General features: G+C 72.1%; 50 protein-coding genes, 1 pseudogene and 1 riboswitch (1 of these 52 only partly in view). Of the genes and pseudogenes, 27 read left to right on the top strand and 24 right to left on the bottom strand.

All coding sequences use genetic code 11. The annotated features are described in order from the left end of the window. Window positions 1-278 precede the first annotated feature (278 nt). Window positions 279-878 carry a CGNR zinc finger domain-containing protein gene (locus tag IO30_RS0132560; RefSeq protein WP_031149025.1) on the bottom strand — a complete coding sequence of 200 codons (600 nt, stop codon included), beginning with the start codon at window positions 876-878 and terminating at the stop codon, window positions 279-281. Window positions 879-962: 84 nt separating this feature from the next. Here IO30_RS0132560 and IO30_RS0132555 point away from each other — a divergent pair, with 84 nt between their 5' ends. Further along, complete coding sequence (locus IO30_RS0132555; protein ID WP_031149023.1) at window positions 963-1,751, top strand: MBL fold metallo-hydrolase; 789 nt, start codon at window positions 963-965, stop codon at window positions 1,749-1,751. A 24-nt stretch (window positions 1,752-1,775) separates the two neighbouring features. On the opposite strand, the gene IO30_RS41305 is transcribed toward IO30_RS0132555, so the two are convergent. The 4 genes from IO30_RS41305 to IO30_RS0132535 form a co-directional block, all read right to left on the bottom strand. Next, the gene (locus IO30_RS41305; RefSeq protein ID WP_037895733.1) at window positions 1,776-2,183 is read right to left on the bottom strand and encodes a hypothetical protein; all 408 of its coding nucleotides are present in this window, start codon (window positions 2,181-2,183) and stop codon (window positions 1,776-1,778) included. 69 nt (window positions 2,184-2,252) lie between these two features. Further along, a complete protein-coding gene (locus tag IO30_RS0132545; RefSeq protein ID WP_031149020.1) occupies window positions 2,253-4,154 on the bottom strand; it encodes a helix-turn-helix domain-containing protein in 1,902 nt (633 codons plus the stop codon). Between the two features lie 35 nt (window positions 4,155-4,189). Then, complete coding sequence (locus IO30_RS0132540; RefSeq protein ID WP_031149018.1) at window positions 4,190-5,581, bottom strand: MFS transporter; 1,392 nt, start codon at window positions 5,579-5,581, stop codon at window positions 4,190-4,192. A 139-nt stretch (window positions 5,582-5,720) separates the two neighbouring features. Next, complete coding sequence (locus tag IO30_RS0132535) at window positions 5,721-6,518, bottom strand: 3-hydroxybutyrate dehydrogenase (RefSeq protein ID WP_031149017.1); 798 nt, start codon at window positions 6,516-6,518, stop codon at window positions 5,721-5,723. Window positions 6,519-6,729: 211 nt separating this feature from the next. Between IO30_RS0132535 and IO30_RS0132530 the strand changes: the two genes are divergently transcribed. After that, the gene (locus tag IO30_RS0132530) at window positions 6,730-7,194 is read left to right on the top strand and encodes a hypothetical protein (protein ID WP_037895728.1); all 465 of its coding nucleotides are present in this window, start codon (window positions 6,730-6,732) and stop codon (window positions 7,192-7,194) included. Here IO30_RS0132530 and IO30_RS0132525 read toward each other — a convergent pair. From IO30_RS0132525 to IO30_RS0132500, 6 genes are all read right to left on the bottom strand, one after another. After that, window positions 7,169-8,098, bottom strand: coding sequence for a hypothetical protein (locus tag IO30_RS0132525; RefSeq protein ID WP_051902724.1), 930 nt, complete (start codon window positions 8,096-8,098; stop codon window positions 7,169-7,171). The two genes, IO30_RS0132530 and IO30_RS0132525, sit on opposite strands and share 26 nt — an antisense overlap. Then, complete coding sequence (locus IO30_RS0132520; protein WP_031149011.1) at window positions 8,098-9,120, bottom strand: phosphotransferase family protein; 1,023 nt, start codon at window positions 9,118-9,120, stop codon at window positions 8,098-8,100. The genes IO30_RS0132525 and IO30_RS0132520 overlap by 1 nt, the downstream gene beginning before the upstream one ends. Further along, window positions 9,117-9,839, bottom strand: coding sequence for an HAD family hydrolase (locus IO30_RS42370; protein ID WP_051859621.1), 723 nt, complete (start codon window positions 9,837-9,839; stop codon window positions 9,117-9,119). The genes IO30_RS0132520 and IO30_RS42370 overlap by 4 nt, the downstream gene beginning before the upstream one ends. After that, window positions 9,836-11,038 carry a hypothetical protein gene (locus IO30_RS0132510; protein WP_157853420.1) on the bottom strand — a complete coding sequence of 401 codons (1,203 nt, stop codon included), beginning with the start codon at window positions 11,036-11,038 and terminating at the stop codon, window positions 9,836-9,838. Before IO30_RS0132510 ends, IO30_RS42370 begins: the two co-directional genes overlap by 4 nt. 132 nt (window positions 11,039-11,170) lie before the next feature. Further along, window positions 11,171-12,262, bottom strand: coding sequence for a GNAT family N-acetyltransferase (locus IO30_RS0132505; RefSeq protein ID WP_031149006.1), 1,092 nt, complete (start codon window positions 12,260-12,262; stop codon window positions 11,171-11,173). 131 nt (window positions 12,263-12,393) lie between these two features. After that, complete coding sequence (locus tag IO30_RS0132500) at window positions 12,394-13,662, bottom strand: MFS transporter (protein ID WP_157853419.1); 1,269 nt, start codon at window positions 13,660-13,662, stop codon at window positions 12,394-12,396. Between the two features lie 358 nt (window positions 13,663-14,020). Between IO30_RS0132500 and IO30_RS0132495 the strand changes: the two genes are divergently transcribed. Beyond that, window positions 14,021-14,515, top strand: coding sequence for a MarR family winged helix-turn-helix transcriptional regulator (locus tag IO30_RS0132495; protein ID WP_031149002.1), 495 nt, complete (start codon window positions 14,021-14,023; stop codon window positions 14,513-14,515). Then, the gene (locus IO30_RS0132490; protein ID WP_031149000.1) at window positions 14,512-15,012 is read left to right on the top strand and encodes a MarR family winged helix-turn-helix transcriptional regulator; all 501 of its coding nucleotides are present in this window, start codon (window positions 14,512-14,514) and stop codon (window positions 15,010-15,012) included. Before IO30_RS0132495 ends, IO30_RS0132490 begins: the two co-directional genes overlap by 4 nt. Here IO30_RS0132490 and IO30_RS0132485 read toward each other — a convergent pair. After that, complete coding sequence (locus IO30_RS0132485; RefSeq protein WP_031148998.1) at window positions 14,994-15,839, bottom strand: hypothetical protein; 846 nt, start codon at window positions 15,837-15,839, stop codon at window positions 14,994-14,996. The genes IO30_RS0132490 and IO30_RS0132485 overlap by 19 nt on opposite strands. A gap of 146 nt (window positions 15,840-15,985) precedes the next feature. On the opposite strand from IO30_RS0132485, the gene IO30_RS0132480 reads away from it, so the two are divergent. Next, on the top strand, window positions 15,986-16,555 hold the full coding sequence (locus tag IO30_RS0132480; RefSeq protein WP_078904876.1) for a MepB family protein: 570 nt from the start codon (window positions 15,986-15,988) through the stop codon (window positions 16,553-16,555). A 14-nt stretch (window positions 16,556-16,569) separates the two neighbouring features. Here IO30_RS0132480 and IO30_RS41300 read toward each other — a convergent pair whose 3' ends face one another. Next, window positions 16,570-17,016 (bottom strand): MarR family winged helix-turn-helix transcriptional regulator, encoded by a 447-nt coding sequence (locus tag IO30_RS41300; protein ID WP_234321832.1) that lies wholly within the window; start codon window positions 17,014-17,016, stop codon window positions 16,570-16,572. A gap of 151 nt (window positions 17,017-17,167) precedes the next feature. Here IO30_RS41300 and IO30_RS0132470 point away from each other — a divergent pair, with 151 nt between their 5' ends. The 10 genes from IO30_RS0132470 (at window position 17,168) to IO30_RS44020 (ending at window position 28,731) form a co-directional block, all read left to right on the top strand. After that, window positions 17,168-18,370 carry a PP2C family protein-serine/threonine phosphatase gene (locus IO30_RS0132470; protein ID WP_031148992.1) on the top strand — a complete coding sequence of 401 codons (1,203 nt, stop codon included), beginning with the start codon at window positions 17,168-17,170 and terminating at the stop codon, window positions 18,368-18,370. A gap of 95 nt (window positions 18,371-18,465) precedes the next feature. Further along, entirely contained in the window at window positions 18,466-19,701 is a 1,236-nt protein-coding gene (locus IO30_RS0132465; RefSeq protein ID WP_078904237.1) for a PP2C family protein-serine/threonine phosphatase, read from the top strand. Then, window positions 19,683-21,413 (top strand): sensor histidine kinase, encoded by a 1,731-nt coding sequence (locus IO30_RS0132460; protein WP_078904236.1) that lies wholly within the window; start codon window positions 19,683-19,685, stop codon window positions 21,411-21,413. Before IO30_RS0132465 ends, IO30_RS0132460 begins: the two co-directional genes overlap by 19 nt. Then, complete coding sequence (locus IO30_RS0132455; protein WP_031148987.1) at window positions 21,410-21,868, top strand: response regulator; 459 nt, start codon at window positions 21,410-21,412, stop codon at window positions 21,866-21,868. The genes IO30_RS0132460 and IO30_RS0132455 overlap by 4 nt, the downstream gene beginning before the upstream one ends. 28 nt (window positions 21,869-21,896) lie before the next feature. Further along, on the top strand, window positions 21,897-22,259 hold the full coding sequence (locus IO30_RS0132450; RefSeq protein ID WP_234321835.1) for an STAS domain-containing protein: 363 nt from the start codon (window positions 21,897-21,899) through the stop codon (window positions 22,257-22,259). A gap of 146 nt (window positions 22,260-22,405) precedes the next feature. Then, window positions 22,406-22,855: an ATP-binding protein gene (locus tag IO30_RS0132445; RefSeq protein ID WP_051859620.1), complete on the top strand. Its 450-nt coding sequence runs from the start codon at window positions 22,406-22,408 to the stop codon at window positions 22,853-22,855. Window positions 22,856-22,960: 105 nt separating this feature from the next. Then, a complete protein-coding gene (locus tag IO30_RS0132440; protein ID WP_031148981.1) occupies window positions 22,961-23,257 on the top strand; it encodes a hypothetical protein in 297 nt (98 codons plus the stop codon). Between the two features lie 248 nt (window positions 23,258-23,505). Beyond that, on the top strand, window positions 23,506-25,560 hold the full coding sequence (locus tag IO30_RS0132435; protein WP_051902722.1) for a DUF11 domain-containing protein: 2,055 nt from the start codon (window positions 23,506-23,508) through the stop codon (window positions 25,558-25,560). A 308-nt stretch (window positions 25,561-25,868) separates the two neighbouring features. After that, the gene (locus IO30_RS47330) at window positions 25,869-26,465 is read left to right on the top strand and encodes an RlpA-like double-psi beta-barrel domain-containing protein (protein ID WP_245234265.1); all 597 of its coding nucleotides are present in this window, start codon (window positions 25,869-25,871) and stop codon (window positions 26,463-26,465) included. 367 nt (window positions 26,466-26,832) lie between these two features. Further along, window positions 26,833-28,731 (top strand): glycosyl hydrolase family 8, encoded by a 1,899-nt coding sequence (locus IO30_RS44020; protein ID WP_078904874.1) that lies wholly within the window; start codon window positions 26,833-26,835, stop codon window positions 28,729-28,731. Between the two features lie 93 nt (window positions 28,732-28,824). On the opposite strand, the gene IO30_RS0132420 is transcribed toward IO30_RS44020, so the two are convergent. Together IO30_RS0132420 and IO30_RS0132415 are read right to left on the bottom strand one after the other, a co-directional pair. Beyond that, window positions 28,825-30,864, bottom strand: coding sequence for an amidohydrolase family protein (locus tag IO30_RS0132420; protein WP_237403274.1), 2,040 nt, complete (start codon window positions 30,862-30,864; stop codon window positions 28,825-28,827). Between the two features lie 151 nt (window positions 30,865-31,015). After that, window positions 31,016-31,789 (bottom strand): type 1 glutamine amidotransferase domain-containing protein, encoded by a 774-nt coding sequence (locus IO30_RS0132415; protein ID WP_031148972.1) that lies wholly within the window; start codon window positions 31,787-31,789, stop codon window positions 31,016-31,018. A gap of 228 nt (window positions 31,790-32,017) precedes the next feature. Between IO30_RS0132415 and IO30_RS0132410 the strand changes: the two genes are divergently transcribed. The 3 genes from IO30_RS0132410 to IO30_RS0132400 all read left to right on the top strand — a co-directional run bounded on the left by IO30_RS0132410 (window position 32,018) and on the right by IO30_RS0132400 (window position 34,131). Then, window positions 32,018-33,046 carry an AraC family transcriptional regulator gene (locus tag IO30_RS0132410; protein ID WP_031148970.1) on the top strand — a complete coding sequence of 343 codons (1,029 nt, stop codon included), beginning with the start codon at window positions 32,018-32,020 and terminating at the stop codon, window positions 33,044-33,046. 52 nt (window positions 33,047-33,098) lie between these two features. After that, a riboswitch (guanidine-III (ykkC-III) riboswitch) is annotated at window positions 33,099-33,162 on the top strand. A gap of 74 nt (window positions 33,163-33,236) precedes the next feature. Next, window positions 33,237-33,695, top strand: coding sequence for an Ohr family peroxiredoxin (locus IO30_RS0132405; RefSeq protein WP_031148969.1), 459 nt, complete (start codon window positions 33,237-33,239; stop codon window positions 33,693-33,695). Between the two features lie 43 nt (window positions 33,696-33,738). Beyond that, window positions 33,739-34,131: a hypothetical protein gene (locus IO30_RS0132400; protein ID WP_157853418.1), complete on the top strand. Its 393-nt coding sequence runs from the start codon at window positions 33,739-33,741 to the stop codon at window positions 34,129-34,131. Between the two features lie 74 nt (window positions 34,132-34,205). On the opposite strand, the gene IO30_RS44965 is transcribed toward IO30_RS0132400, so the two are convergent. Both IO30_RS44965 and IO30_RS47325 read right to left on the bottom strand, forming a co-directional pair. After that, a complete protein-coding gene (locus IO30_RS44965; protein WP_031148965.1) occupies window positions 34,206-34,997 on the bottom strand; it encodes a phosphatase PAP2 family protein in 792 nt (263 codons plus the stop codon). Between the two features lie 102 nt (window positions 34,998-35,099). Next, window positions 35,100-35,663: pseudogene (locus IO30_RS47325) on the bottom strand (phosphatase PAP2 family protein); the annotation flags it as partial. Window positions 35,664-35,977: 314 nt separating this feature from the next. Here IO30_RS47325 and IO30_RS41295 point away from each other — a divergent pair. Beyond that, entirely contained in the window at window positions 35,978-36,733 is a 756-nt protein-coding gene (locus tag IO30_RS41295) for a restriction endonuclease (RefSeq protein WP_051859617.1), read from the top strand. Window positions 36,734-36,835: 102 nt separating this feature from the next. Further along, complete coding sequence (locus IO30_RS46175; protein ID WP_167347298.1) at window positions 36,836-36,982, top strand: hypothetical protein; 147 nt, start codon at window positions 36,836-36,838, stop codon at window positions 36,980-36,982. A 38-nt stretch (window positions 36,983-37,020) separates the two neighbouring features. Here IO30_RS46175 and IO30_RS0132380 read toward each other — a convergent pair whose 3' ends face one another. The 3 genes from IO30_RS0132380 to IO30_RS0132370 form a co-directional block, all read right to left on the bottom strand. After that, the gene (locus IO30_RS0132380) at window positions 37,021-38,130 is read right to left on the bottom strand and encodes a PP2C family protein-serine/threonine phosphatase (RefSeq protein ID WP_051859616.1); all 1,110 of its coding nucleotides are present in this window, start codon (window positions 38,128-38,130) and stop codon (window positions 37,021-37,023) included. 339 nt (window positions 38,131-38,469) lie between these two features. Continuing rightward, entirely contained in the window at window positions 38,470-39,099 is a 630-nt protein-coding gene (locus tag IO30_RS0132375; RefSeq protein WP_031148958.1) for a class I SAM-dependent methyltransferase, read from the bottom strand. A gap of 94 nt (window positions 39,100-39,193) precedes the next feature. Beyond that, entirely contained in the window at window positions 39,194-39,961 is a 768-nt protein-coding gene (locus IO30_RS0132370) for a class I SAM-dependent methyltransferase (RefSeq protein WP_031148956.1), read from the bottom strand. Between the two features lie 91 nt (window positions 39,962-40,052). On the opposite strand from IO30_RS0132370, the gene IO30_RS0132365 reads away from it, so the two are divergent. Together IO30_RS0132365 and IO30_RS0132360 are read left to right on the top strand one after the other, a co-directional pair. Next, the gene (locus IO30_RS0132365; RefSeq protein ID WP_031148954.1) at window positions 40,053-40,553 is read left to right on the top strand and encodes a winged helix-turn-helix transcriptional regulator; all 501 of its coding nucleotides are present in this window, start codon (window positions 40,053-40,055) and stop codon (window positions 40,551-40,553) included. 38 nt (window positions 40,554-40,591) lie between these two features. Continuing rightward, window positions 40,592-41,089 (top strand): hypothetical protein, encoded by a 498-nt coding sequence (locus tag IO30_RS0132360; RefSeq protein WP_031148952.1) that lies wholly within the window; start codon window positions 40,592-40,594, stop codon window positions 41,087-41,089. 294 nt (window positions 41,090-41,383) lie between these two features. On the opposite strand, the gene IO30_RS0132355 is transcribed toward IO30_RS0132360, so the two are convergent. Continuing rightward, entirely contained in the window at window positions 41,384-41,854 is a 471-nt protein-coding gene (locus IO30_RS0132355; protein WP_031148950.1) for a DIP1984 family protein, read from the bottom strand. A 366-nt stretch (window positions 41,855-42,220) separates the two neighbouring features. Between IO30_RS0132355 and IO30_RS0132345 the strand changes: the two genes are divergently transcribed. Then, on the top strand, window positions 42,221-42,673 hold the full coding sequence (locus IO30_RS0132345) for an ATP-binding protein (RefSeq protein WP_031148949.1): 453 nt from the start codon (window positions 42,221-42,223) through the stop codon (window positions 42,671-42,673). A gap of 63 nt (window positions 42,674-42,736) precedes the next feature. Here IO30_RS0132345 and IO30_RS0132340 read toward each other — a convergent pair whose 3' ends face one another. Continuing rightward, window positions 42,737-43,132 (bottom strand): RidA family protein, encoded by a 396-nt coding sequence (locus IO30_RS0132340; RefSeq protein ID WP_031148947.1) that lies wholly within the window; start codon window positions 43,130-43,132, stop codon window positions 42,737-42,739. A gap of 138 nt (window positions 43,133-43,270) precedes the next feature. On the opposite strand from IO30_RS0132340, the gene IO30_RS0132335 reads away from it, so the two are divergent. Together IO30_RS0132335 and IO30_RS0132330 are read left to right on the top strand one after the other, a co-directional pair. Further along, complete coding sequence (locus IO30_RS0132335; protein ID WP_051902720.1) at window positions 43,271-44,278, top strand: helix-turn-helix transcriptional regulator; 1,008 nt, start codon at window positions 43,271-43,273, stop codon at window positions 44,276-44,278. A 95-nt stretch (window positions 44,279-44,373) separates the two neighbouring features. After that, window positions 44,374-44,997 carry a GOLPH3/VPS74 family protein gene (locus IO30_RS0132330; protein WP_031148943.1) on the top strand — a complete coding sequence of 208 codons (624 nt, stop codon included), beginning with the start codon at window positions 44,374-44,376 and terminating at the stop codon, window positions 44,995-44,997. A 33-nt stretch (window positions 44,998-45,030) separates the two neighbouring features. Here the strand turns inward: IO30_RS0132330 and IO30_RS0132325 are convergent, their stop codons facing one another. Beyond that, window positions 45,031-45,567 carry a YrhB domain-containing protein gene (locus IO30_RS0132325; RefSeq protein WP_031148941.1) on the bottom strand — a complete coding sequence of 179 codons (537 nt, stop codon included), beginning with the start codon at window positions 45,565-45,567 and terminating at the stop codon, window positions 45,031-45,033. Between the two features lie 154 nt (window positions 45,568-45,721). Here IO30_RS0132325 and IO30_RS0132320 point away from each other — a divergent pair, with 154 nt between their 5' ends. Then, the gene (locus IO30_RS0132320; protein ID WP_051859614.1) at window positions 45,722-47,401 is read left to right on the top strand and encodes a BCCT family transporter; all 1,680 of its coding nucleotides are present in this window, start codon (window positions 45,722-45,724) and stop codon (window positions 47,399-47,401) included. A gap of 128 nt (window positions 47,402-47,529) precedes the next feature. Then, window positions 47,530-49,149, top strand: a complete 1,620-nt coding sequence (locus IO30_RS0132315) for an MFS transporter (protein ID WP_031148938.1) — start codon at window positions 47,530-47,532, stop codon at window positions 49,147-49,149. Here the strand turns inward: IO30_RS0132315 and IO30_RS0132310 are convergent. Next, window positions 49,115-49,225 carry the 3' portion of an oxygenase MpaB family protein gene (locus IO30_RS0132310; protein WP_031148936.1) on the bottom strand. The gene runs 1,077 nt beyond the window's last position, so only the last 111 of its 1,188 coding nucleotides appear in the window; the start codon falls outside the window, past its right edge; its stop codon occupies window positions 49,115-49,117. The genes IO30_RS0132315 and IO30_RS0132310 overlap by 35 nt on opposite strands.

Below are 49,225 nucleotides of genomic sequence, written 5' to 3'. Positions count from 1 at the left end.
ACGCGGTGGAGAGGGGATCGTCGGCGACCGGTGAAGTACCCGGGCCGCCCTGCGACTCATCCAGTTCTACAGACGCCCCGACCCCCTGGCAACGACGCCGCTTACTAGCCGCCCTCGCAGCCGGGACCCCAAAGCCCCCCGAGGCCTCGACGAGCATCCGTGCAGGTCACAGGCGCTGCGGAGGACCCCGGACGGGACCTCCGGGGACTACGAACCCGCTTCGTATGTGACCTGGGTCCTGTGGGGCGCCTCACCGCCACAGGCCCGGAGACGGGCCGTCAGCCGGCCTCGGGATGGGTCCGCCGGGCGTAGGCGCGGGCGGCGCGGGCGCGGTCGCCGCAGCGGGTGGAGCACCACTGGCGGCGCCCGTGGCGCAGCAGGTACCGGTTGCACGGCGGCGATCCACAGGCGGTGAGGCGGTCGGCGTCGGGGCCGGTGAGGAGGTCGGCCGCGTTGGCCGCGAGGGCGGCGAGCGCCCGGCCGAGGATCTCGTCGGTGGGGCACGGCGCGGCGCGGTAGGGGCCGCTCTCCTCGTCCCAGTACAGCAGGGCGGCCGTGGGGGCCCCGCTCAGGGCGGAATTGACGGCGGACAGCGCCTCGGGCGGGGCGGGCAGATCTGCGACCCGGGCGGCGAACAGCGCCCTGAGGTGTTCGCGCAGGGTGCGCAGCTGCCTGGCGCAGGCCTCCTGCACCCCCGCGTCGGCGGGCGCGAGGCCGTGCGCGGTGAGCCACCGGTTCGCGTCCCCGGGGGTGTCGAGGAAGTCGACGAGATGGCCCGCGGGCAGCGTGACCACGCTGTTGGCGAAGTCGAGGGCGACGTACTCCTCCGCTCCGGACGCGGGCGGTGGCGCGGAATCGGCGGTCGAGGTCTCGCTCATGGATCTCATGTTACGGCTTGCGCCCATCCGTGAGTCACCCCTATGGTCCTCATGGATCAACCGCTTCTCAAACGTGAGGTTCCGATGGCTGACACCAGCACGCCCGCAGAGCAGATCCCCGTCCGCGTCCTCGGTGGCCCGACCGCCGTCTTCGTGTACGGCGGCCTGCGCTTCCTGACCGATCCCACGTTCGACGCCCCCCGCGACTACCCGGTCCCGGGCGCCCTGCTGACCAAGACCGCGCCGTCATCCGCCACACCGGCCGACCTCGGCCCCATAGACGTGGTCCTCCTCTCCCACGACGAGCACCCCGACAACCTCGATGCCTCGGGCCGGGCGCTGCTGGCCGACGTCCCGCTGACCTTGACCACGCCCGGGGGCGCACGGCGCCTGGGGGCGGGGGTCAGAGGACTGGCCGACTGGGAGTCGGTCGAGCTGAACCGCGTCGGGGGCGGCACCGTCACCGTCACGGGCGTGCCCGCCCTGCACGGACCCGGCGCGCGGGCCGAGGTCGAAGCGGTCACCGGCCAGGTCGTCGGGTTCGTCCTGACCGGGGACGACCTGCCCACGGTCTACGTGAGCGGCGACAACGCCTCGCTCGCCCTGGTCAAGGAGATCGCCGAACGGTTCGGGCCGGTGGACACCGCCCTCCTGTTCGCCGGCGCCCCTCGCTTCACCGACCTCTTCGACGGTGCGCCGATCGTCCTGGACAGTGCGCAAGCCGCCGAGGCCGCCGCGATCCTCGGCGCCCGCCGGGTGGTCCCCGTCCACTACGACAGCTGGGCGCACTTCACCGAGGGGCAGGACGAGCTGGTCGACGCCTTCGAGGACGCCGGGCTGCTCGGCCGGCTGGACCTGGGTGACCGGGGCTGAGGGGGCTGACGGGGCCGTCCGCCGTCAGGAGTCCTTGCTGCGGCGGAGTACCGGGAGCCGATGGGCCCGGTAGCGGGCGCTCCATCGGGCGACGAGCTGGCCTGGGGTGCGCGCCGGTGGGGTGCGCTCGGCGGGCCACGCCTCCTGCGGGGAGAGCGGGGCGGTCGGCATCAGGTAGCGCCGACCGTCCGTTTCCATCACGCACGGGGGGACGTCGCGGGAGTCGTAGGGGTGGTCGAGGCGGATCTCGAACGGCTGCGGAGGGTCCGTGGGGACCTCGCCGTACAGGAGGGTGGCCCCGCTCCGGCCCATCCGGGCCGAGGAAACCACCTTCCCGTCGACGAGGACCTGGGCGTGGAGGCGCCCGACGTCGCACAGGACGGTGATGGAATGCCCGTCCTGATCCAGGTGGTATCGGTGATGGCCCGCCACGGCTGCCTCCCGGGACACGTGCTCCCCGTCACCAGGGTAGGGCGCGGCCGCGGCTGACGGAGCCGTGCTTCAGGTGTTCTGCGTCAGGCGGTGGAGCCTGAGGGCGAGCTGGATCTCCAGTGCGCGGGCAGGCGCGTTCCAGTCCGTCCCCAGGAGGCGGCCTATGCGTTCGAGGCGCTGCACGACCGTGTTGACGTGGACGTGCAGGGCCTCCCGCGTCCGGCTGGGGCTGGCGCCCTGCGCGAAGTGGACCTCCAGGGTGCGGGCCAGTTCGGTGCCCCGGCGGGCGTCGTAGTCGAGGAGCGGGCCGAGGGTGGCCCGTACGTAGCCGTCGACATCGGCCTGGTCCCCGAGGAGGAGGCCGATGAAGCCCAGGCCGGAGAGGGCGGCGCCCTGCCCGGTGTGGCCGAGGGTACGCAGCGCGGAGAGGCAGCGGTGTGCCTCGGTGTGCGCGGCGCCAAGTGCGGCGGGGCCCACGGCCGGGCCGGCCGCGCCAACGGTGACGGGGTCACCGAGGGCCTGCCCGAGCTCGGCTGCGAGGGCCCGTGCCGTGCTGCCGGGGTCGTCGGCCGGTGCCACGATCACCACGTGGTCGTGGTGGAGGCCGGCGAGGCCGCCCGCGGCGTGGACGCTGTGGGCCGCGCATTCCTGGAGCCGGTGGCGCGGGGCCTGCTCGCTGTGGGTGACGAAGACGGCGTGCGGTCGGTTCAGGTCGACGTCCAGACGGCGGGCGCGGGCGGTCAGGGTGCCTGGGTCGCTCGCGAGGGAGAGGACGTCGGTGAGCAGCTCGCCCCGCACCCGGTCCTCGGTCTCGGCCACGGATCTGCGGAGCAGGAGCAGCAGCGCGGCGACGACGCCGGCGCGTTCGAAGAGGAGCCGGTCCGCGTCGGGCAGTTCGGGGTGGCCTGCCAGGGTGATGCTGCCGAGGAGTTCGGGTCCGGCCAGCACCGCGGTGATCCAGATGCCGTTCCTGCACACCGCGCGGCCGCTGGTGCGGGAGGTGGTCACGGCCGGGGCGGGGGGAAGCAGCGGGGCCGTGCGGGCCCGGGCCAGTTCCGTGCCGTAGGCGTCGTGGATGAGGATGCCGCCGTCGAGGATCTCGGCGAGGGCGGCGGCGACGTCTTCCGCGTCGCCGCCGCGCAGGACGAGGTCGGTGAGCTGGTCGTGGGCCCGTTCGGCCCTGCGGGCGGCTTCGCTGTTCGTCCGGATGATCTCGGAGGCGGCGTTGAGGTCGGCGAAGGCGGCTCGCGTCTCCTCCAGCAGCCGTGCGTTGTCGATCGCGATCGCCGCGTGGTCGGCCAGCGAGGAGAGCAGTGCCACTTCGTCGGGGGTGAAGGCGCGGGGCGTGCGGTCGGCTGCGTACAGGACGCCGATGATCTTCGATCCCATGCCGAGCGGGACGCCGAGGATGGCCCGCAGGCCTTCTTCGCCGACCGCGCTGTCGATGACGGACGTGTGCTGGAAGCGGGTGTCGGACTGGTAGTCGCCGGTCACGTAGGGGCGGGCGGTCTGCGCGACGAGACCGCCCAGCCCCTCCCCCATGCCGAGCCGGACCTGCTGGAAGGCAGCGGCGACGGAACCCTCGGTGACCCGCATGTAGGTGTCGCCCGCCGCGTCGTCGTTCAGCGAGAGGTAGGTGACGTCGGTGCCGAGCAGTCGTTTGGCGCGGCGCACGATGGCGCGCAGCACCGCGTCGAGGTCCCGGAGTGCGGCGAGGTCGCTCGCGGTCTCGAAGAGGGCGGCCAGTTCCGCCTCGCGTCGGCGGTGCTGGCTCAGGGTGCGCCGGATGCGCAGGGCCGATGCGGTGGCCTCGTCGACGTCCGCCAGTTCCTCCGGTCCGGCTCCCCGTTCCCGGGCCGCGGTCGCGGGGCCGGTGAAGGCCTCGGCGGGTGCCCCGCCCGCGAGCAGGTCGAGCAGCTCGCGGGCGGCGGAACGGGGTTGCTGGCTGCCTGGTTTCACGGTGGGGAGCATACGGCGGAGGTCTCCGGTGGCGGGTCGGTGGAGTCTCAGGTGTTCCGGGAGACGGCTGCCTGCCGTTCCCCTGCCCGGGCGGGGGTGCCGGGCAGGGCCTTCCGGCCGTCCTGGGCCAGGTCGCGGCCACGGGTTTCCTTCGCCGCCCAGACGGTGAGGGCGGTGATCACCGCGGCGACGGCGAGGTAGAAGGACACGGGCACGGAGGAGTCGTAGTCGTCGAGGAGGGCGACCGCGATGATCGGGGCGAGCGCGCCGCCGATGATGGAGGCGAGCTGGGAGCCCATGGAGGCGCCGGAGTAGCGGACCTTGGTGTCGAACATCTCCGAGATGAAGGCGGCCTGCGGACCGTACATCGCGCCGTGCAGCAGCAGGCCGACGGTGACGGCGAGGGCGATGGCCCAGAACGACCTGGTGTCCAGCAGGGCGAAGAAGGCGAAGGCCCAGCCGATCATGCCGACGGCGCCGATGAGGGTCACCGGGCGGCGCCCGATCCGGTCGGAGAGGGCTCCCCACAGCGGGATGGTGACGAAGTGGACGGCGGAACCGATGAGCACGGCGTTCAGTGCGTCGCTCTTGGGCAGTTCGAGGTGGACGGTGACGTACACCAGCAGGAAGGCCGTGATGATGTAGTACGAGATGTTCTCCCCGAGCCGGGTGCCGATCGCGGTGAGCACCTGACGCCAGCCGGTGCGGAAGACCTCGACCACGGGGGGCTTCTCCTTGACGCCGGCCTCGGCCTCCGCGGCGGCCTTGCGCTGGGCCTCCAGGAAGACCGGGGATTCGGAGACGGAGATCCGGATCCACAGGCCGATGATCACCAGGAGGCCGGAGAGCAGGAAGGGGATGCGCCAGCCCCAGGCCAGGAAGGCTTCGTCGGACTGGACGGCGGCCAGGAGTGCCAGGACGCCGGTGGCCAGCAGGTTTCCGCCCGGGGCGCCGGCCTGGGGCCAGGAGGCCCAGAAGCCGCGGCGCTCGTCGCCCCCGTGTTCGGAGACCAGCAGCACCGCTCCGCCCCACTCACCGCCGAGTGCGAAGCCCTGGATGAGGCGCAGCAGGGTCAGCAGGACGGGGGCGCCGACGCCTATGGAGGCGTGGGTCGGCAGCAGGCCCATGGCGAAGGTGGCGCCGCCCATCATGAGGAGGCTGAGGACCAGGAGCTTCTTGCGGCCGATCTTGTCTCCGTAGTGGCCGAAGACGACGCCGCCGAGGGGGCGGGCGGCGAAGCCGACGGCGTAGGTGAGGAAGGCCAGCAGCGTGCCGACGAGCGGGTCGCTGGAGGGGAAGAAGAGCTTGTTGAAGACGAGAGCGGCGGCCGACCCGTAGAGGAAGAAGTCGTACCACTCGATGGTGGTCCCGATCAGGCTGGCCGCGACGATGCGGCCGATCCCGCCTCCGGCGGGCTGGGCGGTGCTGGCAGGAGTCATGGCGGTGGTCACCTGTTCGTTCGGCGGGGACGGGGAGGTGCGGGCGTGGCCACGGCAGTGGTGGCCGGCGGTGGGAGCGGTGCGAGCGGTGGGGGGGGCGGCCGCGGGAGGTGCCGCCGAGGGGTTCCGGTGCGGTGGCTCAGTGCGCGCCCCAGCCTCCGTCGAGGGGGATCGACGCCCCGGTGAGGTATCCGGTGTGCGGACCGCAGAGCCATACGGCGACTGCCGCGACCTCCTCGGGCTCGATCAGGCGTTTGATGGCCGACCGTTTCAGCAGGACATCGGCCAGGACGTCGCCGGGGGCGATGCCGTGCGCCTCGGCCTGGGAGGTGATCTGGTGCTCGACCAGCGGGGTACGGACGTACCCCGGGTTGATGCAGTTGCTGGTCACGCCGCGGGAGGCGCCTTCCAGGGCGGTCACCTTGTTCAGCCCTTCCAGCGCGTGCTTGGCGGCGACATAGGCGGACTTGAAGGCGCTGGCACGCAGTCCGTGCACGCTGGAGATGTTCACGACGCGCCCCCAGCCGGCCGTGTACATGTGCGGCAGGCACTGCTGGAGCAGCAGGAACGGGGCCGTGACCATGACCTTCTGGATCTGTTCGAAACGGGCCGGCGGAAAGTCCTCGATGGCGGCGACGTGCTGCAGACCCGCGCTGTTGACGAGGACGTCCACCTCGCCGGGGAGTCCGCGCACGGCGTCGCAGTCGGCGAGGTCGACCGCGTGGGGGTGTCCGCCGATCGCATCGGCCGTCTCCCGCGCGGCTGCCTGGTCGACGTCGACCACGTGCACCAGGGCTCCGGCTTCGGCGAGGGCCCGTGCGCACGCCCGGCCGATTCCGCTGCCGCCGCCGGTCACCATCGCGGTGCGTCCTGCCAGGGCGGTGTCGCCGCTTCCGCGGGCGAGTGCGCCGGGGAGCGCTGGAAGTTGGCTCGTCATGGCCGGAACGCTAGAGACACCCGGCCGGACATCCCATGGTCCGGGGCTCCACACTCCACGGCTTCGGGGTGTGCGGAGCCCACATGGGCGAAGTGCCCCGTCCGGGGCATGGTCGAGGCGATGGGCCCCGCCGGGCGGCTGTGACCGGCCTGTTGCCGGAACTGTGGGCTCCGTCATAGGTGCAACGGGTGGGCCCTGGTGGGCTCCTCGGATGGTGTTGCTGCTGCTGATGCTCCTCGTTCCGGCCGGGCTGGTCCTCACGCTCGTCCTCGTCGGCCACGCCTTGGCCGTCCTCGCCCGTGACGGTCTCCGACGGGGTGCCCACGCTGCGCGGCTCCGGATGGCCGCAGCCCTCTTCGGAGCCGTTGCCGTCGCCCTCTACACATGGGGGCTGCTCTTCGTCGCCGGAGACGTCCTGGAAGCGGAGGACGGCGGCACCGATTCGTCTCCGGTCCGGCCCTGCCGCCTGCCCGGCGAGCCGGAGCGGATGCTGCACGTGGTCGACTACACCGTCGACTGGGTGCCGCTGCGCTTCGTGTGCGAAACGAAGGGCAGCGGCTCCTACTCCGCCCAGTCCGTCCCCGGCTACGTCAACCCCGCCGCGCTGGGCTTCGCCCTGGCCACCGCGGCGTGCGGCGCAGCCGCGGGCCTCAGGCCTGGATCAGCGTCACCGTGACCCCGCTGAGGAAGTCTGCGCGGTACGGCGCCACGTCCACGTCGTCCCGTGAGGCGAGGACGTGCAGCCTGAGCCGGGAGCCGTCCGTGCCCGGGGCTGCGTCGTAGGCGAGCAGGAGCGACGGGTCGGTGAGGGCGCGCAGCGACACGAAGCGGTCTGCCTCGTCACCGCGCGCACCGGGGTCAACGGTCCCCGAGGGCAGCGGTGTGAAGCCGAGCCGCTTCTTGAACTCGTACAGGCCGGGGGAAGTGACGTGTCCGTACAGGGAGGTGTCGTTGCCCAGGGACATGCGGGTGCAGCCGAGCTCCCGGCCGGCCTGGAAGGCCGCCATGTACAGGGCGCGGGTCAGGGCGCCGCGCTGGTCGACGGCCGCAGTGGCCACGTAGCGCAGTTGCAGGAGGGAGTCCTCCGCCCTCACCCAGCAGATGCACCCGCCCACCATGCGTCCGGCCTCGTAGGCGTACACGCCGAGGTGGGAGCCGGAGCGCTCCAGGAGCGTCCGCTGCTCGCCGCGGGCCAGGTTCAGTCCGTTGCGCATGCCGGCGACCTGCGCCTCGTACACGCCCAGGAACTCCTCTAGCCGGCCCTCGTCCAGCTCCGGCCGCACCTGCACGCTCAGTCCGGCCGAGGCCACGAGGTCCAGGCCCCGGCGCACCTTGCGCCGCTCGTTGGCTCCGAGAGCGGCGAGGAACGCGGACTCGGAATCCCCCAGCGGAGCGACCCAGTTGACCCAGCCGGGCTTCACCGCGAACCCGGCCTCCGTCAGGGCGGCGCGGTCGTCGGGCTGCGGATCGACCACCCGCAGCAGGTCGACGTCGGGCCCGCGCCAGGGTCCGCGCGCGTCGAGGGCCTCTTCGGTGGTGAGTTCGGCGACGGTGAGTCCGTAGCGGTCGACGATGTCCATCAGCGCTGCTGCTCCCCGCGCTCGTGGGCCGGACCGGCTTCGGCCGTGAGGCGTACGGACGGCGCCGGGTTCCCGGCGGCGTGCAGAAGTCCGAGCAGGTGCTCCGCCCGTGCGGTGAGGACCTGGGCGCGCTCGGCGTCGGGGGCCACGCTGTGGAAGACGAGCGCGAGCATGACGGCGGTGTCCAGGCGGTAGAGCAGGGCCGCCCGGGATCGAAGGTCGGGTGCGGCGAGCGACTCGGCGTAGCCGGCCAGGACGGCGGGCGCGTCGATCCCGTTGTCGGGCAGCAGGGCGTACTCGGCCACCCTGGCGAGTTCCATGAGCGGCGGCCCGATGAGGGCGTTGGACCAGTCGACGACCGCCGAGAGCCGGCCCCGGCGGCTCAGCAGGTTCTGCCGCCGGACGTCGAGGTGCAGCAGCCGGTGCGGCGTGCGTACGGCCTCCAGAGCCGCGGTGATGTCGCCGGGTCCGGGCAGCGGCGGCAGGGACGGGGCCTCGCGCCGCAGGTTGGCGTACCGGTCTCCGAGCCGTGTGACGAAGAAGGCGGTGAAGTCGCCCGGGGCCTGGTAGGCGAGTGGTACCTGCGGGGGCGTCGTGGAGTGCAGCGCGGCGAGGAAGCGGCCCACGTCGCGGCCGTCGAGGGGAACGTCGTCGTGCTCCACGTGGGCGGCGAGGGAGACGAGGAGACCGTCCGGCCGCTCGATCTGCTGGAGCGGCGTCGCCACGGGCAGCCCGAGCGGGCCGAGGTGGGCGGCTATCGCGTGCTCCTGGTGGACCAGGGCCGCGCTGTCGACGTCGCCGTACGGGGACAGGTACAGCCGGTGGCGGGGAATGCGCAGCACCGCGTCGCCGAGGCCGGGGCGGCCGACGCGGTGGACCACGAAGTCCACGCCTTCGCCGGCCGGTCCGCGCAGTTCCAGCCCGTGCTCGGCGGCGACGGAGCGGGCCACGGCCTCGGTGTCGACCGTCGTGTCGAGGGGGGTCAGGTCCGTCGGGTCCGTCGGGTGCGTCGGGTGCGTCATCGTGCGTCCTCCGGGAGGGCGAGCGGCAGGTGGGCCACCAGGTCGACCAGGGTCTCGAAGGAGGTGATCCGCGGGCCGGGGTGGTCGGGGAAGCGGGCGTAGCGGTCGATGAGGAGGGGGTGCATGCCGGCGTCCCGTGCACCGTCGACGTCGACGACGAGCGAGTCGCCGATGAACACGCAGTCCCCCGGGGGACGTCGGAGCCTACGGCAGGTCAGGTCGAAGATCTCCGGGCGGGGCTTCTCGAAGCCGACCTCGCTGCTGATGACGATCTCGTCGAAGCGGTCGGTGAGCCGGTGCGCCGCGAGGATCTCCCGCAGCCACCCGTCGAAGTTGGACACCAGGGCCAGCTGGTGGCCGGCCGCCCGGAGTGCATCGAGGCAGGGCAGGACGTCGGGGTACAGGCGGTAGTTCGCCGGGTCGAGGGCGTAGCGGGCCGCGCGCAGGGCGGCCGGGTGGGAGTCGGCGCCGCCGGCCCGGCGAAGGGCGTCCTGGAAGAACTCGGTCCACATGGTCAGGCGGGCGGCCGGGTCGGCCTCGTCGTCGGGCCAGTGGCCCTCCGCGCCGATGGCCCACAGGGCCTCGCGCACGTCCTGCGCCGAGGGGGCCCCTTCGGCCCCGAGCCAGGAGGTGGAGAGCAGTTCGGGGAAGGCGGGGGTGAGTTCGAGCAGGGTGTCGGCGGCGTCGAAGAGTACGGCGGGCAGGGGGGCGCGGGTCATCGCAGGCCTCCGTCGGCGATCAGCAGGGTGGACAGGCCGCCACGGTCGGCCGGGAGTCCTTCCCGGAGCCCCTCAGGGGTGCCGTGGAGGAAGACGGTCTCCTCCTCGCTGGAGAAGTGGTTGCTCATGAGCACGACGGACTTCTCCTGGCCGCAGAGCCGGACCGCTTCGAGGGCGAGTTCGACGTCGCCCATGTGCATCTCCACCAGGACGCAGGTGATGCCCGCGGACAGGTAGCTGGTGAGCTCGCCGAGGAACTGCTGGGGCGGCAGGCTGTGGCGGCCGTGGAGCCCCGAGAGGTAGGCGAAGGACCGGGCGAAGGGGTCCTCCCGGAAGTGCCGGGCGGTCTGCGCGGCGGCGAGCAGGCCGATCGGGATGCCGGGCGTGACGTGGATCTCGCGGCCGGTGAGGGGGAGGCCGTCAAGGACGTCGTAGGTGTCGGGGTTGCCTTCGACGAGCAGGCCCACGCGGTCGTGGCCGGCGGCGTGCAGCTCGCTCAGCGCCTCGTCCACCTGGTCGATGTTCTGGTCGAAGTCGCCGTAGCGGTACGGGAGTACGTGCGGCAGGAACCGTTCGTGGCCGGGGGTGCGGGTGAAGGTGTGGCGGTAGGTCCAGTCGGTCATGACCACGGGACACCCGACGTCCAGGGGTCCGAGGGCCTCCTCGCCTCCGGCGGGGGTCCACGGGCCCACTCCGACCGCGCGGACGCGCTGGACCTTCGAGGGGTGCCGGGCGTCCCTCGGTGCGGCGGGCGCGGCATGCGGGTGCTGGTGCGGGTGCTGGTGCGAGTCCTGGTGGCGGCGCTGGGGCGGTACGGCCGTTTCGCTCCGCTTCGCCAGACGCCGCTCGATCGATCCGGCCCTCCGGCTGCGGAACAGGGTGGGCACGACGAAGGCGACGGGCTCGGAGCCCTCCTCCGCGGCCGGGAGGTACTCCGACTCGGTGGCTGCCGCGGTGAACTCGGCCAGCCCGCAGGCGTCCTCGACGAACGCCACGGGCCGGCCCCAGCCGAGTGCGCCGAGGGCCGCGGTCATGTCCTCCTTGAAGCTGCGGGGGCGGATGGTGACGAAGCCGCTGGAGACGGGGGACAGCGGGTGCGTCTCGCCGGCGACGTCCACCGAGTGCAGGTGGCGCATGTCGGCGGCGGCACGGAATACCTCCATGCCGACGAGGGGCGTCCTGGTACCGGATGCGGTCATGGCTGGTCTCTCTCTTCGCTCGGAAGGGCACGCGGAACCGGCCGGGCGCGGCAGTGCTCGCGTCGGTGGCCGGGTCGGGCCCGGTGTGGTGACGGGGTCGCGGCGCGCCGTCGTCGGGGCCGCGGCCTCCGGTCAGGAAGCGGCGTAGGTGCTCTCGGCGGCGGCGATTTCCCGCTCTTCGAGGCGTGAACGGATGGCTCCGGCCGCGGTGAGGGCGTCGTGCAGGTGCGGGTCGGCCGCGCGGAAGTAGGTCACGAGCCGGGTCAGTCGGCAGCCCCGGGCCGCCTTGGCGCCGTAGGTCGACTCCCCGTAATGGATGCGGAATCCACCGCCTCGTGCCGCGTGGGCGATGAGTTCGTAGTAGGCGAGGTTGAAGTAGCTGCCCCGGTCCTCGGTGCTGAACGCGCCGAGGCGCGGGATGAGGCGCCGGTGCGGGAGGTCTTCGTAGAAGGCGACGAATCCCAGCGGACCGTCCGCGCCGTCGGCGCGCAGGACGCGCAGCCCCGGGATCGAGGCGGCGCGCCGGAACCGGTCGCGTACGGCGTCGGCGTCGGCCTCGTGCCCGTAACGCCGGTACCGGTCGAGCTGAAGCTCCACCAGGTCGGGGGTCAGGCCGTCGGCGCCGAGCACCTCGACGTGGTGCCCGAGCTCCAGGAACCGGGCCCGTTCCTTGCGGAGGACCTTGCGCCGGTGGGAGCGGAAGCCGTCGAAGTAGGCGTCGAGCCCGGTGGCGGGGGCGTCGAGGACCGCGTCGGCTCCGGTGGTCACCGGTACGTAGCCGCGGTCGCTCAGGGTCCGGTGCAGCGGGGCCCATTCGGGTTCGTCCCGTACGTTGCCGAACTCCACCACGGGCAGGCCCCGTTCGGTCGCGATCCGCTCGGCGCCGGACACCAGCTCGGCCAGGGCGCGTGCCCCGCCCGCGCCCTGGGTGACACCCGGTCGCGTCGATCCGGGTGAGACCACGGCGAGGGTGTCGGTGTCCGGGGCGGGCAGGCGCGACCCCAGTTCCGCCGCCGCCTCCCGCAGGCGGTCCGCCTCAGCGTCGTCAGGCAGCCGGTGCAGGAGGTCCCGCAACGGGGAACCGAAGAGGGCGGACCAGGTGGCATAGGTGGTGTGCGGGCAGTCGTGCGGGATGACGTAACAGGTCGCGAATTGCGCTCCGGACCCGCCGCTCGGCGACGGCGCTCCGAGAATTGAGGATTCGGTCGGACCGGAGGCGAGCACGTATTGCTCGCTGCTGATTCTTCCTTCCTCAGCGGCCAGCCACGGAACGGTTCTCTCTATTTCCGGCACAGGTGAACCCGGCGATATGCTGCGGGCCCAGTCGGCCACGCCGGAATGGCGGGTGACCGGCATCAGATTTCTTCTCCGGATTCTCGTCCCGGGGCATGCGGAACCGGTTCGATACGGGAACCAGGACCGAATTCACGCAGCGCGCGGTCCGAGATCAGCGCGCCGACGGAAGCGACCGCCCAGACCGCCGCGATCCACAGCAGCGGCTCCGGGCCGACGACGCTCGCGAGGAGCGGGGCGAGCACGTACCCGAGCGGCAGGAAGGCGAAGGAGCCGATCGAGGAGATCGCCCCGACCCGGGAGAGCCGGTCGGCCGGGACCGTCTGCTGGATGGCGGTGTTGACGAGTACGCCGTACGCGGCGATACCCGCGCCCGCGAGGAACTGCGCGGCACACAGGGCCGGCACTCCGGCGCCCGCGGCGAGCAGCAGCGGGGGCAGGCCCATCGCCAGCAGTCCGAGCGCGGCGGTCAGGATCGGGCGGCGCAGCCGGGCGCGGCCGCAGGCCAGGCTGCCCAGGAGCTCGCCCAGGGCGAAGGAGACCATCAGCAGGGCCCACCCGTTGGGGGTGAGGTGCTGCACGATGCCGGGCCCGAGCACCATGAAGGGCGCGGCGACCAGGAGCAGGATGAGGCTGTCGACCACCGTCATGCGCAGCAGCCAGGGCAGGCCGCGCAGGGCCTGCCAGCCCTCGCGCAGCCCGGCTCCCGCGGGCCGGGGCGACCCGGTGGCCTCCCCGCGCGGCAGGCCGGCCAGGAGTGCGGCGCTGACGAGGAAGGAAGCCCCGTCCACGGCGAGCGCGGCGGAGGGCGGCCCGATCGCTGCGCTCACGGCGGCCACGGTGGGGCCGAGCAGGGAGGCCGTTCCGGTCCAGGCTCCGACGAGGGCGTTGGCGGCCCCGAGGTCCTTGGGTTCGACGCAGTGCGGCAGGTACCCGAACGTCGCGGGGTATCCGATCGCCATCGACATGCCGAAGACGGCCTGGCAGGCGAGCGCCCACCACAGGGACGCGTCGGCCAGGAAGACGGCGGCCGTGCCGATCTGGGCGACTCCGCACACGACCGAGGAGGCGACCATCAGCGGCCGCTTGGGCAGCCGGTCGGCGGCCACTCCGCCGATCGCCAGCAGGAGGACCTTGGGCAGGATCGCCGCGGCCATCATGGTGCCGAGCCAGACGGCCGAGGCCTCGCGCGCCACGAGGCTGAGGGCCAGGGCGGTCGGGACGACCGCGTCACCTATGAGGGAGATGGCCCGGCTGATGAAGAACCGCCGGAATACGGAGGACTTGAGGAGGGGCGTGAACTTCGGAGTCTGTTTTTCTGCACTCGTCACGGACACGATGTCGAGCTTTCGGACCACTTCCCCGTACATCGGAGGTCATGAGCCGCAGTCCGAGAGTTCCCGGGCCGTTCCAACGCAGTGCTTCTGCATGTTCTGAGCATGGTTACCGCATTCCCCCGTGCAGGTTGAACCCGCAAGTAACATCACTAAACGATCATGAGGCTAATCGTCCATCTGCTGAGACGTCAAGGGTTTGATTCGCCGCCCGGGACGGCGCGGACGGACTTCTGACCGAATTCCACACCCCGCGTCCGAAAACCACCGCAGCCGGACCGGCCCCTCCGGGGCACGCCGTCACGCCCGCGGAATATAGTAGCCATGGCTACAGTAGCCATGTACTCTATTTGTCATGAGCAAGGCTTCACCGGGCCACACGCCCGGCTTCCTGGTATGGCGGCTCGCCAACAAGTGGCGCGTCGCGGTCGATCGCACGGTCGCGCCGCTGGGTCTCACCCACGCGCAGTACGTCCTGCTCGCGTCGCTGTACGGCTTGCAGCGCACCGGCGAACGGCCCAGCCAGCGCCGACTCGCCGACCACACCGGCCTGGAGGCGCTGTACGTCTCGAAGCTGGCGCGCGTCCTGGAGCCGGCCGGCCTGATCGAGCGCACCCGCGACCCCCGCGATCCGCGTGCCGTACAGCTCGTCCTCACCGAGCAGGGGCAGGCCGTCACCCGGCAGGCCATCGCAGAGGTCCAGCAACTGCTCCAGCAGTTGCTGGAGCCGCTCGGCGGGCTCGACGCCCCACGGACGCAGGCGTTCACCGACGAGCTGAGGACCTTGCTCGGCGCACCGCTCGCTCCATCCGTACCGAACGACGAGAGCACTCAGGGGAGCACACCATGACGGCCACCGCATCCACCGCCGCGTCCACCGCCGCCTCCACCACCGAACCCGTCGCCGACGCCCGCGCCCTCGGTCTGGCCCACTACGCCGCCCGCGGCGTCCTGGAGTACGTGCTGGCCCGGCACGGGGTGACGTTCCAGCAGCAGATCGCCCTGCGCGCCGCGCTCACCGCCGACGGCCCGCGGACGCCGGACGATCTCGCGGCTCAGGTCCAGGGCTCCCTCAAGGCCGATCCGGCCGCCGTCCACGCCACGCTCGACGAGCTGACGGCCAGGCAGTTGCTCGTCTCGGACGGCGCGCACCTCCACCCCACGGATGCGGGGCGCGAGCTGATGGCCGCCGTCGGCGCGGAGACCGGCCCCGTCAGCGCCCGCATCTGGGGCGGTATACCCGCCGCCGACCTGGCCGCCGCCGGCCGTGTCCTCGCCCTGGTCACCGAGCGCGCCAATGCGGAGCTCGCAGCACTGTCCGCCTCACCTCACAAGGGCCGTTCGTAGGCCTGGAGCACGCCGCCGAGCGAGAAGCACAACGCGCCGGACAGCGTTGCCCAGTTCGCGATGCCGGTGTTGACCATGCTGCCGGTGGCAGGACGGGTGAACGCCGCGAGTGCCGAGACCATGAAGAGCCACGACCCGAGCTGATTCACCGCGACGATCCACCAGCCGAGGCTGCGCGATCGGAAACAGGGCCAGGGCCGATGGCAGATCTCGGCGAAGGCGAGATGTCCCGAGACCAGGAACAGCAGGCATCCGACCATGTCGGGAGTCCAGATCAGTCGGTTGGTCTGCTGGACGGAGAGCCCCTGCAGGAACGAATCCAGCAGATTGACGCCGAACACGAGCGTCCCGGCGAACAGCACGAAGGTGGTCAGCCAGTCCAAGCGCATCGGCTCGTACGCCCACCACGTCCAGCGGGCCGTGACCAGCGGGCCGCCCCCCTGGGAGTCGCGGGGTGCGTTCATCACCTGCAAGAGCGAGACGTAGCCCCCGACATTGAAGAACAAGCCGCCCACGAAGTAGATCGCGGCGCTCTCGGCCGCGTCGCCCGAGCCGAACTGTGAGACTGCGGCACCGAGGGCGAAGAGTGCTCCACCGACGACGAACGCACCCGAGGCGACGGCGTTGAGCCTTCGGAGACGGCCGCGAGCCTCGGCATCGGCACTCGGGAGCATCGTGACCGCGTCCCCCGGGCCGCGGACCGACAGCGCCCCGCGCCTGCGCGCGGTCCGCGACTCCCAAACCACCGTCTCCCGTTCAGAGCGGTTCCAGGCGAGCCGGGTCGTGAACGGTCCTGCACCATCGGCGCGCTGCTCAGGCTGTCCCACGCCCCGAGCCTAGCCCCGCACCCACTCCCCACGGACGACGGGACACACCTTTCCCCCCGCCGGCGTCAGCGGCGTCGGCGCTCCCCTCCGCCGGCCGCCCCTGGCCCTCCTCCGCGCGGCGCACGTAGGCGTGGCAAGGTCGACGGATGACAGCCGACCGCGCGTACCCATCCGCCCTCGATCCCGCCGACTTCACCCCGTGGCCGGACGGCGCCCCGGCCCACGGTGAGCTGCTCGCGGCGAAGGCGCTCGTCTACGACCCGTGCGGGTTCAGCTGTTCGCTGCCCGTTCCCGAAGCCGAGAGCGCCGCGTACGCCGCCCACGTGCTCGTCATCGACGGGCTCTCCGTCCGATTCCGCGCAGCCAAGGTGACCCCCACGAAGGTCGGCCAGTTCGTCACCGTGTGGAAGAGGTCCCCGGGCGGGCCCATCCAGCCCTTCGACACGACGGACCCCGTCGACCTCTTCGTCATCAGCACCCGCGACCAGCACCACCGCGGCCACTTCGTCATCCCCGTGGACGCGCTCCGCCGGCACGGTGTCGTGTCGGCGGACGGTTCGGGCGGGAAACGCGCCTTCCGCGTCTACCCGCCCTGGGTGATCACCACCAACCGCCAGGCCGACGCCGCGCAAGGATGGCAGTCGGAGTACTTCCTGCACCTGCCGCAGGACGGGCCCGTGGACTGCGCCCGCGCCCAGGAGCTCTACCACCCCTAGAGCGGCGCACCTCGTCAGGCGCTGCGGGGCACGAGGCCGTCGGCGGGAGGGAGCCTCAGCGGGCGGGTGACGGCGGCCCGGAAGTCGGCCAGGCCCAGCGCCAGGGCGGCGCGGGAGGCCGCCGGCATGGCCGCCATCGCCTCGGTCAACGCCTCTTTCCTGCGTTCCCGCAGCTGCTCCAGGTACGTGCGGCCCGCGGAGGTCAATGCCACCTGCGACGCGCGCCGGTCCTCGGGACGGACGTGCCGTTCGACAAAGCCGACGGCCTCCAGACGGTCGCACAGCCGCGTGACGGACGGCGCGGCCGCCCCGATCAGCTGGCCGAGCGTGCGCAGGTTGATCCCCTCGTTGTCCTCCAGGAGGAAGAGGACCCGTGCCTGGGCGGAGGAGACGGGCGGCGCGCTGACCGTGTCGCGGCCCCGCTCCCACACCACCTCCAGCAGCTCGATCAGGTCACTCATCTCCGCCACTCCGGACGTGATGTGGAGAGGGGGCCGGTCCGGACTGCGACTCATGTGACACTCCCCACCTGACGCGAACGCTGCCGTTGTCCAACGAGCCGGCGGACTCGTCGCCCCCATCTTGGCAGCTCCGAGGAAGGCAGGACCGCCCGTGGCAACGTCCGAGGGAGTGGAGCGCATCCTGCGCCGCGCCGCTCCGCACGAGCTCGTCGACCGGGTTCGGGAACTCCTGTCCCTGCGGTTCGGTGCGACGTCCGTCGACCTGCTGATGGCGGACTACGCCTTGGCACGCCTCCAGCCCGTCGCCCCGCGCGCGGACGATACGTCCGGATCCGTTCCGGTGCACACCAGTGACCCGGGCCGGGCCTTCGGGGCGCAGGAGGCCCACGTGGTGACCCGGGGGAACGAGGTGACGGTGCACCTGCCGGTGAGCGTGCGCGGTGACCGTCTCGCGGTCCTGAGCGCGGTTCTCCCGGCCGACGCCTACGCGCCCGGGGCCCTCGGGGACCTCCAGGAGGTGGCCGACGCCCTGGGTCACGAGCTCCTGGTGGCCGAACGTGACACGGATCTCTTCCTGCGTGCGCGGCGGGCCGCCCGCCTCACCCTGGCCGCCGAGATGCAGTGGCAGCTCCTGCCGGGGCGCTCCTGTTCCCGGCCCGAGTACGACCTCGGTGGTCAGCTGGAGCCCGCCTACGCCATCTTCGGTGACAGTTTCGACTGGTCGGCGTCCGCCGACGACCTGATCCTGACGGTCAACAACGGCATGGGCGAGGGGATCGATGCGGCGCTGCTCACGCACCTGGCGGTGAGTGCCCTGCGCAACGCGCGCCGGGCCGGGCTGACGCTCGCGGATCAGGCCGCCCTCGCCGACCAGGCCGTCTACGGCCAGCACCAGGGCGACCAGTACCTGGCGATGCTGCTGCTCCGCTTCTGTCTGCGTACAGGGGAGGTGGAGGTCGTCGACGCCGGCTCGCCGCGGATCTGGCGGCTGCGCGCGGGCGCGGTGGAGGCGGTCGAGCTGGAGGCCCAGCTGCCCTTGGGCATGTTCGAGGACACCGTCTACACCACCCAGCGGTTCCGGGTGCTTCCGGGAGACCGGCTGTTCTTCCTCAGCGACGGGGTCTATGACGTCGTCTCGCCCCGTGGGGAGCGGTACAGCCTGAACGCTCTGACCAGGGCCGTGATGAGCACCCGTCTGCTGCCACCCTCCCAGGTGCCGCAGGCGGTGCTGAAGGAGCTGGCGGTGCACCGGGGTGACATCCAGGCCTCGGACGACGCCATGGTCCTCTGCCTCGACTGGCACGGCCGGGACGGCCGGGGCGGGGCCGCCCCGGCCGCGCGCGAGGATAATTGACCAGTTCAAACATTGCCTAACGGCAAATGATCACTCTAAGCTCATGTCCGGCCCAACCGGGCCTCTGTCGAGTGTGCGAACTTCGTGGGGAGAGGATGCGGCGCGTGGAGAGCTCTCTCGGCCTGACCGCGCTGGTCGAGGAGGACCCTTCACGCGCCCTGTGGAGCGGCCTGCCACCGCGCGTACTGGTCATCGAGGACGACGAGGGGGACGCCCTCCTCGTCGAGGAACTGGTGGAGGACAGCGGGATCGACGTCCGGCTCGACCGGGCCCGCTCGCTCGCCCAGGCCCTGGACCTCCTCAAGTCGACGTCGCCCCAGTGCGTCCTGCTCGATCTGCACCTCCCCGACGCCCAGGGCCTGGACGCCCTGAACCGGGTACTCACCGTGTCGGCCGAGGCGGCCGTGGTGGTCCTCACGGGGCTGTCGGAGGAGCAGGCGGGCTTGGCGGCCGTCGCCGCCGGAGCCCAGGACTACCTGGTCAAGGGCCGGCTGGAGGCCGACGTCTTCATGCGTGCCATCCGGTACGCGATCCAGCGCAAGCAGACGGAGCTGGCGGCCGTCGCGCTGCAGGCGAGCCGGCTGCGGGCCGAGGAGAACGCCCGCCTCGAACGCGGACTGCTGCCGACCCCCCTGCTGCTGGACGACGCCGTCACGGTGTGCGCCCGGTACCAGCCCGGCAGGGCCCAGGCGCTCCTCGGCGGGGATTTCTACGACGTCGTCCAGACCCCGGACGGGGCCACGCACGCGGTCGTGGGCGACGTGTCCGGGCACGGTCCCGCCGAGGCAGCCCTCGGCGTGTGCCTGCGGGTGGCGTGGCGCGCCTTCGTGATGGCCGGCGCCCGGGGCGAGAAGCTGCTCGACCTCCTGGAGGAGATCCTGCTCGCCGAGCGGTCCGGGCCCGAGATATTCGCCACGCTGATAGCGGTCACCCGCGCCCCCGGCGGCCGCACCGTCGCCGCGCAGCGGGCCGGGCACCCGGGCTTCCTCGTCCGGTCCCCCGGCGGCGTGCGCCTGGTGGAGGTGCCCGGCGGCCCCGCTCTCGGCATCCTGCCGGGCTGGGGCTCGGGCTGGCCCGTCACCGAAGTCGAGATGGAACCGGGGGACGCCGTGATGATGTTCACGGACGGGCTGATCGAGGGCCGCGTCGGCCCGGGCCCGGAGCGTCTGGACGAGAGCGGGCTCCTGGAACTCGCCCGGCACCACGCCGACCTGTCCGCCGAGGCCTTCGTCGACACCCTCATCCACGCGGCGCAGGGACTGGCCGCCGACTGGGGTGGCCTGGCCGACGACGTCGCCGTACTCCACCTCGAATGGAACAGCTCCTCGTGAACGTCCCGGAAGAAGCAGAGTCCCGTCCCGAAACCGGTCCGCAGACCCGGCCCGAAGCCGTGGACGGCGGGAAACCGCGCCGTCGGGCGAGCCTGCGCACGTGGTTCACCACGGCGGCGGCCATGCTGGCGCTGATGGTCGTCGGCACGGCCGCGGTCGGAGCCGCCCTCCTGTCGCACACCACCACCGCGGGCAACCGGCTGGTCGACGACCTCCTGCCGGCGCAGCGGGACGCGCTCCGGCTGGAGGCGGCCCTGCTGGACCAGGAGACCGGGATCCGCGGATACCTCCTGGGCCGCGACCCGGTCCTCCTGGAACCGTACGAGCGCGGCCTGCAGAACGAACGGAGCGCCGTCGAGAGGCTCGCGACGGACCTCGACGGCGACGAGGGGGTCCGGGCCGACACCGATGCCGTGCGGGAGGCGACGCGGATCTGGCAGGACGAGTTCGCCACGCCCTCGCTCGCCGCGGCGCGCGGGGAGGGCCAGGCTCCGTCCGTCCAGTCCGGCAAGGAGCGCTTCGACGAGGTGCGCGAGCGGATCGCCGCGCAGCAGGCGCGCCTCGACCGGCTCCAGAGCGATGCCCGCGTGACCTTCGACGAGGCCCGCTCCGAGCGGGACCGCATACTCCTGGTGATCGTGGCGGCCTTCCTGCTGGCGGGCCTCGGGCTCGCGGTGCTGCTGAACGTCGGTGTGCTGCGCCCCCTCGCCGAGGTGCGGGCGGCTTCCCGGCGGGTCGCGGCAGGGGCTTTCGAGGAGGAGATCCCGCAACGCGGGCCGTCCGACCTGCGCTCGCTCGCGGAGGCCGTCGAGTCCATGCGCAGGCGGACCGTGGCGGAGCTGACGGCTTCGCAGCGCACGGCGGAGGAGCTGAAGCGCACGGCCGCGTCCCTCGACGAGCAGGCGGCGGAGCTGCGGCGTTCGAATGCCGAGCTGGAACAGTTCGCGTACGTCGCCTCGCACGACCTGCAGGAGCCGCTGCGCAAGGTGGCCTCCTTCTGTCAGCTGCTGGAGAAGCGCTACGGGGACCGGCTCGACGAGCGCGGCGCCCAGTACATCGGCTTCGCCGTCGACGGTGCGAAGCGCATGCAGGTCCTGATCAACGACCTGCTGACGTTCTCCCGGGTGGGCCGTGTGCAGGACGCCCGGGAAGAGGTGGCCCTGGACGGGACGCTCGACCGGGCGCTGCGCAACCTCGCCGCCGCCGTGGAGGAGAGCGACGCGGAGGTGATCCGGCCGGACCGGCTGCCCGAGGTACTGGGTGATCCGACGCTCCTGACGATGCTCTGGCAGAACCTGATCGGGAACGCCATCAAGTTCCGCGCTCCCGACCGCGCGCCGCGCGTCGAGATCGAGGTGAGCGAGGAAGAGGCGACTGCGGGGTTCCACACCTTCACGGTCACGGACAACGGGATCGGCATCCCGGCCGAGTTCGCGGAGAAGGTCTTCGTCATCTTCCAGCGGCTCCACGGCCGGACGACCTACGGTGGCACGGGAATCGGTCTCTCGCTCTGCAAGAAGATCGTCGAGCACGCGGGCGGGCAGATCCGGATCGACCCCACGCACACCGAGGGCGCCCGGCTGGTGTTCACCCTGCCGGTACTCGCCCAGGAGGACGAGGGCGCCGTCACGGATCCGGCCGCGGCCGGCGCCCCCTCCCCCACCACACCGTCCGCCCCCGCCCCCGCGGCCCCCGAAGGAAGCTCCCTATGACCACATCCGATGCCCGGCCGCAGGCGACGCCCGCGGAAGTCCTGCTCGTCGAAGACGACGCGGGCGACGAACTCATGACCCGTGAGGCGTTCGAGGACAACAAGATCGGCAACGTCCTGCACGTGGTGCGGGACGGCCTGGAGGCGCTGGACTTCCTCTACCGCCGCGGGGAGCACACCTCCGCGCCGCGTCCCGATCTGATCCTCCTCGATCTGAACCTGCCCAAGTACGACGGCCGGCAGGTCCTTGAGAAGATCAAGTCGGATCCCGAGCTGAATCACATCCCGGTGGTCGTGCTCACCACCTCCGCGGCCGAGGAGGACATCCTGCGCAGCTACAAGCTGCACGCGAACGCGTACGTGACGAAGCCGGTCGACCTCGACCAGTTCATCCGTGCGATCCAGCAGATCGACGACTTCTTCGTCACCGTGGTGAAGCTGCCGCGGACCGTCTGACGACGTCCAGAATTCGAGAGTGGGGAAGATGGTCACGGAGAACGCCGACGCACGCAACTACGTCGAGATGCAGTCGCACGGGGACGTGCGCGTCGTCGTGCTGGCCGGCGAGTTCGACATGGACACGGTGCATGAGCTGCGGACGGCCATGGATCCGGAGGCTCCCGGCGTCACGCGCTTCGTGCTGGACGTCGGCGGGGTGACCTTCGTCGATTCGACGGCCCTCAGCATCATGTTGCAGCCCGTGCTGGACCGCCACGTGGTGCTGGCGGGCGAGGTACCGCCGCGGCTGGCACGACTGCTGGAACTGACCGGTGCGGACCGGGCGTTCACCAAGGCCGCCAGCGTGCCCGAGGCGATGGTCGTCGACCTCCCGCCGCGGGGACGATGAACCCGGCCGCGCAGGAGCCGGACGATGCATATGTTTGCCGCTGCGATTCCGACGGCTCATGCAGGGCACACGTACACGGACGGGCCGCGCCGTGGAAGACGTCTCGACGATGCGGTGAGCTGCGGTGAAGTGAGGTGATGTGAACGGTGCGGTACGCGCAGAGAAGTACGGCGGTCCCCGCCCCCCGGACTGCCGCGCAGGCCAGGAACCATGTGCGGTCGCTCATCGAGTGCTCCCGCGAACGCGCTGACGGCACTGGCTCCCCGTCCGCTCACGAGGCGTTGACCGATGCCCTGCTCGTGACGTCGGAGCTGGTGAGCAACGCGATCCGGCATGGCGGCGGGCTGCTCGACTTCAGCGCCGCGGTGGTCGAGGACGGGCTGCAGCTCGTGGTCACGGACGCCAGCCGCGACGCACCCTTCGTCACGCCCCGCCGGGCCGGAACGGTCCCCGTGGGCGGCTTCGGCTGGCCCCTGGTGCTCAGGCTCGCACGGAGCGTGACGATCAGGCCGACCGAGCAGGGGGGCAAGTCCATCGTGGCCGTCCTTCCCCTGGACGGACCCGTCGGCCCCGCAAGGGCCTCCGCCGGTCGCTGACGCCCGCCTCCACAGCCTGGAGAGCGTCTCCCCGGTCGGCGTGCTCTACTCGAATGGGCGCCGAAGCGTCGCAGTGAGCAAGCCTGTCCCGGGAGGTCGGTACCGATGACTTGGGCGTCATGGACGACTACGGGCGTGTTCTCCGGTGCAGGCGGAGTCCTCACGGAGGAGCAAGGCGCGATTTCCGGCGATCTCACGGTGCACACCACCTGGACGGGAACGCATGCGCAGCTGGCCGTGCAGTACACCGGCTCCTCGGAGTGGTTCACGCTGCAGGGCAGTCCCCTGGCGTGTGCCTCCGAGGGCGAGAGCCGCGAACTGCACCAGCGGCTGGTGGAAGCGGTGCGCGTGGGTGGCGTGGACGCTTCCCGCGCTGCCACCCCTGGTCCGCGGGCCGCTTGACGAGCAGCGTCCCCGCGCCGGATGGCACGGCGCAGCATCCCCTCTCCCCTCTCCCCTCTCCCCTCTGCCCGAAGGCCCCCCGGCTGCGCCCCGCGGGCCCGGTCCGGCATACGGCGGTCGAGTGGAATCGCCCTCGTCGGCGGCGCGAGTCCGGCGAGCCGCCGACGTCCCGCCGCAGCGGCGGTCGGAAGCTGTGCCCCGTCACGAGGAGTGACGAAGACAGGGCGAGCAGCGGCGGAGAGGTCTGCATGTCGACATTCACGTGGGGTGCGCGCTGGGTTCCCGGACGGGTCGGGAGAGGTGGCCGACGGCGCCGCGCCGACCGGATCGGCGCGGTGGTGGCCCTGGGCCTGGCCCTCACCGTGGCACTGCCCGGGGCGGCACTGGCCGCCCCGGGCGATCTGGATCCCTCGTTCGGCGGCGGCGACGGGATGGTGACCACCGACCTCGGCTCCTCCGAAGCCGCCGCCGACATGGTGGTGCAGCCCGACGGCAAGATCGTCGCCGTCGGCGCCGACGTGTCGGACTTCGTCGGCAATTTCGCGGCGGTCCGCTACAACGCCGACGGCAGCCTGGACACCACGTTCGGCGACGGAGGCAGGGTGTCCACCGACATCGCCGGCGGCTCCGACGCGGCCGACGGCGTGGCCCTGCAGGCCGACGGCAAGATCGTCGTCGTCGGCGTCAGCGAGAACCTCGAAGGCGGCATCGCCTGGTTCACGGTGGTCCGCTACAACCCGGACGGCAGCCTGGACACGACCTTCGACGGCGACGGCAAGGCGGTCACCGACTTCGGGGGCGGCGGCGCCGACCAGGGCTCCGACGTGGTGGTGCAGTCCGACGGCAAGATCGTGGCCGGAGGCGGTGTGGGCGGTGTGTTCGCACTGGCCCGGTACAACGCCCTGGACGGCAGCCTGGACACCGGCTTCGACGGCGACGGCAAGCTGTTCACCGACTTCGGAGGCCTCCAGGAGGGCAGCACGGCCTACGGACTGGCGCTCCAGGCCGACGGCAGGATCATCGCCGCCGGCGACACCACCGAGGGCCTCGTCCGGGACTTCGCACTGGCCCGCTACAACGCCGACGGCTCCCTCGACACCAGCTTCAGCGGCGACGGCAAGGTGACCACCGACCTGGGGGCCATGGACACCGCCCAGGACGTGGTGGTGCAGGCGGACGGCAGGATCGTGGCCGTGGGCGGCTCCGGTCCCGGTGTGTTCTCGCTGACCCGCTACAACGCCGACGGCACCCTCGACACGGGCTTCGACGGTGACGGCAGGGTGACCACCAACCTCGGTGGGCCCCAGGGCGGCAGCTCGGCGTACGACGTGGTCCAGCAGTCCGACGGCAAGCTCGTCGCGGTCGGTGGTGGCAACGGCGACTTCGCGCTGGCCCGCTACCTCACCAACGGCAGCCCGGACACGGGCTTCGGCGGTGGCGACGGGGCGGTCGCCACGAACCTCGGGGGAGCCGACCTGGCCCGCTCGGTGGCGCTGCTGCCCGACGGCAGGCTCGTCGCCGCGGGCGGCGGCGGGGCGGGCGAGGACTTCGCGCTGGCCCGGTACGAGGGCGGCGGCAGCACTCCGCCGACCCCGCCCAGCGCGGACCTGGCCGTCACCGTGTCCGGTCCCGGCACGGTCAGCATCGGCGACCAGGCGACGTACACGGTGACGGTGCGCAACACCAGCGCCACCACCCCGGCGACGGCGGTCACGCTGGCCGACACCCTCACCGGAGCCGGCGCCACCGTCCTGTCGGCCGCGCCCGGCCAGGGCAGCTGCACCACCACCGCCACCAGCGCGAGCTGCACCCTGGGCACCCTCGCCGCCGGCGCGTCCACCACCGTGACCGTGGTGGCCGAGCCCCGGAGCACCGGCACCCTCGCCGACACCGCCACGGCGGACGCGGCGGAGACCGACCCGGTGCCCGGCAACGACAGGGCCACGGCGAACACCACCGTGAACAACGCCCGCGGCTGCACGATCATCGGCACCAGTGGCGCGGACACCCTGAACGGCGGCTACTTCACCGACGTGATCTGCGGTCTCAGCGGCAACGACACGATCCGCCCGGGCTACGGCAACGACACGGTCCACGGTGGCGGGGGCAACGACAACGTCGACGGCAGCTACGGCGACGACACCCTCAACGGCGGCAACGGGAACGACACCCTGCTGGGCAACTTCGGCAACGACCGGCTCAACACGGTCGACGCCGTCGCAGGCAACGACACCGCGAACGGCGGCCTCGGCACCGACACGTGCACGACCGACCCGGGCGATGCCCGCATCAGCTGCCCCTAGGCGGCCCGCGCAGCGCCTCATGAAGCCGCCCCGGTACTCCGGGGCGGCTTTTCCACGGCTGTATTTGTCATGCGGTGACAAGGACTGAACTCGCTCGTGACGTCGGGCGTATGCAGGACGAGGGGAGCAGCGTCCATCGGATCGAGGAGTGTCTATGTCCCGGAAACGGACTATGAGTTCTACGAAGAAGCTCGTGCTCTCTGTCACCACGGGAGCCCTTGTCGCCGGAGGGGTCATCGCCACGGTCGCGACCGGCAACGCATCCGTCCCCGACGTCGTGTGCCCGGGTCGTGTGCCCGGGGTCGACGGTGACGCTGTCGGGCGAGGCCGGACCGCCCGCGGCGAGCAGCGGGACCTTCCCCGCCGGAACGAAGCTGAAGGTGACCAACCTGGACAACGGCCAAGCGACCACCGTCACCGTCAACGGCCCCTCAGGCAGCTGCGTCCTGCTGAACAACGCAGCCTTCGACAAGGTCCGCGAACCCGGCAAGAACCTCATCCGGCGAGCACGCATCGGCCCCTCAGGCAGCTGCGTCCTGCTGAACAACGCAGCCTTCGACAAGGTCCGCGAACCCGGCAAGAACCTCATCCGGCGAGCACGCATCGAGCGCGTGGGCGGCGGCGACGCACCGACCGGTGCGACGGGTGCGACCGGTGCATCCGGTGCGGCGAGCGGTCAGGCGCCACCGGCCACCGGGGAGGTCGTGTGCCCGGGGTCGACGGTGACGCTGTCGGGCGAGGCCGGACCGCCCGCGGCGAGCAGCGGGACCTTCCCCGCCGGAACGAAGCTGAAGGTGACCGGCCCCTCAGGCAGCTGCGTCCTGCTGAACAACGCAGCCTTCGACAAGGTCCGCGAACCCGGCAAGAACCTCATCCGGCGAGCACGCATCGAGCGCGTGAACTGAGCGGCTGAGGAAGTCTGGCGGATCCCCCGGCCGCGGCGTGCCCGGCGTCGTACGCGTCGACGCCCTTGGCCGGCCCGGTCCGTACGCCACCGTGCCGACTCGGGAGCTCGGCCTCTCCCCGGCCCTGTTTCGATCAGTCCGATCGAAACAGGGCCCGGCTCCTCCCATCAATGAGAAGTAAAGTTTCCTAACCAAAACCCTTGACGGCGAACGGCCTTGTTCAGGAAGCTGTCGAGCCATCCCCCACGGTGCCGGAGCGCAGCCTCAACACCTGGTGCACCGCGATCCCGACACCGCCCATTCCCCCTCACCGGGAGGCTCCGTGCGTTTCCGATCCCGCTTGCTCGGCGCGGCAGGCGCGACATTGATGGGGGCGGCCGCCGTGCTCACCGCACCCGGACCGGCCCAAGCCGCCAACCTGCTGACCGATCCCGGATTCGAGAGCGGCTCGCTGTCCGGCTGGTCGTGTTCCGGCGGCCTGGGGTCCGTGGTGAGCAGCCCCGTGCACGGCGGCGCGAAGGCGCTGGCCGGCACGGCCAGTTCGAGCGACACCGCCCAGTGCAAGCAGACCGTCGCGGTGCAGCCCGACACCGCGTACACGCTGTCGGGGTGGGTCCGCGGCAGCCACGTCTACCTCGGTGTCACCGGCGGCCCCTCGACCTGGACGTCCTCGGCGGGCGCCTACACCCGGCTGAGCGTGTCCTTCACCACGGGTGCCTCGCAGACCAGCGCCGAGATATACGTCAACGGCTGGTACGGACAGGGCACTTACCACGCGGACGACATCAGCCTGGACGGCCCGGGCGGAAGCGGCGGCGGCGACACCCAGGCACCCACGACCCCGGGCGGCCTGCGCTCGACAGGCAAGACCTCCTCCAGCGTGACGCTGGCCTGGGACGCCGCCACGGACAACGTCGGCGTCACCGGCTACGAGGTCTACCAGGGGGCGGCCAAGGTGAGCACGGTGACCGGGACCGGCGCCACCGTCGCCGGCCTGGCGGCGGGCACTCCCCACACCTTCACCGTCCGGGCGCGCGACGCGGCGGGCAACGTCTCACCGGCCTCGGCCGCGGTGAGCGTGACCACGGACACGGGCACCGCGCCCGGCGCCAACGTGCCGTTCGGCAGCCACACCTTCCCCTACGCGGCCGGCACCATCAAGGTCTCCGGGAACCAGGCGGCCAACGACGCCAAGGTGGTGGCCTACTACCAGCAGTGGAAGGCCGCCTTCGTCACCTCCGACTGCGCGAACGGCGCCTGGTCCGCCATCGCCTCGACCGATGCCGACCACCCCTACGTCGCCGAGGGCCAGGGATACGGCCTGACCATCCTGGCGACCATGGCCGGCGCCGACCCCGATGCCCGCACCTCCTTCGACCGCGTCCTGAGGTACGTCCTCGACCACCCCTCGGGCATCGACCCGGACCTGCACGCGGCCGAGCAGAACAGCAACTGCCAGAGCGTCAACGGAGGCGACTCCGCCACGGACGGCGACCTGGAGATCGCCTACGCCCTCCTGCTGGCCGACAGGCAGTGGGGCAGCAACACCGGCGCACACGACTACAAGGCCCTCGCCGTCAGGCGCATCAACGCCATCAAGCGCAGCGAGCTCGTCTCCGCCACCCACCTCACGAACCTCGGCGACTGGGCCCTGCACGAGGCTCAGTGGGAGACCGTCAGCCGCACCTCGGACTGGCTACCCGGCCACTTCCGCGCATTCAAGAAGGCGACGGGCGACGCGACTTGGGACACCGTGCGCGACAAGCACCAGACCCTCATCGCCGACCTGCAGTCCCGGTACGCCCCTTCCACCGGGCTCCTCCCCGACTTCGTCGTCGACACCAGGACCAACCCCAGGCCCGCTCCCGGCGAAGTGCTGGAGAGTCCGCTCGACGGCGCCTACTCGTGGAACGCCTGTCGCGACCCCTGGCGCATCGGGGTGGACGCCCTGACCAGCGGCGACAGCCGCTCACTTGCCGCCGTCCGCAAGATGAACGCCTGGATCAAGCAGACGACCGGAGGCAACCCCGACAACATCCGGCAGGGTTACCAGCTCGACGGCGCCGCTGCCGGCGAGCCCGGTTCCTCGGTCGCCTTCATCGCGCCGTTCGCCGTGGCCGCCGCCACCGACCCCGGCAGTCAGGCCTGGCTCGACGCGCTGTGGAACGAGCTGGGCGCCACACCGCTCGACCCGGGCAGCTACTACGGCTCCAGCATCCAGCTCCAGGTGATGATCGCCATCACCGGTAACCACTGGCTCGCCTGACAGCCCGGGCCCCCGACCCGGCCCCGGCCCTGACAGGCCGCCGGTGCCCGCCTGTGTCCCTCACAGGCGGGCACCGGCAGAGCTCGCTGATCGCTACGGCGCGGCCGCCGGCATGGCGTAGCCGAGCAGGCCCTCCTTCGTATAGGGCCCCTCGCAGTCGGCCCGGTTGGAGACGAAGTGGTCGAAGACGGACGGTGCGTAGCAGCGGTAGAGGGGCACCGAGCCGGGCACCGCCTTGGTGTGCACGTATCCGACCGCGCCGAGGGGCTGTTGGCCCTCGCAACCCGGGTCGGGTGTCAGGAGCGAGTGGTCCGCCGCCTTGCACTCGTAGAGCCGGACCGTGCCGGGCGCGGGGTCCCGCAGCACCTTCCACACCGCCTCGTGGGTGAATCCGGCCGGCAGGGAGCGTGAGGAGGCCAGGTGCCCGGCGTGGGCGCGGTGGCCGCGGACCAGGGGCGCGTAGGGCGTGGTGTGGCCTCGGGTGCGCTCCCACATGCGCAGGTAGCCTTCGGCGCCCTGCATGAGCTCGTCCACCACGTCCTGGCCGCCGGTGACCCGGATGTCCTCGATCCAGTCCGGTACGAGGCCGTAGTGGGTGCCGCCGCCGTCCGTGTTGACGTCCCAGACGCGCGAGCCGGTGACCTGGCGGTCGAGGACCGAGCCGCCGTCGGGGCTGCGGAAGGGGTAGCGGACGGGGTTGCTCCCGGCCTCGGCCCGGGGCCCCGGGAGCCAGGCGAAGCCGTTCATGTCGGTCCCGATCCCGTATCCGGCGCCGTACTCGGCGCGCAGGGCGGCGTGTCTGCGCGCCTCGGCGGTGAACGCGGGTGCCTCGTACATGTGTCCGGTGATGAAGCCGCCCAGGCCGTAGACCCGCTCGGTCCAGTTGTCGTCCATCCAGCCGTGGGTGGACAGGACGCCGGAGTAGCGCTCGGCTTCGAGCACGCGCAGCGCCTGGTTCGCCGCCTTGACGCTCATGTGGTCGATCTCCAGCATCATGTTGCGCTTCATCATGCCCAGCACCGCGTATTCGCCCAGTGCGGTCAGGCCGCGGCGGTTGCACTGTGCCGCCTGCAAGGACGCGCCGTACTGCGGCAGTTCGACCCCTGCCGGCAGGGCGCCGCGGATCCGGGCCTCTGCTTGCGCCGTGGCGCCCGCGCCTTCATGGCCCTCCGCAGCCGCTCCGGCGGCGAGCCCGAAGCCGATCGGGTTGTCGTGCTCGGGGCCGGGGCAGGGCTCCGTGCTCCAGAAGGTGCCCGTCGACAGGAACTGGCCGACGTTGATGGCCATGCCCTGGGTGCCCGAGTCGAACCGGACGCCGCACAGGGCGTTGTCGAACTTGTGGCACAGGAACATGCTGCGCACGCCCAGGCGATGCAGTTCGTCCAGGCCGCGGTCGATGTCCGCCATGGTGCAGCGGGCGCCGTCCAGCACCTGCTTGCAGCCGAACGGTTCGGAGGTCTCCACCCCGAGGACGACGGCGAGCTTGCCCTCCTCGATCACCTTGCGGGCCTGGCCGGGCTCGGTGACGACGCGGAACCAGCCCTTGCCGGCGCCGCCGTACATGGCGTCGACGTAGTCCTGGAGTTCGTAGGTCTTCTGGATCTGGAGCCTGATCGCGGTCATTTCGTCGCAGCCGCGGTCCTTGAAGAAGTAGAGCGAGCAGATGACTCCGTTGGTGACCATGTCGTTCACCAGGATCCGCTGGCCGCCCCGCCAGGCACGCTCCACCCAGGCATAGTAGGTCTGCTGGTGGGTGGAGGAGTCATGGGCCGGCCAGTCGCGGAACGCCGGCCAGCCGTTCGGGTCGTGCCGGCCGTCACCACCCTTGGTGATCATGTCGAAGAGGGCGAGGACCCCGTCGGGATAGTGCTCGGGACAGTCCTTGAGGGCGTCCGCCACCCCCGCCGTCGAGAAGACCTTCCCGCAGACCAGCCGTCCTCCGAAGCCCTCGTCGGACATCAGGTGGACGTGCCCGTCGACGTATCCGCGGACGCGGCCCTGGGCATCCGTCCCGGTGAACGGCGCCCCGGTGACGTTGACCTGCGAGTCCGGGGCCGGGCGCGCCACGGGCTCCCACCACTGCGGGCCCGCCGACGCGCCGGTGGCTGCGGGGCCGAGTACCAGGGCTGCCATGGCGAGGACCAGACCGATCAACACGTACCGGCTGCGGCCTGATGCTCTGCGTCCCGAGGCTTTTCGTCGATTCATCCCCATCCCTTTCACGATGCGTTCCTGACCATGCGGAGAGGGTTCTTCGGTATCCGGCCCTGCGGTACGGCCGGACTCAAGCCGGCCGGTGCACCGCTCCCGCCTCGTGGGCACGGACCAGGTCCAGGTACTCCGCCGCCAGGCGGTGGCAGTCGCCGGGCCACCGCGCGGAGACGTAGTTGCCGTCCCTGACGGCGAAGCCGCGTCCGGGCCTGGCGGCGGTGTCGCGGACGGGCAGCGGCGGGCCGGCGAGGAAGTGGGCCGGATCGGCGAGCGCCGCGGTGACCTCCTGCTGCACGGTGGTGCGGTACGTGCGGTAGTAGCGCCCCAGCCAGAACCGGGTGAGGTTCCATCCGGTCAACTCCAGCAGGGACGTCAGGGCCGTCGTCCGCCGGCCGTGGAGGACCGAGCGCCCCGTGGCGGGATCCTTGGCCCGGGCGGCGAGCAGCACGCCGTGGCAGACGGCCCCCACCGGCAGCCCCTGGGTGAAGACCCGGGCGAACAACTGCTGGGCGGTGGCGTCCTCGAGCAGCGTCCGCATGTCCGCGGCGTGGCCGCCCGGTACGAACAGGCCCGTGATCTCGGCCGGGTCGGCATCCGCGTACGGGGAGGGCGAGAGGAAATGCGGGTCCTCGGTGAGGCGCCGGTAGGCGGCGAGCTCGGCGCGGCGGGTCATCAGCCAGGGCGACAGCCAGGAGAAGCCGAGGTCCGTGAGCCGGGGGTCGGCGAGCGCGACCTTCCCGCCGGGGGTCGCGAACCGCACCTCGAAGCCGGCGTCCCGCAGGGCGGCCCAGGGCACCGCCGCCTCGGTCGGGTCGTAGTCGCCTGCGGGGAGCAGGAAGAGAATCACGGCGTACTCCTCTGAGCGGTGGTGATCAGGGCAGCACTCTTCCCCGGCGCTCCGGGGGCCCCGGATCCCCTCGGTGTCCGAAGGCCGACCTTAGGAGCGGCGCCGCGGCGCCGTCATTCACTCCGGCGGCCAATGCGTTGACTCCCCGAGCCCGCACCCGCATCCCCACCCGGCGGCTTACCGCGGACGGTGTTGACGGGGGTGGCGCGCCCGCATTGACTGACGGCCGTGTCCACCACCGAGCCGCCCTCCGTCACCGCGTGTTACGCCTTCGCCGTCCTGAGCGCCACTGCGGACGGCTCCGGCGGGTCCGGTCCCTGGGCCCTGCCCACGGACCGGCTGGAGTTCGGCGAGATGCGCGCTCTGTGGGAGGCGGTGCTCGGGGCCCGGGACGCCGGCCCGCACACCGGGCTCCTCGTGGGCGACCGTATCCGGCCCGAAGGCCTGCACATCCTGGGCCACCTCGTCCTCACCTGCGCCAGCCTCGCGGACGCCGCTCAGGCGGCCGAGCGCTACCACCCTCTGGTGAGCCAGGCGGGCACCGTGACCCTGCACCGTGGCAGCAGCGTCAGCCGGATCTGCTACCGGCCGACCGTCGACCCGGCGGACATGCACCCCCAGCAGGTGGAGGCGATCGTCAGCAGCATCGTGCGGGCGGCCCGCTGGATCGCCGGCGACGACTGGGCGCCGCTGGCCGTGTCGTTCGCCCACCCCCGTACGGGCTCGGCCGAGCCCTACGCCCGGGTTCTCGGCTGCCCCGTCACCTTCGACGCCCCGGAGAACGCGATCAGCGTCGCCAACGAGGACCTCGACCGGCGGCGCCCCCTCTACGACCCGGCGCTCAACGCCCTGCACCGGGCCTACGCCGACCGGCTCCTGCACCAGCTGTCCGCGGCCCCGACGGTGGCCGAGCGGGTACGGCAGTGGCTGGAGGGCGCAGCGCTCAGGGACGCGGTCCCCGAGGGCCCCGCCAAGGAGCTCAACCTCAGCGTCCGGACACTGCGCAGGGCCCTGCACACGGAGGGCACGTCCTGGCGCGCGCTCCTCGACACCGCCCGCCACGGCCGGGCCAGGCGGCTACTGGAGACCACGCCCCTGCCGCTGGACCGGATCGCCCCCCTCGTCGGCCTGAGCGGTGCGACGGCCCTGGTCCGTGCGTTCACCCGGTGGGAGGGCATGCCCCCGGGGGCGTACCGCAGCCGGCACCGGCCCGCTTCCCCGGACCGCGACGGGCCCGACGGGCCCGACGGCGGGTGAGGTACTTCACCGGGGGCCGGGCCCCGGCCGGCCGCCTGCGTTGCTAGATTGTCCGGCGGCCGGATCCACGGCCCCGGACGAGATGCGCCGTACCCGGTTACGCACGACGACGCGCGAGGTGCTGCACGAGCAGCGCCGTCCGCTGTCCGCACCGGGCAGCGTCCTCGTCGAGCAAGATGGGCCGAACGCCATGACCGTGCCACTCACCCGCAGCCTGTACCGGACGACCGCGCACGCCGCCGGGGGCCGTACCGGATCCGTCCGCACGGACGACGGGCGCCTGGACGTCCGCCTCGCCCCGCCGCGCAAGAAGGTGCCCGGCACCACCAACCCCGAGCAGTTGTTCGCGGCCGGTTTCGCCGCCTGTTTCACTTCCGCGCTCGCGGAGGTCGCCGCCGAGTTCGGGGCGGACGCCTCCGCCGCTCAGGTGGCCTGCGAGGTGCAGCTCGGCACGACGGACACGCCCGCGGGCTACGGCCTCGCGGTGACCCTCACCGTCAGCCTGCCGGGGTGGCGGGCGGCGGACCTCCAGCCCCTGCTGCACCGGGCGGACGCGGTCTGCCCGTACTCGCAGGCGGTGCGCGGCAACGTACCGCTGACGCTCCTGGCCCTGGACGACCCCGCCACCGCCACCGATGACCGGGCCTGAGCAGGGGCCGTCGGGCCGTGTTCCGGGCGGCCCCGGCGTCCCGGTGCCCGGGCACGGCGCCTGGCTGCGGCGCGGCATCAGCCGCAACGGCGGGCCCCTCGTCGAGGACCGCGAAGTGGTGTGGCTTCAGGCCGGGCCGTACTACGCCGACAGCCGGGGCTTCGCCGGTACGACGTCCTTCGACGGCTCCCAGGTGCACTTCCACCACCTCACGGGCGAGCCCGGCGAGGACGCCGGCACCTTCCGGTGGGAGGGCGCGGACCTCGTCGAGCGGGGCACCAACCCGGACGGCAGCACCTTCCTGGAGGTGTGGACCCCCCTGCCCGGTGCCGAGGGTGCCACCGGCTCCTGGTCCGGTCCGGACCACCACGTGGTGCGCGTCGGCCGGCACGTGGTGCACGTCGATTCCCGCGCGGGTGCGTACTGGCGGCTCTGACCTCCCTGAGGTGGAGAACGAACGCGGTCGACAGGTCGATGGGGCAAGGGGGCCGGGTCAAACGGGTCGCTGCGTCAGCGGTCGGCGGCCGTCGGCCCGGCCGCAGGGGCGCGTACGTCCAGCGGCGGTTCGGGAGCGGGGGCCGATAGCTCCGGCTCCAGGCCCTCCCGCGTCACGGTCGTCCGGCGCCTGCCGGCATCTGCCCGCCATGCCTCGAAGACCCATGTCGTCGCGGCGACCACGGCGAGGCCGAGCAGCCATCCGCCCACGACGTCGCTCACCCAGTGCACCCCGAGCGCGACGCGCGTGCAGCCGACGCCCACCACGGAGATCACCGCGAGTGCCCAGGCAAGCGGGTGCCAGGCGCGGGGTACCAGGGGCAGCAGGACCAGGAGGAGGACGGCGCACGAGGTGACGGCCGTCATCGCGTGGCCGGACGGGAAGGAGAACCCCGGCGCGTGGGCGACCGGATCGGGCAGGTGCGGCCGTGCGCGCTCCACCACGCTCTTGACCAGCACCCCGGTCAGGGCGCCGGCCACGGCCGTCACGGACGCCCAGGCCGCGAGCCGCCAGGCGCGGCGGGTCAGGAGCCAGAACACCACCAGGGCGACCAGCAGACGCAGTGTCACGGGGTCCCACACGAAGTCGGTGAGGACGTGGAGGGCGCGCACCCAGCCGGGACGGCCGAGGGCGGCTTGGTGCAGCCGCTCGGCCGCGGCCTCGTCGAGCCGGTACAGCGGCGGCCACCCGGACTCCACCAGGACCAGGGAGAGCGCGAAGGGCACGGATGCCGCGGCTGTCACGGCGGCGGTCAGGAGGAGTCTCGCGGCGAAGGTGGCATCGGGCCCCGAGCAGCGTGCCGCCAGGGCCCGCACGGTGGTTCGCGTTCGCCTCGGCGGGCCGGTGCGCGCCGTCCCCGACGTCGGCGCGTCGCGACCGGACAGCACGACGCTCCCGACGATCAGCAGGGTCGCGGCGCCGTTGACCAGGCCGCCCGCCACATCGGTGGGGTGATGCATGCCGCGGTACACGCGGGACAGTGCCACGGCAGCCGGAACGAGCAGCAAGGCCGTCGCCGCGGCGTACCGCCACCGGCCGCGGCCGCGTGTCCTCAGCAGCAGGATGACGGCCAGTCCCCCGTACAGGGCGACGGCGGCCCCGACGTGTCCGGACGGGAAGCTGGAGGTCGGTGGCGCGCCGTCCAGGCGGGGGACGTCGGGGCGCGGACGCCGTACGAGCGCCGTCACCAGCAGGAAGACGGCCGTCTGCGTGACGACCGAGGCCGCGAGGAAGAGGGCCTCTGCCCGCCACGCGACCTGCGGCAGCACCAGCAGGGCCACGACGCAGACGAGGGTCACGCCGATGACGCTCTCGGTGTCGGCCAGTGTGGAGAGCCAACGGGTGAAGGTCGTCAGCGGTGCCACGCGTTCCTCGGCGAAGTACCGGTTCACCCGGTCCTCCCATGGGAGCCGTCCCTGGTCCGCCGCAGGTCCCGTGCCGCCTCCGGTCAGCAGTGTGCCCGAACCCACCATCAGGCCTACCAGGACCGGCAGGAGCAGCAAGGGCCGAATCCTCCGGCGTGCGGCCGGACCGATTTTCCGCGTCATGAGGACCGTGTTGCCACAGGGGCCCCGATGATGCGCCGTACGCGGCCCATCCCGGACCCGGCTCGGCCGCTGACCGGCGAAGTCCGGGTGTGCCGCGCCCGTTTGGATCCGGAGATCCCGATCAGACGAGAGGAGACGACCCGGGTCCGCCATCGCCGGGGCGACGGTCGGTGGTGTCGGGTGGCGGGAGTCGGGGCCTCGCCGAGGGGCGGGGCCCGTGGAGGGTGAGGAGGGGGCGTATGACGGCATCGGGAGGGCGCCGGCGCGGCGGGGACGACGGCGCGGCGTCGGTGGTGCGTGACGTCGTGTTGGCGGTGGGACTGGTGGGGATCTGCCTGGGCGGATTGGCCGTGTTCTTCAGGACGGCTGCGACGGCGGGCGGCGTAGGCGTCCCGGTGATGCCGGTGGTCACGGTGATCATCCTGGCCGCCGGGGTGGTGCTGGCGCGGTGGAGCGTGGCACCGGGCCGACGCCGCTCCCCCGCACACGGGCCGGTCTCGCGCGAGCCGGGCGCCCCTGCTGCGCCGGAATCGGCGGTCGGCCTGCCCGAGGTGAGCTCCGACGCCCTGGACCACGCGTCGGTGGACGCCGACGGATTCGAGCACACGGTCGCCGCGCTGTGTGCCCGCGACGGCTGCCCCCAGGTGGAAGTCGTCGGCGGGGCGGGCGACTTGGGGGCCGACGTGATCGCCACGACGGCGGAGGGTCTGCGCGTGGTCATCCAGTGCAAGCACTACGGCGAGGGCAACCGGGTCGGTTCGCAGGACCTCCAGCGCTTCGGCGGCACCTGTTTCGCCGTCCACGAGGCCGATGTGGCCGTCGTCGTGACCACGAGCGCCTTCACCGCTCCGGCCGCGGAGTACGCCGCCACGTGCGGCATCGTCTGCGTCGACGGCGACGGCCTGGGCGCGTGGACGGATTCACGCACGCCGCCTCCGTGGGAATCCGCCGCCCCGGAGCACGCCGAGGAGGAGGTGGCCGCTGCGGGCATCTAGAGCGGGCTGACGTCTGCCCTGGGCGGTCGGCGGCCCGCCGTTTCAAAGGGGTGTCGCGGGGCACACGACGTAGCGTCACGATCGGCTACACCGGGAGGGCTTGTGTCCGGACTACTCGCGAAGATCAAGCAGTTCAGCCGCAGCCCGCAGGGGCAGCGGACGATCGATTCGGTGCGGCGTGCGGCCTCCGACCCGCGCAAGCGGGAGAAGGCAGGCAGCATCCTCAAGCGCCTTCGCGGCAGGCGCTGACCTCGGCCAGGGCGGTCTCCCGGGAGGCCGTCCTGGACTCACCGGGACTCCGTGCCCCGGGGCACGCACAGGCGGACGGCGAGGGCGGCGATGTCGTCGTCCAGGCGCCCTCTGCTGTAGCGGACGAGGTCGCGGTGCAGAGCCGAGAGCAGTTCGCGGGGCGGTGTCGGCGGCTGCCGCCCCATCCAGGCGGCCAGTGGGAAGAACTCGCCGTCGCGGGCGCGCGCCTCGGCGATCCCGTCGGTGTAGAGGAGCAGCAGGTCTCCGGGGGCGCAGTCGAAGGTGTCGACGTTGTAGTGATCGCCGATGAGCTCCGCGAGGCTGAGCAGCGGCGAGGGGGTGGCGGACTCCAGGACACTGAGTTCCCTGCGGTGCAGGAGCAAGGGCGGAGGGTGTCCGCAGTTGAGGATGTCGATCCGTCCGCCTCCGTGCGGGATCTCGACGAGAAGAGCGGTGGCGAAGCGCTCCAGCGGCCCGTCGGGAGCGAAGGCGGCGTTGTAGCGGGTGCTGCTGGCGTCCAGCCTGCGGGCGACGTCGACCAGGTCGATCTCGCTGTACGCCGCCTCCCGGAAGGCATTGACGATCGCCGCGGCGGCCCCCACCGCCGGCAGCCCCTTCCCCCGCACGTCACCGATGAGCAGCCTGACCCCGAACGGCGTATCGACCACCTCGTAGAAGTCCCCGCCGATACGGGCCTCCGCCGCGGCCGCCAGGTACAGCGACTCGATCTCGACGTTCCCGAAGCGGCGTGGCATGGGGCTCAGAACCACCTGCTGCGCCGCGTCGGCCACGAGCCGCACCTGAAAGAGGGTGCGCTCCCGCTGGAGCCGGACGTGGCTTCCGTAGGCGGCGGCCACGGTGACCGCGATGATCCCCGCGGCCGTCCACCAGGTTCCCAGGTCGGGGAAGACGAGGCCGAGGCCGATCATCAGGCAGAGGCAGACCGTGCCGAGCAGGACCGTGGGGAGGACCGGCCACATGGCGGCGGCCAGGGCCGGCGCCGCGGGCAGGAGGCGGCTGAAGGCCATCTCCGGCGGAGTGGCGTAGGCCAGGCTGGCGATCACGACGGTCAGAATGACCGGTGACAGCCGCACAAGCCACCCCCGGCCGTAGCGCCGGCGGAGCCGCGGCCGTCCAGACTCGATCACACTCCACAGAATATCTGGATAATAAGGACATAGCGCCCTGACGAACAGAGTCGGCAGCAGATGAGCGCGCCTGACGTCACCGGTCGCACCATCTGACGTGCGAAGGGGCCGGGGGTGTCGTACCGTGACCCCTTCGCCACTGCCCGAAGGCACCGGCGTCAGCGTCAGCGGCCTTCCGGCCCCGGCGCGGCTGCTGCCCGTTCCCGTGCGCCGCTCGAAGGCCAGTGATCACGGCGTGCAGCCTGCGACCGGCTGCGCCGGCCCCTCGCCGGCCTGAGGCCACAGGCGGGCGAGGAGGTGCCTGGACCGGTGCGCTCATGACCCCGGCCCGGCACTCCCCTACTGGCGGCGGGCCAGCACGTGGGCGTCGAGGAAACCCCGCTCGGAGGCCGGGTCGTGGACCAACCGGGCGAACGGGACGAGCCCGGCCTCGGCCAGCAGCTCGGCGAACCGGTCAACGGGCCAGCTGTAGGCGGGCGTCACCTTGTGGTCGAAGCGGACCGGCTCCGGTGCGTCGGTCCCGAAGAACGAGACCAGGAGCAGACCCCCTGGTGCCAGGACACGCACTTGCTCGGCGAGCAGCGCGGGCACCTCCCCGGGCGGGGTGTGGATCATCGAGTAGTGGGCCAGCACCCCGCCGAGCGAGCCGCGCTCCACCGGCAGGGCCTCCATGCGCGCCTCGTCGAAGCGCAGCGCCGGATGCGCCCGCCGGGCGTGGTCGACCATGGCTGGGGAGAGGTCCAGCCCGAAGGCGTCCAGTCCCAGTTCGTGCAGCATGGCCGTCAGATGTCCGGGCCCGCACCCGACGTCGGCCGCCCGCAGGTTTCCCGTCCCGCGCACCAGCTCGGCGAAAGTGCCGATCATGGCCCGCGCGAAGGGCTGCGTCTCCAGCCGATCGGCGAACATCGACGCGTACAGCTCGACGATCCCGTCGTAGGCCGCCCTGGTCTCATCCTGATGCTCCACCACGGGAAGAAAACTAACACCCGCCTGCAAGGGCCCCCTCGGCATCGAGGGCGTCGACCGCGCCACCACGCCGGTCCGTGGTGGCCGGGAGCGCGGCTCAGGCCCGGCGGACGCCGTACCCCAGGTACGTCACCAGCGGGTCGCCTTCGGGCTCCAGCACCATGTCGACCAGGCCCGGCAGTTGATCGTCGGTCAGCGTGCCCCGCCTGCGCCCGCGCGTCGCGCGCACCAGGCTGCGTACGTCGCGCGGTTTGAACCCCGTGACGCCCTTCGCGGTCAGCCCTGCCCGGCCGAGGGCCTCGGCGAGCTCTGCCGGGCGGCGCAGCCGCCGGGCGGCGTAGCGTCCGCGGGGCATGATCCGGGTGCCCGGGAACGCCTGGAAGGCACCGAGGTAGATGAGGCGGGACACGAGCGTGCGGTTCACCGTGTCGTAGACGAAGGCCCCGCCGGGACGCAGCACGCGCGCCGCCTCCGCGAGGACCACGGCGGGCCGTTCGGTGATTTCGAGGGTGTCGGCGCAGTACACGAGGTCGAAGGAGCCGTCCGGGAAGCCGAGTTCCTCCGCGGGCGCCGTCAGGTAGGTGACGTCCTGGCCGTCGTCCGCGTCCAGGGCGAGGGCCGTCGCGGCGGGGGACGGATCGGCGGCGACGACCTCGAAACCGAGCCGGGCCAGACCCCGGGCCAGTACGCCGCGTCCGCTGCCGATGACGAGCGCCCGGCTGGAGGCCGCCGCGAGGCCGAGCTCCCCGAACACGCGCCGCAGGTACTCCATCCGTACGGACTGAAAGGTCAGGGCCCGGATGTGGCGGCCGTCGACGGCCGCGGGAGCGGCGGAGTCGAGTGCGATGTGCGGGGCGCTGGTCATGGCGGACTCCCTCGACGTACCGGTCAGGTTCCCTGAGGAAACCTAGCACTGACGAGTTCCCTGAGGGAACCCGTGGCGATACGATGGCAGCGTGACCCGCACCCCCCTCTCCGCCGTTGCGTGCTCGATCGCCCGCGCGACCGACCTGTTCGGCGATGCCTGGACGGCCCTGATCATGCGGGACGTGCTCCTCGGCATCCGCCGCTTCGACGAACTGGCGGAGGACCTCGGCCTGTCCCGCAAGGTCCTCGCCGCGCGGCTGGCCCGGCTGGTCGAGGAGGGGGTGCTCACGCGCGAGCGGTACCAGGCCAGCCCGCCGCGCGAGGAGTACGTGGCCACGCAGAAGGGCCGGGAGCTCTACCCCGTCCTGCTGACGCTGATGGCCTGGGGCGACAAGTGGTACGCGGAGCCCGAGGGGCCGCCCGCCCGGATCCGGCACGACGTCTGCGGGCACATCGCCACCCCGGTCGTGGCCTGCGACGCCTGCCGGGAGCCGCTCACGCCGGCCACCACGACACAACTGCCCGGCCCCGGCGGACGGGTGGGGCCGGGCACCCTGCTCCTGGCACCACTGATCGCCGGGCGCGGGTAAGGGACCCACTCGTGATCACGGACGGCAGACTGGGGCCCATGGGCTCAGGACTCGCCGCGCTGCTGGGCGCCGCCGTCGGCTCTGCCACCACCCTCGGGGCCGCAATCGTCAACGGCCGTGCCCAGGCACGGTCCCAGCACGCCCAATGGAACCGCCAGCACCGCCGTGACGCATACGTCGGCTACCTCAGCGCTCTCCACGACCGCGACATCGCCATGGACGCCGTCCTCGACGCGCTGCGTCCAGACCGACCCGACCTGCCTGACGTCGACGACAAGACAGACCGCTTCATCACCCTGGCCCGCGAGGTCCACCGCGCCTGCGAAATCGTCGTCCTCGAAGGGCCGGCACCCCTCGCGGAAGTCGCGCAACGCATTACCGACGCGTCCGCCGATCTCTCGCGCGTCATGCGGCGGATGGCCGAGAACGCCCACGCGGGAAACACCGCCCTTGCCGCCGAACGCGAGCGCACCCTCTACCGAGCGGTCAAGGACTTCCGCCTCGCGGCCCGCAGCACCATAGGCAAGACCGACTGACCCCGGAACCCCGCGCTGCCCGCGCACGACACGGCGCCCGGACCGGGAGCGTGAACTCCCCGTCCGGGCGCCGTCCTGCGATGCGGATGCCCCGAGCCCGCCCTCGCCGCTGCCGGATCTGCACGTGGTGATGAGATGTGCGCAATGCGCTGTGACTCGTGACGCTGCTGAGCTGCCCTGTCGTCTCGGGAGTCGAACCCGACGCGCTGCTCTCCGCGCACCAGCCGGGCCGGTAACCGCCGGCCCTCGGTTGTGCACGCCTCCGGAGCGACTACCTGCTCCGCATCGCGGGTCTCAGTCCAGGAGGTCGGCCTCCCAGTTGGTGCGCTGGATGCGTACGTCGATCTCGCGGATCTCGCGGGCGGCGTCGTCAGCGCGGGCGCGCAGCTCCGCGACGGGCAGTGCGGGGAGCACCATCAGCTCGGACCGCAGCTGGCGGCCGTAGCCGCGCTCCCCGCTGCCCGCTGCGGCGTCGGCGGCCGAGGTGAGCACGGAGTGGCGCAGGCGCAGGGTGTCGCGGCGGGCGAGGGCATCGGTGAGGGTACCGTCGGCGCCCATGTCGACGGCAGCGTTGGTCCGGTTGATGCGCCGGATCAGGGACTCCAGGGCGTCGAGGGTCTCGGTGACCTCGGCGAGCAGCCCGGCCGGGTCCTCGGCGGGGACCTCGCCCTCCTGGTGGCGGGCGTTGGCCACGATGCGGGCCCGCAGCTGTTCGACGCGGCGAGCCGCCTCCGCGCGCTCCGCCAGTGCTTCGCCGAGTTTCATCGTGCTGGGTCCCGTCCCCTGGTGCCGTTCCGTCGTGCGGTACTGCGGTACCGCTGCGCCGATCACCCTACGTCACGCCACGGGCCGGCGACGTGCCGTGCCGTGCCGTGCAGCCACGGCAGAACCGGCCGGGGGGTTTCGGATACCTCTCAGCGGTCACACGAGCAGGGGTGACCGACCACAAGGAGAGGAGCACTCCCGTGACGGCGATGATCCTGCTGGTTGCGCCCATGCTGTTGGCCCTGGTGCTCGTCGGCCGTAAGGGCGGCCACCATGCCCGCCACCGGGCGAGCCGCTTCTGAGCCGCGTCCGGGTCCCTTTGGTCCGGCGTCACGCCCGAGTGGAAGCGAGGTGAGCGCGGTGTCCATGCGTGCGAAGGGATGGGCGAGGACCTTCCCCGTGCAGCGGGGGGTGCGCGAGGCCCGCCGGTGGACCGGGGAACACCTGAACTCCCTGCGGTGGACGGCGGATGCCCCCGACACGGCCCACTCCGTCCTGCTGACGGTGTCGGAGCTCGTCACCAACGCACACGTCCACGCCCACAGCAGCGCCCACCTGGTGCTGACCTGGGACGGCCGCTGCCTGCACGTCAGCGTCGCCGACAGCGACCCGTTCCTGCCCACCCCCCGCGGCCCCTCACGGGAGGCGACCTCCGGACGGGGCCTCGCGATCATCGACGCGCTCGCCGACACCTGGGACGCCCACTCCTTCCACGGCGGCAAGAGGATCACCGCCTGTTTCCGTCCCCCGGCAGCGCCCTCCCCGCACGGGGCGGACCAGGAAGGTCCGCACACCGACGGGTCCGCGACGCGCTCCTGACGCCGTGCCCGTGCTCCTCTCAGGGCGGCAACCGGCCCGGGAGGCACGGGCGGTGAGGCTGCATCACGCGACGGCGGTCCCTTCCAGCTCGATCATCTGGCCCGGGACCGCCAGCCGCGTCACCCCGAGCATCGTGGAGGCCGGCGCCACCCCGGCGGCGCCCAGCCTCGCCGCCAGCACGCCGTAGTGCTGGAAGAGCAGATCGACGTCGGTCGTGTAGACGTTGAGCCGGACGAGGTTCGCCAGCGTCATGCCGGCGTCGGCGAGCACGGCCTCCAGGTTGTCGGTGCTCAGCGCCAACTGCGCCGCCATGTCGCCGTCGTGCCGGGGCTTGCCGTCTGCGCTCATCGCCGTCTGCCCCGAGATGTACAGGGTCCGCGTGTGCCCGGAGACCAGCTCGCCCTGGTTGAACCCGAGGTCCACCGACCACGTCACCGGATTGACCGCCGTTCGCTGCACTGCCACAACAGCTCCATTCGCTTCATCGGGAATGCGTACGTCCACCGGCTCGAAAACCGCCGGCTTCGACGTCGCGTTTCACCGAGCCTCCCAACAAATCACGACACCCTCAGTCATGTATTCCGATAGCGTTCCCGTATGCGCGCCGACCGTCTGGTCTCACTGGTACTCCTGCTGCGCCAGCGCGGTCGGATGACGGCGGACACGCTCGCCCGCGAGCTGGAGGTGTCCACCCGCACCGTGCTGCGCGACATCGAGGCGCTGTCCGCGGCCGGCGTCCCCGTCTACGCCGAGCGCGGCAGGCACGGCGGTTTCGCACTGCTGCCCGGCTTCCGGACCGAGCTCACCGGCCTGAACCACGACGAGGCCCTCGCCGTGCTCACCGCCGGATCGGGGCGCGCGGAGCAGACGTTCGGCCTCGGCTCGGCGCTCTCTTCGGCCATGCGCAAGGTGGTCGACGCGCTCCCCGAGGGCCACCGGGCCACCGCGAGCGACGCCGCCCAGCGGTTCCTCGTCGACCCGGAGACCGACCTGCTCTCCCGCAGGCTCGTCACCGAAGAGGTTCCCGACGCCACGATGGTCGAGGTCAGGCGCGCGGTGCTCGCCGGACACAAGCTGCGCATCCACTACGCCGCCACGGGCCAGGCACCGCAGTGGCGCACGGTGGACCCCATCGGGCTGGTCACCGTACGCGACCGGGGCTACCTGCTCGCCTCGCGGTCCGGCGCGGACCGCACCTACCGGCTGTCACGGGTGCTGGCCGCCGAGGAACTCCCCGAACCCGCACAGCGGCCGAACCGCGTCGACCTGGACCGGATCTGGCGGGAACGCTCCGCCCAGTTCCTGTCCGGCGGCCACATCACCGTGCTGGTACGGGTGGACCCGGCGCGGCGGGAGGACCTGCTGGCCTCCGCGGTGGCCGTCCGCGCAGAAGAACCCGACGCGGACGGCCGGCTGCGGCTGGAGGTCACCTTCCAGGATCACCGACACGCCGAATGGGCGCTGTGGCAGCTCGGCACGGACGCGGAAGCCCTGGCCCCGCACTCGCTGCGCACCTCCCTGCACGACCGGGCCGCCGCCATGGCCGGCCGGTACGCGGACTCGTCCTGCGGCGCCGGACACGAGGTGCTGCCCGGGCGGAGGTGATACTGATCGTGCGTCACCTCGCCGCCGGCCGGCTGCGGATGCAGGCCGGGCCGGTGGGGGCGCACCTTTGTCGATGTCTGCGAGGGGAGCCGTTCATGACCACGGCGAAAGACCTGTTCATCATTGCCATGGATCCGAGGCAGGAGCATGCCGTGGGACAGGGTGACCTGTCGCTCGCACTCGCGGGAGCCGAGCTGGTCGATCTCATCGGTGCGGGAACCATCACCCTGGACGGCGACCGGATCGTGCCCGGCGGGCCGCCCTCAGCGGACGACCGGCTCCTCGGAGAGGCTTCGGCACGGCTCGCTCCGCAACCGCCCTACGAGCGGATCGAGGACTGGCTGTGGCGCCGGGGCAAGGACCTCTCGGCCGCCTACCAGGCCGCGCTGGAGGAGGACGGCGAGCTGACCCGCAAGCGCAGCGGCCGGTTGTCCTTCGGCTCGGAGCGCCTGGAACCGTCCGATACGCCCGGCGGCCGCAGGGCAGCCGCCCGCTGGGAGGAGAAGGAACCCGTCCTGGCCGCCCTCGCCTCGGCCGTGGGCATCGACGGCGGACGGCCCGACGACGCGCCGGGCTTCGACGACGAGCCGGGCTTCGGTGACGAGGCGGTGACGACCGTGGTGGCCGCCGTCCACGACGCGGTGATGGAGCTGGAGGCAGTGCGCCAGAGGCGGACCATCGAGAACTCGGCCTTCGCCAACCTGTGGCGCGCACCCTGAGCCGGGTCCGCGAGGCCTTGCGCGGCAGGACCCCTACTCGGCCGGGCCGGCCAGCGCTTCGATGGGCTGGGGCGGCCACTTCGGCTCCGGCCGGGTGAGACGGGCCAGCTCGTCCGGCGGTTCGGCGCCGTCCTGGACGGCCGCGACGTAGGCCTTCGCTTCCTGCAGGCTCAGCCGCGGGGCCTGCCTGCGCAGATGGCTCATCGCGGCCACGACGCCGGCGCAGTGGACGAGCGCGCGCACGGCGGAGGCCAGCGGATCGGGCCGCCTGATGCCCTTGGTCTCTGCGAGGTACTGCTCCTCCCAGTCCTCGTCCTCCCCCCATGCGGCGGGCACGTAGTGGATGCTCCCGTCCTGCCGGTCCACCAGAAAGTGGCCGCCGACGAAGCTTCCGCGCACGTCGCGGGCGCGGGCCTGCTCCGCCGAGCGCCAGAAGACGAGCCAGCCGACCGCGCGTTCCTGCACGTGGTAGACGTCGGGCGTGGGGGCGGGCCCGCTCCATCGCCACGTCGGCAGCTCTGCGGCGAGGAAGGACTCGACGAGCTCGACGGCGCGTTCCTTGGAGATCACGAACTCATCATTCACCACAGGCCGGCCACCGGTGACGGACCCGGGACGCGCGGGCGAGCTGCGGCCCCCATGAGCCCGATATGGGCTTAAATCGGAACCTAGTCATGTTTTGTGGCGTCATGCGGTTCCAATTCCTTGGTGAAGGGGGGCTTCGTTGCCGACCGATCAACGTTCCCGCACGGACAAGGTGGTCTTCGGGGTCACCGCTGGCCTGACCCTCGCCTTCGTCCTGTGGGGCGCCGTCGCGACGGATTCGCTGGAGAGCGTGTCGAGCAGCCTGCTCGAAGGGCTCATCCACAACGGCGGCTGGGCCTTCATGCTCGCCGCCAGCGGCTTCGTCGTCTTCGCCCTCTGGCTGGCGATCAGCCGCTACGGCCGGATCCGCCTCGGCCGCGAGGACGAGTCCCCCGAGTTCCGTACCGTCTCCTGGGTCGCCATGATGTTCAGCGCCGGCATGGGCATCGGGCTCATGTTCTACGGTGTGAGCGAGCCCCTGGCGCACTACGGGTCGCCGCCGCCCGGCACCCACCCCGTCGACTCCGCCGAGCGGATGCAGACCGCGATGGCCACCACCCTGTTCCACTGGACGCTCCACCCGTGGGCGATCTACGCGGTCGTGGGACTCGCCATCGCCTACAGCACGTTCCGCCGCGAGCGCCGCCAGACGATCAGTGCGGTGTTCGAGCCGCTGATCGGCGCACGGCACGCGCACGGCGGGGTCGGCCGGGTCATCGACATCGTGGCCATCTTCGCCACGCTCTTCGGCTCCGCGGCCTCGCTCGGCCTGGGGGCCCTCCAGATCGGCAGCGGGTTCCGCGAGCTGGGGTGGATGGACTCGGTCAGCACCGCGCTGCTGGTCGGCATCATCGCCGTCCTGACCGTCGCCTTCGTCGCCTCCGCGGTGTCCGGCGTGGAACGCGGCATCCAGTGGCTGTCGAACATCAACATGGTGCTCGCCCTCCTCCTGGTCGTGTTCGTGTTCATCGCCGGGCCGACCATCATCGTGCTCGACCTGCTGCCCACGTCCCTGGGCGCCTACCTCGGCGACCTGCCCCAGCTGATCGGCCGTACGGAGGCCACGGGCGCCGGCGAGGTCGCCGAATGGCTGGGCAGCTGGACGGTCTTCTACTGGGCCTGGTGGATCTCGTGGACGCCGTTCGTCGGCATGTTCATCGCCCGGATCAGCCGGGGCCGCACCATCCGGCAGTTCATCGGCGGCGTCATCCTCGTACCGAGCACGGTCAGCCTGCTGTGGTTCGCCGTCTTCGGGGGCACGGCCATGAAGCTGCGGGAGAGCGGCGAGCTCGGCCAGGAGAGCACCCCCGAGGGACAGCTCTTCGGGTTGCTCCAGCAGTTCCCCATCTCCACCGCCATGAGCCTGCTGGTCATGGTCCTCGTCGGCATCTTCTTCGTCTCGGGCGCCGACGCCGCCTCCATCGTGATGGGCACGCTCTCGCAGAAGGGCATCCTCGAACCGTCCCGGATGGTGGTCGTCTTCTGGGGCGTGGTCACCGGCGCCGTCGCAGCCATCATGCTGCTCATCGGCAACGGCAAGGGCGACGCGCTCGCCGGGCTGCAGAACCTGACGATCCTCGTGGCGGCGCCGTTCACCGTGGTCATGATCGGCATGTGCGTGGCACTCATGCGCGACCTGCGCCACGACCCGCTCATCATCCAGGGCGAACGCGGCGAGGAAGCCGTCGCCGACGCCGTGACCGCGGGCCACGAGGAGTACGGCGGGGACTTCGAGATCCGTATCGGCCCGTCCGGCAACCCCCACGCGGACACGGCGCAGCCGTCCGCCCCGTCCGCCCCGCCTCACGGCCCGTCATGACGTCGGGGGCCCGTGGGGCCCCCGCTACGCCCTCCCGGGAGCAGAGCCAGTGCTCGGCTGCCGCCAACCAGTTGACCTTCCCGGCGGGTCCGTCTCCGGCGGACCGAGCCTGATGGGAGCGTGCAGTCATGGCAGCTGAGGCAGGCACACCCGCGAAGCAGGCAGGGGCGGGGGTCGTGCTGCTCACGCTGGCGGCCGGCCAGTTCCTGATGGCGCTCGACAGTTCCGTCATGAACGTGTCGATCGCGACAGTGGCCGACGACGTCGGCACCACCGTGACCGGGATCCAGGGCGCCATCACGGCATACACGCTCGTGATGGCGATGTTCATGATCCCCGGCGGCAAGGTCGGCGCGCTCATCGGCCACAAGAGGGCGTTCCTGATCGGCTGCGTGATCTACGGCTGCGGATCGCTCACGACCGCTCTGGCCCCCAATCTGACCGTGCTCCTGCTGGGCTGGTCGTTGCTCGAGGGGCTGGGGGCCGCGCTCATCCTGCCCGCGATCGTCGCGCTGGTCGCCGGGAACTTCACGGCGGAACGCCGACCGGGTGCGTACGGGCTGGTGGCCGCCTCAGGAGCCGCGGCCATCGCGGTCGGGCCGCTCATCGGGGGCGTGGCCACGACGTACTTCTCCTGGCGCTGGGTCTTCGCCGGCGAGGTCGTGATCGTCCTCGCCATCCTGGTGCTCGCCCGCCGCACCGCCGACGCCCCGGTCGGCGAGCGCCGGCGGATCGACTTCGTCGGCGCCGTGCTGTCCGCCATCGGGCTCGGAGCCTTCGTCTACGGCGTGCTCCGCTCCAGCGAGTGGGGCTGGTTCCTGCCGAAGCCCGGCGCCCCCGCCTGGCTCGGGATCTCCCTGGTCGTGTGGCTGATGCTGGCGGGCCTGTTCCTGCTGTGGCTCTTCCTGCACTGGGAGAGCCGTCTCGTGGAACGGCACAGGGAGCCTCTGGTGAACCCCGCTCTGCTGCGCAACCGGCAGCTGACCGGCGGCCTGACGATGTTCTTCTTCCAGTACCTCGTACAGATGGGCGTGTTCTTCGTCGTACCGCTCTACCTGTCGGTCGCACTCGGCCTGTCCGCGCTCCAGACCGGCGCCCGCATCCTCCCGCTGTCCCTGACCCTGCTGGCCGCCGCGATCCTGATCCCGCGCTTCCTCCCGGACGTCTCGGCACGGAGGGTGGTGCGCCTGGGCGTCCTGGCGCTGCTCGCCGGCGCGGTGGCCCTGCTCGCCGCGCTCGATGCGGATGCGGGCGCGGAGATCGTCACGATCCCGCTCCTGCTGATCGGGCTCGGGATGGGAGCCCTGGCCTCCCAGCTCGGGGCGGTCACCGTCTCGGCCGTGCCCGACAAGCAGAGCGCGGAGGTCGGCGGCATCCAGAACGCCGTGACCAACCTCGGAGCGTCGATCGGGACAGCACTCGCCGGGTCGATCCTGATCGCCGCGCTCACCGCTTCCTTCCTCACCACCATCGCTCAGAACCCGGCCGTTCCCGACCAGGTGAAGAGCCAGGCGAACGTCGAGCTCGAAAGCGGCGTCCCCTTCATGTCGGACGTCCAGCTCAAGTCGGCACTGGAAGAGGCCGGCACGAGTCCCGAGGTGGCCTCGGCCGCGATCGAGGCGAACAAGGCCGCGCGGCTCGACGGCCTGCGCGCCGCCCTCGCCGTCCTTGCCGCAGCGGCCCTCCTCGCCATGTTCTTCACCCAGCGGATCCCTACGACCCCCGCGAAGACGGTGAAGACCGGCTGACGGTGGCGGGCGGCGGGGTCCAGCGGCTCCTGGGTGCCACGCCGGTGCTGACCCCGAAGTCGCTCTTGAGCTGTTC

Origin of the sequence: Streptomyces xanthophaeus (assembly GCF_000725805.1) — a bacterium.
Classification (GTDB): domain Bacteria; phylum Actinomycetota; class Actinomycetes; order Streptomycetales; family Streptomycetaceae; genus Streptomyces; species Streptomyces xanthophaeus.
Note: the sequence above shows the minus strand (reverse complement) of the source record. Positions and strands in the feature narration are given on the sequence as shown.

What these genes read in the sequence shown, in the direction of transcription:
- IO30_RS41295 (WP_051859617.1), top strand. Translation starts at nt 35,978, where the DNA reads ATGACGGCATCGGGAGGGCGCCGGCGCGGCGGGGACGACGGCGCGGCG.
- IO30_RS0132510 (WP_157853420.1), bottom strand. Translation starts at nt 11,038, where the DNA reads ATGACCGCATCCGGTACCAGGACGCCCCTCGTCGGCATGGAGGTATTC.
- IO30_RS0132525 (WP_051902724.1), bottom strand. Translation starts at nt 8,098, where the DNA reads ATGGACATCGTCGACCGCTACGGACTCACCGTCGCCGAACTCACCACC.
- IO30_RS0132535 (WP_031149017.1), bottom strand. Translation starts at nt 6,518, where the DNA reads ATGACGAGCCAACTTCCAGCGCTCCCCGGCGCACTCGCCCGCGGAAGC.
- IO30_RS0132555 (WP_031149023.1), top strand. Translation starts at nt 963, where the DNA reads ATGGCTGACACCAGCACGCCCGCAGAGCAGATCCCCGTCCGCGTCCTC.
- IO30_RS0132480 (WP_078904876.1), top strand. Translation starts at nt 15,986, where the DNA reads ATGACAGCCGACCGCGCGTACCCATCCGCCCTCGATCCCGCCGACTTC.
- IO30_RS0132490 (WP_031149000.1), top strand. Translation starts at nt 14,512, where the DNA reads ATGACGGCCACCGCATCCACCGCCGCGTCCACCGCCGCCTCCACCACC.
- IO30_RS0132465 (WP_078904237.1), top strand. Translation starts at nt 18,466, where the DNA reads ATGCGGCGCGTGGAGAGCTCTCTCGGCCTGACCGCGCTGGTCGAGGAG.
- IO30_RS41300 (WP_234321832.1), bottom strand. Translation starts at nt 17,016, where the DNA reads ATGAGTGACCTGATCGAGCTGCTGGAGGTGGTGTGGGAGCGGGGCCGC.
- IO30_RS0132495 (WP_031149002.1), top strand. Translation starts at nt 14,021, where the DNA reads ATGAGCAAGGCTTCACCGGGCCACACGCCCGGCTTCCTGGTATGGCGG.
- IO30_RS0132460 (WP_078904236.1), top strand. Translation starts at nt 19,683, where the DNA reads ATGGAACAGCTCCTCGTGAACGTCCCGGAAGAAGCAGAGTCCCGTCCC.
- IO30_RS0132405 (WP_031148969.1), top strand. Translation starts at nt 33,237, where the DNA reads ATGACCGTGCCACTCACCCGCAGCCTGTACCGGACGACCGCGCACGCC.
- IO30_RS0132355 (WP_031148950.1), bottom strand. Translation starts at nt 41,854, where the DNA reads ATGAAACTCGGCGAAGCACTGGCGGAGCGCGCGGAGGCGGCTCGCCGC.
- IO30_RS0132330 (WP_031148943.1), top strand. Translation starts at nt 44,374, where the DNA reads ATGACCACGGCGAAAGACCTGTTCATCATTGCCATGGATCCGAGGCAG.
- IO30_RS0132540 (WP_031149018.1), bottom strand. Translation starts at nt 5,581, where the DNA reads ATGACTCCTGCCAGCACCGCCCAGCCCGCCGGAGGCGGGATCGGCCGC.
- IO30_RS42370 (WP_051859621.1), bottom strand. Translation starts at nt 9,839, where the DNA reads ATGACCCGCGCCCCCCTGCCCGCCGTACTCTTCGACGCCGCCGACACC.
- IO30_RS0132455 (WP_031148987.1), top strand. Translation starts at nt 21,410, where the DNA reads ATGACCACATCCGATGCCCGGCCGCAGGCGACGCCCGCGGAAGTCCTG.
- IO30_RS44020 (WP_078904874.1), top strand. Translation starts at nt 26,833, where the DNA reads ATGGGGGCGGCCGCCGTGCTCACCGCACCCGGACCGGCCCAAGCCGCC.
- IO30_RS0132450 (WP_234321835.1), top strand. Translation starts at nt 21,897, where the DNA reads ATGGTCACGGAGAACGCCGACGCACGCAACTACGTCGAGATGCAGTCG.
- IO30_RS0132435 (WP_051902722.1), top strand. Translation starts at nt 23,506, where the DNA reads ATGTCGACATTCACGTGGGGTGCGCGCTGGGTTCCCGGACGGGTCGGG.
- IO30_RS0132315 (WP_031148938.1), top strand. Translation starts at nt 47,530, where the DNA reads ATGGCAGCTGAGGCAGGCACACCCGCGAAGCAGGCAGGGGCGGGGGTC.
- IO30_RS0132520 (WP_031149011.1), bottom strand. Translation starts at nt 9,120, where the DNA reads ATGACGCACCCGACGCACCCGACGGACCCGACGGACCTGACCCCCCTC.
- IO30_RS0132560 (WP_031149025.1), bottom strand. Translation starts at nt 878, where the DNA reads ATGAGCGAGACCTCGACCGCCGATTCCGCGCCACCGCCCGCGTCCGGA.
- IO30_RS0132440 (WP_031148981.1), top strand. Translation starts at nt 22,961, where the DNA reads ATGACTTGGGCGTCATGGACGACTACGGGCGTGTTCTCCGGTGCAGGC.
- IO30_RS0132335 (WP_051902720.1), top strand. Translation starts at nt 43,271, where the DNA reads ATGCGCGCCGACCGTCTGGTCTCACTGGTACTCCTGCTGCGCCAGCGC.
- IO30_RS0132545 (WP_031149020.1), bottom strand. Translation starts at nt 4,154, where the DNA reads ATGCTCCCCACCGTGAAACCAGGCAGCCAGCAACCCCGTTCCGCCGCC.
- IO30_RS0132420 (WP_237403274.1), bottom strand. Translation starts at nt 30,864, where the DNA reads ATGGCAGCCCTGGTACTCGGCCCCGCAGCCACCGGCGCGTCGGCGGGC.
- IO30_RS0132530 (WP_037895728.1), top strand. Translation starts at nt 6,730, where the DNA reads ATGGTGTTGCTGCTGCTGATGCTCCTCGTTCCGGCCGGGCTGGTCCTC.
- IO30_RS0132360 (WP_031148952.1), top strand. Translation starts at nt 40,592, where the DNA reads ATGGGCTCAGGACTCGCCGCGCTGCTGGGCGCCGCCGTCGGCTCTGCC.
- IO30_RS0132370 (WP_031148956.1), bottom strand. Translation starts at nt 39,961, where the DNA reads ATGACCAGCGCCCCGCACATCGCACTCGACTCCGCCGCTCCCGCGGCC.
- IO30_RS0132345 (WP_031148949.1), top strand. Translation starts at nt 42,221, where the DNA reads ATGCGTGCGAAGGGATGGGCGAGGACCTTCCCCGTGCAGCGGGGGGTG.